We start from the raw sequence: 57,671 nt of genomic DNA, 5'->3' as shown, positions 1-57,671 counted from the left end.
TGGTGGAGAATTCTTTCATCTCCGCAATGCCGAAGGCTGGGAACAGCACCAACGGCAGCAGTGCGGTGGCGGTAATTGGAATTGCTTCCGACATCCACCATGCGGCCATGATGATGGCAATAGCCGCGGTGCCGCGCAGTGCGTGCGGCAGGTCAGACGGCATGATGAAGTAGACCAGCGCCGCGAGCGCAAGGCCGAGGAAAAATCCCAAGCGCTTACGGAAAAGTTCGCGTGGACTGTGTCCCGGGTCTTGTTGCCCCGGTGAAAGCTCAATTTCTGAGCCGGTCGCGTTACCGACGTTGGTGGACATAGGCCGTCTCCCTGTCTAATGCCCGCCAGTTCAGCTTGTGTGTCGGCTCAGTGGCGGGCGAATGAATACTAAAATCCACCCTCCAACTTATCGAACTCCAAGTTATCGCTTAAAAAACTGTGAGAGTCAGGGTTTGATTCAACCTAAACTAGGGGTAATCCGAGAATTTCGGCTATGTGACCTCGGCAAACACGCTATGGCGATTCGCTATGGCAGCAGGCGATCCATGACGTATTGCTGCGCACACTGCCCCGCTGCCGCGCTGTTATCGCCGTGTTGCTGCGCGCACTTGGTCAGGCCTTCACTGTAAAGCGATGTCACCCACATCATGAACAAGAACCCAGCCACGCCCAGCGCCGCACCGATGTATCCCAGGTAGACGAACAGTCGGCTGCGGCCGTAGGCTTTCTCCGCTTCTGGGTTCGTCCCGGTCAGCGCCTGTTCGGAGGCAATGTGCCGCAGCGCTAGAAAGCCAACTACAACTGCTGCGACGGATGCGACAATGCCGATGAAGACGAAACTGCCGATGAATCCGAGTACGCCCAAGATGAGGGTCGCCAGAGCTTTGCCGCGACCTGCCATGCCCGGCGCGATTGTGTCATCGTGCGCTTGTGTCATTGTGTCCTCCGTTGCTGGTGGCTGCGTTCGGTTGCGTTCGCCCCTGTTATAGCCATTGCCTGATCTTACTGATCCGGCTGTGCAGTTGTTCTTCGGAGCACAGTGCGGTCGGTGGTCCGCCGCAGGCTTGGCGTACTTGATTGTGGATTTGGCCGTGTGGCGTGCCGGTCCGCGCCGCGAGTAAGGAGACCAGTGCGTTGAGTTCCTTGCGCAGTTTGGGCAGGACTTGGCTGGCGACCCGGGCTTTGGCTGCTTCGGGGTCGGCGCCGGAGATTTTTTCGGCGGAGGGTACTTCCGGTGCGGTTGGGGCTTGTTGACGTTCACTTTGGGCATCGAGCTGCTGCGTCTGCCGTCTGTTGAGCAGCTCACGCATAGTGTCGGCATCAAGTAGCCCGGGGATGCCAAGGTAGTCGGCTTCTTCGGCGGAGCCGGCAACGGTTGGGGTGCCGTAGGTCGCGCCGTCGAAAATGAGGCTGTCTAGTTCGGCGTCCGCGCCGAGGGATTCGTAGGCAGGAAGTTCGTCGGTTTCCGAGGTCTTCTTGTTTGCTTGGACGACTAGTTCGTCATCCCAGCCTTCGTTTGGCCGGTCTGGTTTACCGAGGACGTGGTTTCGTTCGGCTTCCATGCGCGAGGCTAGGTCCAGTAGGACAGGCACGCTTGGCAGGAATACGGAAGCGGTTTCGCCTGGGCGGCGGGAACGGACGAATCGTCCGATGGCTTGGGCGAAGAACAATGGTGTCGATGCGCTAGTTGCGTAGACGCCAACCGCTAGGCGGGGTACATCCACGCCTTCGGACACCATGCGCACTGCCACCATCCATTCATCCGTGGAGGCGGAGAACTGTTCGATGCGTTCGGAGGAGCCGACTTCATCCGACAGCACGACTGTGACCTTTTTGCCGGTGAGGTTTTCTAGGGTGCGGGCGTAAGCACGTGCTGTTTTGGCGTCGGAAGCGAGTACTAGGCCGCCGGCGTCTGGGATATGGCGGCGCATTTCCGTCAGCCTGGTGTTTGCGGCGCGCAGCACGCTTGGGATCCAGTCACCGTTGGGGTCAAGCGCGGTGCGCCAGGCCCGAGTGGTCTGTTCCGGGTTGAGTGGTTCACCTAGGCGGGCAGCGAACTCTTCACCGGCACTGTCGCGCCAGCGTGCTTCGCCGGAGTAGGCCAAGAAGACGACTGGGCGCACTACTCCATCGCGCAGCGCGGAGGAATACCCATAGTTGTAGTCGGCGGCGGACTGTAGGTGGCCTTCGCCGTCAGGTGAATACCGCACAAATGGGATGGCGGCGTCGTCGGAGCGGAATGGCGTACCGGTTAGGCAGAGCCGTCGGGTGGCGTCATCGTAGGCTTCGACGATGCCGTCGCCCCACGACTTAGCGTCACCGCCGTGGTGAACCTCATCGAGGATGACCAGGGTGTTTCGGGCCAGTGCAATCGCCCGGTGCTTCCATGGATTGACCGCCACTTGGGCGTAGGTCACTGCGATGCCGTGGTAGGACGGGTTGACCACACCGGTGGAGTTGGAGAAGTTCGGGTCCAGGCTGATGCCGGAGCGAGCCGCCGACTCGGACCACTGCACCTTCAGGTGCTCGGTCGGGACGACGACGATGACTCGTTGCACAATGCCACGCGAAAGTAGCTCCGCGGCGATGCGCAGGGCGAAGGTGGTTTTACCTGCGCCCGGCGTTGCGACCGCCAGGAAGTCTTTCGGGTTTGTATCCAGATATTTGGTCAGCGCTTCTTGCTGCCACTGCCGCAGTCCACTCACTTTTTACGAAGTGTGCGGTAGATGCGTTCGCAGTCTGGGCATACTGGCGAACCAGGTTTTGCCGATTTGGTCACTGGGAAAGTTTCGCCGCACAGCGCAACGACGTATTCCCCGCTGACCGCTGAAGAGACGATCTTGTCTTTCTTCACGTAGTGGAAGAACTTGGGGGTGTCGTCGTCGGTGTGGTCGGTGACGTCGACGTCTGGTCGCTCAATAGTTGTTGTCTGTGTCGTGCTCACTCTCCCCATCATGCCCCACCTCAGCGGCGATTGAAACGTGAGGGCGCGGTGCCAAGCTCAAGGGGTATACGATCAACGACATGCGGATGCCTTGGCAGCGCAAGAAACGCGCACTGATTACCGAAATGCGGGAGACCCCTCTCGAAAACCACAATAGGCGGGTCCGCGACTACAACTGGCTGCAAGGCCTGCGGGTTCCGCTGCTTCTTATGGCTGCGTTGTTCTACTTGGTGTGGGAGAACGTGTGGCTGGCAGCCATCGTCAGCATTATCTCAGTGCCACTGCCGTGGATTGCAGTGGTCGTTGGCAATAACGCCGGTGAAAAGCCTGATGCTCGCAGGCCTCGGGTGTATAAGCCCGCGGTTGCACGTCAACAAGCAGAACAGGCCCGACAACAATTGGCCGCGCAGGAAGGCCTAGCTGGTACTGCCGAACCTCAGCCGGGCAGGCTGACAAGTTCAGGACAATTGGCGTTGCCGGCCGGCCAAGGTCCGGTCATCGACGCCGAACCCGCCAATGACCCCATTGTGATTGACCACGACGATGACTCGTCGCCTCCCCGAGCGGATGACCACTCGGAAAAGGATGTTGAAGATGACTAGCCTTACCCCAATTTCCACCGAGTTTGCTACTGCCATCAGCCAACAGCTCCGCGGCTTAGGGCTGACGGAGGCAGGTGTTCGGGCTGCCCTGGGCGCTGAAGGTTGGGCAGCACTCCTTCGGCGCGAACCAGCTGCCGCCGACTGGCATCTGCACCGACAAGTCGCGGCCGATGCCACGTCACAACAGGTGGCGACAGCGCTGCGGGCGGTTATTTTGCGGCAGCCGGTGACGGAAGCGGACTTGGAGGCAGCATTTGGCCCTGAACTCGTGGGACTCGGTGCCGACTGCGGCGCGATTGCTCGAACTGCAGATGGTGCGGTGCGCATTACGGTCAATGTGCAGCCAATGACGGTCGGCGCTCCGGCTGATGCTCAGGCCGGTGGGCAGGCCGGTGAGCAGACCGGTGCGCAGGCGGATGCCTCGGACTATTTCCTGTTTTCGGACCAAGACGCCGCGCTCGCTGAGTTCGTGCCAGACGCTGACCATGTACCTGGCGCGGGTCAAGCCTCGTTGACACTGGCTGATTCAGTTCCGACTACGCCGACTGCGTCCTTGCTGGATGTGGGTTGTGGTTCGGGTGTGCAGATGTTGTTGCAGGCCGGCCAATGCGCGCAGCTAACCGGAATCGATGTGTCTCAACGCGCCGTGGACTATGCCACCGCAACGATGCAGGCCGCTGGGCTGTCGCACCGCAGCCGGGTGCTCGCTGGTTCCTGGTTTGAGCCGGTGGCGGGCGAAAAGTTCACCCGGATTGTGGCGAATCCGCCGTTTGTGGTGGGCCCGCCGAAAGTTGAACATGTTTACCGTGATAGCGGCCTGGGTCTTGATGAGGCCTCTCGACTTGTCGTGTCGCAAGCAGCTGACTATCTAACCCCAGGCGGCACAGCGCATTTGTTGGCTTCGTGGGTGCATGTGGCCGAGCAGGCGTGGCAACAGCGGGTGGCGTCGTGGCTGCCAGCGGAGGGTGTGCGCGCCTGGGTGTTGCAGCGCGATGTTGCCGACCCGGCGTTGTATGTCGGTACGTGGCTGCGCGATGAGTCGATTGATCCGCGCAGTCAGGTGGCCCGTGAGCGCACCCAGGAGTGGCTCGACTACCTCTACGCCCATGATGTCGACGGTATCGGTTTCGGATTCATTGTGCTGCAAGCCATTTCGGGTCCGAGTGAGGTCGTCTGCGAAGAGTTCGACCAGCCGTATACCGATCCGCTGGGCACGGAAGTTGCCGAATATTTGCTGCGTGCTGACTGGTTAGCCAAGCAAACCTCCGATTCGGTGGGCGCTGCCAGGTATCAGCTGCGGCCAACGGTGGCGCGGGAAAACGTCGCGGTGATGGACACCGATACCGGTATGGGGTTTGCCCCGCAGGTGGTGCGATTGACTCGGATGGATGGGCCACGGTGGTCCCATGATGTCGACGAGCTCACCGCAGCGTTGGTCGCCGGCCTGCGCCCCGATGGGTTACCGCTCGACGAGGTTGCGGCGTTGTTGGGCTATTCCCAGGGGCTTGATGACGATGGCGTGGCAGCGTTAGCCAACGCCGCTCGCGGAGTGATAGTCGATTTGGTGCGGCACGGACTGGTGTTGCCCGCAGAAATTTCCGAAGTTCAGGAGTAGAAACCGCAGTGAAAGCAGTATTAACCCGAGTGTCTGAAGCATCCGTCACTGTCGACGGCCAAGTTGTTGGTCAGATTGATGGTGGCAGCACCGGCGGGATTTTGGCGCTCGTCGGGGTGGGTCGAGACGATGCACCTGATGCCTGGGAAACGGTAGCCCGAAAAATTGCAGAATTGCGCATTTTAGATGGCGAAACCGCGGCGGTGGATGTGGGAGCTCCAGTGTTGGTGGTCAGCCAGTTTACGTTGATGGGCGCCACGGCAAAGGGGCGGCGCCCGTCGTGGTCAGCAGCAGCGCCTGGGGATGTTGCCGAACCGGTCATTGCGAAGATTGTTGCCCGGCTACGCGAGCGCGGGCTACAGGTTGCCGAGGGACAATTCGGCGCGATGATGTCCGTGCATTCGGTGAATCAAGGCCCGTTTACTGTTCTGGTTGAGGCGTAGACCACTTCGTCAAAAAGCCCAAATATGCAGGCATAACTGTCTCGGGAACAAAACTAGGCACTTGTGCGTTGTAGATATTGAATCGTCTAACTCAGGAGGCAGATCTAGTGACAAGTGCACTGACGCAATTCGAAGAGTACGACACAGGTGGTTCGAAAGAATCCCGCCATAAAAGCGACGCAGGTTCCCCATCGTCCGACTTGGTTCGCGTCTACCTTAACGGCATTGGCCGGACCGCACTGCTGAACGCTGAAGAAGAAGTCGAGCTATCCAAAGCCATCGAAGCTGGACTATACGCGGAACATTTGCTGGGCGGTGACGAAAAGCTCACCCGAGCCCGCAAACGTGATTTGAAGATTATTGCTCGCGAAGGTCGTGCCGCACGCAGTCACCTCCTAGAAGCTAACCTCCGCCTGGTGGTCTCCCTGGCAAAGCGCTACACCGGCCGCGGCATGCCACTGCTGGACTTGGTGCAGGAAGGCAACTTGGGCCTCATCCGCGCCATGGAAAAGTTCGATTACGCCAAGGGCTTTAAGTTCTCCACCTACGCCACCTGGTGGATCCGCCAAGCCATCACCCGCGGCATGGCCGACCAATCCCGCACCATTCGCCTGCCAGTCCACCTCGTGGAGCAGGTTAATAAGCTCTCCCGTATTCGCCGCGAGATGTACCAGCACTTGGGCCGTGAAGCGACTAATGAAGAACTGTCGGAAGAATCTGGCATTCCAGTGGAGAAAATTGAACTGCTGATGCGCCAGTCCCGCGACCCTGTATCGCTGGACATGCCGGTGGGTTCGGATGAAGAGGCACCGCTGGGCGACTTCATTGAAGACTCCGAAGCAACCGATGCAGAAGCGTCGGTGGTCGCTACCCTGCGCCACCAAGATATTCGCCAGGTGCTGGGCACCTTGGAGCAGCGTGAACAGGAAGTTATTTGCCTGCGGTACGGCCTGAACGATGGCCTGCCACGCACGTTGGACCAGATTGGCCGCCACTTTGGCCTCTCCCGCGAACGCGTCCGCCAGATTGAGCGTGAAGTGATGGCCAAGCTGCGCAATGGGCACCGCGCCGACCGTCTGCGTGCGTACGCCAAGTAGCTCGCGCTAAGTAGCTCGCGTCAAATAGGTCACCGCAAGTAGCCCTGACGCGTAGCAACACGCCATTGAAGCTTCCACGAGCCCGTCGCTGTTTTACTTCGGCGGGTTCGTGGTTTTTTATCCCCACAGGCCGCATTCGCCGCGCGTGCGGCGGTGTACTCCCCCACTGTTTTGCCGACTAGGTAAGCTCGATGCATCACTGTTTGTAGAAAGGCATCGTCTTGAGGGAGCTCGTCGACACAACCGAGATGTATCTTCGCACCATTTTTGAGTTGGAAGAAGAAGGCATTTTGCCGCTGCGGGCACGAATCGCAGAACGGCTGGAGCAGTCCGGCCCTACTGTCAGTCAAACAGTCGCACGGATGGAACGCGACGGACTGCTGCATGTAAAAGAAGACCGCAGCCTAGCGCTCACCACCGAAGGCCGGAGCTTAGCGACCGCCGTGATGCGCAAGCACCGGCTGACTGAACGCCTGCTCACCGACATCATTGGTCTGGAATTCGACAAAGTCCACGATGAGGCCTGCCGCTGGGAACACGTCATGTCTGAAGAAGTCGAGCGCAAACTCTTTGACGTGCTTGGCCGCCCCGGTACCAGCCCATTCGGCAACCCAATCCCAGGCCTCGACAAGCTGGGGCTGACACCAGCGGCCATGGAAGGCAACGGCACCGTAAGTCTGGCGGATTTGGACACTGCTTCCGAACATACGGTGTCGGTACGTCTTATCCATGAGCTGCTGCAGTCCGACCCGCTTGTGATGAACGAGCTGCATGATGCAAAGGTCTGCGCCGGCAACACCATTACGGTCCGATTTGCCCACGACGATGCCATTTTGACCACGGACGCCGGTGAAGTGCGGCTGCCAAAACGACTGTGGCACGCGGTAGACGTGTCGAAGGAGAAGTAGCAGATGAAGATTCTGGTCACCGGCGGTGCAGGCTATGTTGGCAGCGTCTGCGCAGCAATTGCGATTGAACGCGGCCACGACGTCACCATTATCGACAATTTGACCACCGGTAACCGCGCAGCTGTACCCGCTGATGCCACCTTCATCGAAGGCGATGCCGGTGAATTGGCCGCATCAGTGCTTAGTGACGGTCACTTTGACGCTGTGATGCATTTTGCAGCTCGATCACTGGTCGGCGAGTCGATGGAAAAACCGGCCGACTATTGGCATGCCAATGTGGGCACCACCTTGAAACTGCTTGACGCGATGCGGGAAACAGGCACCGGCAACTTGGTGTTTTCCTCCACTGCAGCGACCTACGGTGAACCAGAACAGGTCCCGATTACCGAGACCATGCCAACTGCACCAACGAACCCGTATGGTGCAACCAAACTGGCGATTGACTACGCCATCACTTCCTACGCCACCGCCTACGGTCTCAGTGCGACGAGCTTGCGCTACTTCAACGTCGCTGGGGCATACGGGGATTTCGGGGAAAACCGGGAAGTAGAAACCCACTTGATTCCGTTGGTGTTGCAAGTTGCGCTGGGACACCGCGACAAGATCTTTATGTTCGGCGATGACTGGCCAACCCCAGACGGCACCTGCGTCCGCGATTACATCCACGTCGCAGACCTCGCCGACGCACATCTGCTGGCTTTAAAATCGAATCGTGCCGGTGAACACCGCATCTTCAACCTTGGTTCTGGTGACGGTTTCTCCGTCCGCCAAGTCATTGAAACCTGCCGGGAAGTGACTGGGCACCCTATCCCAGCAGAAGTGGCCCCGCGCCGAGCTGGTGACCCCGCTACCCTCATCGCCTCGTCGCGTCTGGCGATGGCGGAGCTGGGCTGGCGCCCACAGCGCACGGATCTGGAAACCATTGTCTCCGATGCTTGGCGGTTTACGGCGGACTTGGGCGACCGTGCTCATTCGGCTAAACGCGTCCGATAGCCGTGGCTGCCGCTGCCTAGTTGGGCTCGCCCCGTGACAAGCCAAGTTCCGGACCAGGCGACAACCAAAGTCAGCTAGCTAGTTCAGTGGCAGTTTCCACCAGTTCAGACGACGTAGCGATCATCCCACCGACTACCCCACTGATGTCGTCGTATACCAACGCAGTTTGAATCAGCTGCGCCAACCGATGTTCCGGTGCGGCAGCCAACGCCGCTGCCAGAGCCGCATGGCCTACCCCTTCTGCCCCACACTCGAAACGCTCCACGGCATAGAGCACCAGAGCGTTGGCGCGGACATGGTCGGTAGTTAGCCGCGCCAGCTCCAGCCAGGTCTCCCGCGCGGTGGCCCGCAATGGTGAATTACACAGCGCAAAAAGCATGTCCCGCAGTGTGGTGTGCGTCAGCGGCAACAGCAATGCCCGCAATGCTTCAGTGTCTTGGTGCAGCTCGGTGATATTCAGTCCGCCTTCGTCGATGTTGGCCAGCACAGCTCCGGTTTGGCTCATGGCGTCGCACAGCAATGAGTTTGGTGCCGACGGAGCACTTGGGTGTAGCTGCGCTGCTACCGTCGCAATGCATTCGGACAGGACCTGCCGCACTAGCCGTTCCCAACTGCCGTCTACCGACGGTGGGCGTACCTGGAACCGTCGATCCAACTCCGTTTTTGACCCAGCGATGGGTTCGCCAGCTTGATCTGCGCGGCGAGCTGACCAGGAACGTTCCACTTCTGCGATTGTGCCGCCACTATTCGGGTTGGTCAGTGAGATAAATCGACGCCCAGTCGAGATAATGTCCGCGGCGAAAACTTCACCGACCTCAATGCCACTGTCAGCCAGCCAATTGCGCAGCACGGCAGCAAGCCACATGAGGTAGGAACACTGCTCGGTTTGTACCGCTTTCGTCACAAAGTAAATGTGCACATCCGTCACCCCCTCGGCGCGCAACACATCTGCGGTCGCATCTAATAGGTCTGGGGCGTCCAACCCGTCAATGGGGCGGGAAAGCACGGGGCCGGGCAGGTAGCCACTGTCTGTCGCGGTGACCAGGATTACCTTTTCCTTGGGGAAATAGCCTAAAATTCCAGGGATATTGGCGAAGGTGTCAGCAGGGTTGCGGAAGTTGAAACGGTCAGGGTTCGGCGCATCGGAGTAAGTCATGGCCTTACTGTGACCGAGCCCGCGGACATACCCGTCGAAAAATTCGGCCGCACCGCGCACACCTGGGGATAACCGTCACGCTGTGGAGTTTTCCAAACAAGGTTTCGGAATACCTACCGGGCTGGCGGTGTTGTTGTGAGTAGACTTTGGCGAAAAGGAGGGGTGCGATATGCACGACAATGATTCGTACCGCCACTTCGATGAGCGGAAGAAGGACGGTGCGGGTGCCATGTACGAAATGGAATTCCCATCACCGGAGGTTGGTTCTTCCGACAATGGTGTGACAATGGTGATCGCGCTGCAGGGCTACGCAGACGCAGGTCACGCAGTAACCCGCTCCGCGCAGCACTTGCTCGATGCGTTGGATAGTCGGCCAATCGCCACGTTCAATAATGACGAACTGATGGACTACCGTTCGCGGCGACCAGCAGTGACCATCGCCGATTCCAAGGTGGTGGACATTGACAAGCTGAACCTGTCCCTGCATGTGCTCCGCGACACTGAAGGTCACCCATTTTTGTTGCTGTCCGGCCCCGAACCGGACCTGCGGTGGGACGCATTCGCCGGTGCGGTCGCTGACTTGGCGGACCGGTTTGATGTTGCCGAAGCGATTTCGCTTTATGCTGCGCCGATGACGGTGCCGCATACCCGCCCGATGGTGATCACTGCTCACGGCACGGACCGCAAATCGGTGCAGAATTTCCATTCCTGGCCAATCCAGATGCAGGTGCCGGGCGCGGCAAGTCTACAGATTGAGTCCGCAATTGGCGCGCGCGGCCGCAACACGGTCGGCTTGACTGCACATGTGCCACACTATGTTTCCGGTTCAGAGTATCCGGAGGCGATTTTGCGGCTGCTGGAGGGCGTCAGCAAACTGGCGGATTTGTCGCTTCCGCTGGGGGCGATTGAGAAGGACGCCGAGCGTTCGCTTGAGCAGCTGGCGGAGCTGACTGAAGAGAACCAGGAAGTTGCCGCGGTGGTGCAGATTCTGGAGCAGCAGTACGACGAGGAGTCGGCGCGGCTGAAGGAATTGCGGTCGAACCCATTGCTTGATGACGGACAGGTGCCGTCCGGCGAGGAATTGGGCGCTGAGTTTGAGCGGTTCTTGGCGGAACGCGACCCTGGTGAGAATCAGTAGCTAGCAGCACTAGCGACAATCAGTAGCGCGGCTTGTCTGGCGGCTCAGTTACCCTGAGGGAGTGAACCTTTCTCAGATGCTGCCAGATTTAGCTGACGTTCCGGAGTCGCTCATTGATGAAGCGATCTTCGATTCTTTCCTCGCATGGACAAAAGCGAATGGGATTGCGCTTTACCCTGCGCAGGAGGAAGCATCTTTAGGCATCCTCGCCGAGAACAATGTCATCTTGGCCACCCCAACCGGTTCCGGTAAATCCATGGTGGCGATTGCCGCGCACTTTATCGCCCTAGCCCGCAAACAGCGCAGCTTTTACACGGCCCCGATTAAGGCACTGGTCAGCGAGAAGTTCTTCGCACTATGTGAGGTTTTCGGCGCCGACAATGTGGGCATGATGACTGGCGATGCCACCGTCAATGGCAAAGCACCGATCATTTGCGCCACCGCTGAAGTATTGGCCAACATTGCACTGCGGCAAGGCTCCGAAGCTGATGTGCAGCAAGTGGTCATGGACGAGTTCCACTACTACTCCGATCCAGACCGCGGCTGGGCATGGCAGGTACCACTGCTCGAGCTACCAAAGGCGCAGTTCCTGCTGATGTCTGCCACATTGGGCGATACCAGTGACCTGTCCAAGGATTTGACCGCTCGCACCGGCCGCGACACCGACTTGGTTGCCGGCGCTATCCGACCAGTCCCGTTGGACTTCCACTATGTCTACACGCCTGTGCACGACACCATTGAAAACCTGCTTGAGCAGGGTAAAGCACCGATCTACGTGGTGCATTTTTCCCAGCGGGAGGCAACCGAACGGGCTCAGGCCCTGACCAGCATGACGCTGGTGACGAAGGAAGAAAAGGCGAAGATTGCCGAGGAGATCGGTGACTTCCGCTTCACTTCCCCATTCGGACGTACCCTGTCCAAGCTCGTCCGGCGCGGTATTGGTGTGCACCATGCGGGCATGCTTCCGAAGTACCGCCGACTCGTCGAAAAGCTCTCTCAAACCGGCCTGCTCAAAGTGATCTGTGGCACGGACACCCTCGGGGTGGGCATTAATGTGCCGATTCGAACGGTGCTGATGACGGGTCTGGCGAAGTACGACGGCGTGCGGCAGCGCATTGTCACCTCTCGTGAGTTTCATCAGATTGCTGGCCGCGCCGGGCGTGCCGGTTACGACACCGAAGGCACCGTGGTTATTGAAGCGCCGGAGCATGAGATTGAAAACGCAAAGCTGCGCAAGCGCGCTGGCGACGACCCGAAGAAGAAGAAAAAGCTGCGGCTGAAGTCCGTGCCGAAGGGCGAGGTGACGTGGTCGGACTCGACGTATGAACGGCTCATCGATGCCGACCCGGAACCGATGGTGTCTCGGTTTGAGGTGACGAACTCGCTGCTGCTGAACGTCATTGAGCGTCCGGGCGATGGTTTCGCCCATATGAAGCACCTGCTGCGGTCCAACCACGACACCCGCACCCAGCAAAATAAGCATATTTTGACGGCTATCGAGTACTACCGTGGGCTGCTTAACGCCGGGGTGATTGAAAAGCTGGACACCCCTGACGACACGGGCCGCACCGTGCGGGTCGTGGAAGATTTGCCGCTGGACTTTGCGCTGAACCAGCCGCTGTCCCCATTCGCGCTGGCTGCCTTGGAACTGTTGGATAAGGAATCGGATACCTTCACGCTGGATGTCATCAGTGTGATGGAGGCAGTGCTCGATGACCCACGCCAGCTGCTGCAGGCGCAGCAGAAGAAGGAACGCGGCGAGGAAATTGAGGCACTCAAGGCAGAAGGGGTCGATTACACCGACCGGATGTCCATTATTGAAGACGTCACCTGGCCACAGCCGCTAGCTGAGGAACTTGACGCTGCCTACAACACATTCGTCGAAGGCCACCCGTGGGCGCGTGAGTTTTACTTGTCGCCGAAGTCCGTGGTGCGCGACATGGTTGAACATGGCATGACCTTCTCCGATGTCATTGCCACCTATGGGGTCGGCCGGAGTGAAGGTGTGGTGCTGCGCTACCTCACCGATGCGTGGCGCACGCTTGCAAAGACAGTGCCGGATGCCTACTACACCGAAGAGCTTGATGACATTGTCGAATGGCTCGGTGAGCTTATCCACCAGGTGGACTCGTCGCTGGTGGATGAATGGGCACAGATGGCTGACCCAGATAAGCCAGTGGACGCGGAAACGTTGGCCCGCGAGCAGGCCTTTGGGCAGGAACCAGACCGACCACTGACCGGTAACAAGCGTGCCTTCCGGATCATGGTGCGCAACCTCTTCTTCCGCCATGTGGAAATGTTTGCCTGGGAGAAGGAAGACGACCTGGCGGTGCTGGACGAGTACCTCGAGGACGTACCAGATTGGGGCGCCGCTATGGACGATTACTTTGACCAGTACGCTGACATTGATACTGGGCAGGCTGCGCGCGGCGGCAGCTTCTTCCAGGTGGAGGAAGGACCAGAGGTCTGGCGAGTCCGGCAGATTCTGAAGGACCCGGAAGGCGACAATAGTTTCGCTTTTGTTGGTGAAGTCGACCTTGCCGCATCCGACGAGCATGGCGAAGTCCGCTTGCGTAGCCTGCAGGTGGAACAGAACTAGCGACGCTAGCTAGCGCACGTCGAATTCGTTGGTGACGCCGACAAATGGGTGCGTTTTGCCGCCCAGGTCCCGCCAATCACCGAAGTAGCGGATTCGGTAGCGGCCCGGCGCGTTGCCCGCATGGGTTGACCACGTCACCCTGCTAGTGACCGCAAGGGCCTGCACCCGGAAAGCCACCCGCACTGACCAGTAGTTGTCGGTGGCCACCGTGGTCCAGCCACTGCCCTCTTTTCGTTCAATGCGGACGTAAGTATCCCCATGCCGAATGTTGTTGTTGGGGTTGGCTGCGCAGAATTCGGCAACGACTGGTTCGCCGCGGCGCACCCCAGCTATCCGCTTCAGACTGTCACCGTAGCGTCGGCCAGGCAGTGGTGCATCCACCCGTGGGCCACCAGCTGGCGCCGCCGGAATCTTTCCGGTGAGGTCTCCTGCTGGCTGACCAGAATTCACCGGCTTGTCCTGCGCCAGTGCGGTGGCTAGTTCATGGAAGATCATTTGTGTAGCCGGAAGCTGATGCCGACCAAATGGCGTCGCGCCGCCTTCGTAATCTTGCTGCTCATACTCTTCGGGCGTGGTGACGTAGTGGCCATAGCCCGAGGTGTACCCCTGCTTCGGATGTTGGTAGGCCTTCACCTCTGGCGGCACCATCACGCCAGTCAGTTGCGCCACTAGTGGGTTGCCGCCGCGTTCGCCTTCGTTCAACGGCAACCATTCCACTCCGCCACCATCTTCCTGTGAGGACACGGCGAATGCGGCGCCGAGGATTGCGGGACCGGTGGTGCCAGGTTTACCATCAGCGGTCCACCGGCCGGGGACACGTTGCGCTGCCATATCGCGCCAGGCATAGCGCCAGCTGACCGCGCCCGAGACGGTTTTTCCAGCAGTAGCGCTCGCTCGGACGTCTTCGGCAAGTCGGTTGCCGACAATCCACGTGTTTTCTTCCGGGTTGTTTCCCAGCCCAGTGCCAGGCTGTAAGGCAGTGTTGCCGGAAATATCGCCGGGTGTGGACTGTGCATAGGCCGCCACAAATGGGGCGTGCCCTAAGTCTGTATGGTCCACGCCATTGTTGTGTTCGGTCACCCATGCGGCGGCGCCCTTATTGTCCCCATGAATCCGCGTATTAGATGGCGGCAGTTGGGTTGGGTGGATGGCAAACCAGTTCATCACCCCGACGTGGGTGCCATTGCGGTGCAAATGCAGGCTTAGTGACGAATTGTTGACCCCGTGTGGGAAGCGCTGCTGCTCAGCTGGCGGGTTCCGTCGAAAAGCTTCTATGGATCGGTTTCGAACCAATCCCGGGACATCGCTGTGGCTGACACTGACGGTAGTTGGCTGAAAGTCGCGGTCAGCTCGGCGAATTGATTCGACAATGCCGGCGATGGTGGCTTCAAATGTCACTGGCCGAAAGCCGAATGTCGTGAGGTTGACCATGGCATGGCCACTGGTACCACCGGGACCGGCGTGCGTGTGCGAAGCGCTGAGCAGTACGTTTGCTTGGTGGTAGCGGTCGCCGAACTCTGCGCGGAGTCGGCGCAGCACTTCCAGGTGGATGCTTTGGAACATGAGTCCGAGGTCAGCGACGGTGAGAACAACTCGGTTGCCGTCTGGTTGGCCGAGGATGATGGTACGGGCGTATTGCCGTTGCGCTAGACCGGTGGTGGTTTATTCCATCACTGCGTACCCGTTCATACCGACGCCCAGTGGTTCACCGGTCATATCGGCGATACCTCAGCCGGCGTGCATAGTTGGGTTAGCTGCCGAGGTTGGTTCGGTTTGTGCACTGGCGGTTGCGGCTCCTGGCAGTGAGCGGCTGATCTGTCCTGCGACCATCGATGCGGCTCCGATGCCGGTGCCGTAGAGCATGCTGCGCCTCGTGGGTGCGAAGGTCGGCAGGTCGGTGTTGGGTGTGGCGGTGTCTTCGTGTGGCGGTTGGCTATCTGGCTGCGGCATGCGTCTCCCCGTAAGCGAGTATGTTTTCATGCGAAACTAAACCGATTGCGCACAGTTGTCAGCGTTTTACAAAAAATTCTTGCTAACTACCGCCCGACTTCCCACCCGGGCTATCCTGGTAGTTCTCATGAGCAACAACACCCGTGCCGTCAAAAAGCAATTGTTTAACCGTTTGTCTGAAGTCTCTGCCGTCGACGAACGGGCCTTCCGCAACCGGCTCCGGCGGGCAAGCACGGACACGGCATTAGCGGCCATTGCCACCGACATTGACGCAGCCGCAGCGAAACTAGTGGCGCGGAAGGACGCATTTCCGGAGATTTCCTACCCGGAGGAACTGCCGGTCTCTGGCAAGCGCACGGATATCGCAGATGCCATCGCCGACCACCAAGTTGTCATCATCGCTGGTGAGACTGGTTCGGGTAAAACAACGCAGATTCCGAAGATCTGTCTGGATGTCGGCCGTGGTCTACGCGGCCGAATTGGGCACACCCAGCCACGACGGTTGGCAGCCCGGTCGGTCGCCGAGCGCATTGCCAATGAGCTTGGGGAGCAGATTGGCCAGACTGTCGGTTACGCCATCCGCTTTGATGACAAGGTCAGTGATTCCACAGCCATCAAACTGATGACCGACGGTATTTTGCTCGCCGAAATTCAGCGGGACCGCTACCTGAATCAGTACGACACCATCATCATCGACGAGGCGCATGAACGTAGCCTTAACATCGACTTCCTCCTCGGCTACTTCCGTGAATTATTGCCCAAGCGGCCGGATTTGAAGCTCGTCATTACCTCGGCAACTATCGACCCGGAACGTTTCGCGAACCACTTCGCCGACGCCGACGGCACACCCGCCCCCATCATCGAAGTCTCCGGCCGCACCTACCCCGTCGAGGTCCGCTACCGGCCGTTGGAGGTGCTTGATGACGAAGGCAAGCTTGTTGACGAATTGGACCAGACCGACGGGGTCATAGCTGCTTGCGAAGAACTGATGCGCGAAGGCGACGGCGATATTCTGGCGTTTTTTGCCGGTGAAGCTGACATCCGAGAAACCAAAGAGGCCATGGAAGGTCGGGCTGGTCGGATGTGGTCGAATATCGACATTGTGCCGCTGTATGGTCGGCTATCAAATCAGGACCAGCACAAGGTTTTTCACCCGACAGGTCGGCGTCGGATTGTTTTGGCCACCAATATCGCCGAAACATCTCTGACGGTGCCGGGCATTCACTATGTCGTCGACACCGGTTTGGCGCGTATTTCTCGATACTCAGTGCGTACCAAAGTTCAGCGGCTCCCGATTGAACCGATTAGTCAAGCCTCGGCGAACCAGCGTTCGGGTCGTTCTGGCCGTATTGCCGATGGTATTGCCATCCGGTTGTACTCCGAGCAGGATTTTCGAACCCGTGATGAGTTCACCGACCCAGAAATTTTGCGCACCAACTTAGCCTCGGTGATTTTGCAGATGGCAGCGCTGCGGCTTGGAGATATCACTCAGTTCCCATTTGTGCAGGCCCCAGACTTCAAGGCCATCAAGGATGGTTTGGGGCTGCTCACGGAGCTCGGCGCGATTGCAGAACCACAGTCGGGCTCGCATAAGCAGCCTTCCCGCAAGCAGCCCGCAGCGGACCGTCGAGTCCAAGGTGCCGCTGCCAATTCACCGCGACTGACGGACGTTGGCCGTGACCTAGCGCGGCTGCCGGTGGACCCGCGGATGGCACGCATTTTGGTAGAAGCACACCGGAATGGTTCGCTACATCAAGTCCTGACGATTGTGGCGGCGCTGTGCATCCAGGATGTTCGCGAACGACCAACGGAATTTCAGGCACAAGCGGACCAGCTCCATGCTCGATTCAAGGATAAAGACAGTGACTTCGCTGCATACCTGAATCTGTGGGACTACCTCCAGACCAAGCGTCGGGAGCTTTCCGGAAACCAGTTCCGCAAACTCTGCAAGCGTGAGTATCTGCACTACATCCGGGTGCGGGAGTGGATGGATTTGGTTCGCCAACTCAGCCAAGTCATACGCCAATTGGGCTGGTCCTACTCCACTGCCGCGGCGGACCCGACGCTGATTAATCAGGCGCTGTTGTCTGGGTTGTTGTCCCATATTGGTATGCGGGCACCGGAAGGGAAAATGTTCCGTGGCGCGCGCAACACAGAGTTTTTGGTCCACCCGGCATCGGCATTGTCGAAGAAGCCACCACAGTATGTGATGGCCGCGGAGCTGGTGGAAACCTCTCGGCTTTTTGCCCGCGACTGTGCCCGCATTGAACCGAAATGGGTGGAGGAGCTGGCTGCTGACCAGCTAAAGTATCAGTATTCTGAGCCGCATTGGTCCACTAAACAGGCCGCTGCAATGGCGACGGAAAAGGCAACTTTGTTCGGTGTACCGATCATTGACGACCGTGAAGTGGCCTACGACAAGGTGGACCCCGTCGCGGCGCGCGATATGTTCATTCGGCACGCCCTGGTCGGCGGTGAATGGCAGACGCATCACAAGTTCTTTGCGCACAACCGCCAGCTTCTGGCGGAAGCCGCGGAACTGGAAGACAAAGCTAGGCGCCGCGACATTGTCGTAGACGACGACGCCTTGTTTGCGTTCTATGATGCGAAGCTGCCGGCAAGTTGCACCACCGGCATTCGCTTCGATCGGTGGTGGAAGCGCACAAGGCAAAAGAGCCCCGAACTGTTGAACTTTGACCCACAGAAGTTGGTCAATCCGGATAGTGCGGGTGTCGATGGGCAGGACTTCCCCGACGTATGGCAACAGGCAGATCATAGTTTGCCGCTGTCCTACAACTTTGAGCCTGGTGCACACAATGACGGCGTGACGGTGACAATTCCATTGGCTTCTCTGGCTTCGATGGAGGCGCGCGGTTTCGACTGGCAGGTGCCAGGTTTGCGGGAGGAGTTGGCCACTGCGCTGATTCGGTCGTTACCAAAGGCACAACGCAAACACATTGTGCCTGCCCCGGACTTTGCTGCCGCTGCCTTGGCACGGATGACGCCGTATCAGGGCGATTTCGCTGATGCTCTGGCTGAAGCGTTGCGTAGCTTGGGAGCTGGCGGGCTGACCGCCAGCATGTTTGATCCGACTCAGCTGCCACCGCACCTGCGGATCAACTTCGCGGTGACCGGCAAACGCGGCAAGGTCATTGACGAGGATCGGGACTTTGTGGCTCTTCGTAGTCGGCAGAAGGCTGCGCTCACCTCCGCGGTGTCTAGTACCGCGAATGAGGAAAGCCCGGCAGTCGCAGTGTGGACTGCCGACAATTTGGGCGACATTCCCGAATCGGTGCACACGAGCGTGGCCGGCCATCCGGTGACGGTGTATCCGGCTTTGCAGGCGACACGAGACGGAGTGAAGGTCCAGCGTTTCCCGACGAAGGCGGACGCGGATGTGTCCATGTTCGCAGCTACGTTGACGATGTTGCTGCGTGAAATCGTAGTCAAACCACAGTCGATGATTAAGGGGCTGCCGCTGCAGCAACGCGTCGCGGCTGAAAGTTGGCCGCATGGCGGGGTAACTGCCTTGGTTGAAGATTGCCGAGTGGCAGTAGTCAAGGATCTGCTTATCGCAGCGGGCGGACCGATGCGGTCTCCTACGGAGTTCGCGAAGTTTCTCCAAGAGACTAAACCAAAGGTTCCAGGCCAGGTTCGACAGTTGGTGGTCGCGCTTGCCCCAGCGGCAGTGCGTTATCAGCGGGTAGCAGGTCAACTAGCACAATGGACGGGGCCTGCGATTGAGGACATGTCGGCGCAGTTGGCATTTCTATTGCCGCCGCAAGCCGTGACTAAGTATGGCTGGAGTAGATTGCGGCACCTAGACCGGTACTTGCATGGGATGGAAGTACGGCTGGAGGATATGGGTCGGGATCCAGATCGCGATGGCGATTTAGAAGACCAGGCTGTGGCAGTGGAACAGGCGCTGGACAAGAAGCTGGCGCAGCTGCCGAAGGGGTTCGCTGGGTCAGAAAAGGCACTCGCGGTGCGGTGGATGATGCAGGAGTTTCGTGTCAGTTTGTTTGCTCAGCGTTTAGGAACCGCCGGATCGATTTCCGCGGCGCGGATTAGCAAGGCAATCAACAAGTTGCCGCAGTAACGGTGAGCGTCTCAGTTTTCTTCAGCGCCGGTGTTCTTTTCCCGCATCTGCCGGATTTCGGCTTCAAAGTCATCGGCAGAATTGAAGGACTTGTAGACAGATGCGAAGCGGAGATAACCAACTTCGTCGAGCTCGCGCAATGGGTCGAGAATAGCTAAGCCAATGTCATTCGATTCGATCTGCGAGGTGCCTTTTGAACGCAAGGCTTCCTCCACCTTCTGGGCAAGGACCTTGAGTTTGTCGTCGGGTACCGAGCGACCACGGCAAGCTTGGCGAACACCTTGGATGAGCTTGTCCCGGTCGAACTCTTCGACAACTCCGGAGCGCTTTGTCACCATGAGGATCGAGTGTTCCAACGTGGTAAACCGACGTTCGCAGCTCGTGCATTGGCGACGGCGTCGGATGGTGTAGCCGTTATCAATTAGCCGAGAGTCGACGACTCGAGAATTTGAGTTCTGGCAAAACGGGCAATGCACAGTGTAAAGCTTTCGGGTTGGTACGAAGAGACGCAGCAGCCAATGCCACTACCCCACAGTCTAGTTTCCCAAATCCCGTGATCGGAAAGTCTACGTCTGAGCTAGTGCGTAGCCGCGCCATCGACATCTACTGGCACAGTAATAAGTTGCCCAGACTGTAGGCCACTGTTGTTGAGGTTGTTCAGCTGAACAATGCGAGCTACTACATCAGATACGGCGGCATCTGGCGCGTTGTTCTGTGCAATAGTGGTCAGGCTTTCTCCTGGACGCACCGCCACAACTCGGGTGGTCTCTGGTACCGGTTCATAGTTGGGGCCTGTCGCCGTCCATGCGTAGATCAACCCGAACGCAAGGAACAGCGCAAAAAGCACCGTAAGCACAATGCGCTTAAGGTTTGGCGCAACGGTACGAATCACGGCGCCTCGAGGATGACCCGACTCGCTTCGAACAGATACCGCGACGCGACGACCGTGCTGAGCGGCCGAGGTGCGGCGGCGGCTTCGTGTGGCACTTCCTCGAACAGGCGTCCCACTTCGAAAACTACGCTTCGGAGCGGTTCGAACATGAACGACATGTTGGCCAGACGACGCCTTGGAGATAGATACGCGATGTGCTGGGTTTTTACGGAGTGGCATTGCGGTAGACATGATGAAACTTCTTCCTTAGTCGAACGATTTCGGGTTAAACATAACGAACTAATTCGACAAGACTTCGAACATATCGCTTACATGTTCGATTTATAGCACCCCAGTTTCACAATGTCCACACGATAGCTTGAAATTGTCGAACAGACGTACCACTCCGTTCGACTTTTAGGGTATGCTGACACTGAAAAAGAAACGCAACCGCTGCACCACACCCTGTAACCACCGCGCAGACAAACAGCCAAGGAGCGAGCAATGGCCGCAAAGTCTAAGAATGACGATCTTCTCAACGGAATCACTAACCGCCAGCGCCAGATCGTTGACGTGATTAGCAACTCAATGTCGCTTCGCGGATACGCACCGAGTTACCGCGAGATTGGCAACGCCGTTGGGCTCAAGTCCACATCGTCGGTGTCTTACCAAGTCGATGAGCTCTGCAAGAAGGGCATTATTAAGCGTGACCCGAACCGGCCACGTGCCATGGTTATCTGTGTGGACCTGCCCGGTTCGAAACGCACGTTTGCTGAACCTGACGTTGTTGATGAAGAACGGCACACTCCGCCGAGCTATGTGCCGGTAGTCGGCCAGATAGCGGCCGGAAGCCCGATCTTGGCTGAAGAGCATGTCGAAGATCACTTCGCACTGCCAATTGAAGTGGTTGGTGACGGCGAGAATTCCTTCGTCCTTCAGGTTAAGGGCGACTCCATGGTCGATGCGGGCATTTTGGAGGATGACTGGGTGGTCGTCAAGGAGACCAAAGTCGCCCAAAATGGTGACTTCGTGGCCGCAATGCTCACCGACGATATTGAACCAGCTGCCACCGTCAAAGAGTTCATCTCTAATGACACGGGCATTTGGTTGATGCCGCACAACCGCGCATACAGCCCTATCCCCGGCGAGCACGCCACTATTATGGGTCGCGTCGTCGCCGTTTTCCGGAAATTGTAAGTTCGGATGTGGCTTTAGTTGGAAGTAAAAGTCTCCCAGTCCCTCCCCACTTACCCGAACGGACACTAAGTGGGGGTAGTCATACACGCCACTACTGGGACTTTCGTCTCATGTCTTTGAAAAACCCAACTTTCGGCAGATAATAGGTGTTGACTTAATTTTCCTGGGCATGTCCGATATTGCCCGTATCAACTATCAGGACACCACGTTATGTACGCCGAAGAACGCCGTCGACAAATCGCCTCCCTCACCTCGGTGAATGGTCGAGTAAGTGTCACTGAACTATCCGAACGCTTTAACGTCACCGCTGAAACCATTCGCCGTGACCTCACCCAATTGGACCGTAACGGCGCAGTACACCGCGTACATGGCGGCGCAGTCGCAACCAAATATTTTCAAACCCACGAATTTACAGTCGACGACCGAGAACGAACACGACCGGAAGCAAAAAACTCGATTGCTCATGCAGCCTTAAGCCTGCTCCCTCACCGGCCGGCCGGAATTTTCCTCGACGCTGGGACCACGACTGCAGCTCTAGCACAAGCAATTGCTGAAACCGGAAACGACCACGGCTGGTCCATCGTCACTAATTCTCTGCCTAACGCCATGACTTTGGCAGCGAACGGCTCCTTTGAAATCCAGCTACTGGGTGGCACTGTCCGTGCCATTACTGAGGCTGTCGTGGGTGAGACTGCCTTGCGTGCTCTTGGGCTGATGCGTGCCGATGTCGCGTTCATTGGTACCAATGCCCTGTCCATTGACCATGGCCTGTCTACCGCAGACCCGCAAGAAGCGGCTGTGAAACGAGCAATGGTATCCAACGCCCAAAAAGTGGTCGTGATGTGCGACTCGACCAAACTAGGCCGCGATTTCCTAGTCAGCTTCGCGGGTATTGAAGAAATTGACGTCGTCATCACAGACTCCGCAGCATCCCCTACCTTTATCGACAACCTCCAAGCACACGACATCGAAGTCATCGTTACGGAACGGGATAGCGCAGTCTAACAATCCAAGTAAGTAAGCTAGGGCTAATTAGCCCGCTTACGATCGGAGTTTGAATGTCTGCTCTTCCGTTGCTCGATGAAGATGCGCTGGTCCTTGGTCTATCCCCAGAACTAGCGACGGAGGAAATCATTGACATTCTGATCACTCGGCTCGCCGATGCCGGGCGCACCTTCGAACCGATGGAGCTTGAGGAACTGGTGTACGCCGCAGCTCCACACGCCCCAACGCTCGAAAACGGCATCGTCTCGGTATTCGTTGACCACGGCCCAGTTGCCCATGCCACGGTAGCGCTCGCGCTGCTTAACCAACCGGCCCCCATTGCTGGACTGGCAATCGTGGTCCTACCGAAACCCGATCCACAACTAGCAGCGCACGTCAACGAATGCCTGACAGCGCCGGAGGTCACGACGGCCCTATCGTCAACAAGCACAAACGCCTTGTTTGACGCGCTAACCACCCGCCTGACGGACCAACCTGTACCTGCGCCGAGCGACGTGCCACCTGCCTACGAGCGGCAAGACGTGGGCATTCCGGATGGTGCCGAAGCGTCAATGAAGTGGTGGACCCGCTTTAAAAACGGGCTCACCGGGAAATAGCTACTTAGCCAAACGGCCCTCGCCGACCGTGTTGTACAGCCAGTTAAAGAGCGGGTACAGCACAATAATGCCAACCGAGCCCCACGCAATGCCTTGGAGTTCCACGGAACCCACACTGATGGTCAAGTTGCCGATACCCACAATCAGGGCCGTCGCAGCGACCATCAGGTTCACCGGGTTATTGAAATTGACCTTATTGTCCATCCAAATGTTCACACCCAACATGCCGATAAGGCCGTAGAGCACCACCGTCGCGCCGCCGAGGACACCAGACGGAATAGTCAGAATCAGCGCGCCAAACTTCGGGATGAAGGCCAACGCAATCGCCGTCATCGCAGCGACCCAGTATGCCGCAGTCGAATACACCCGGGTTGCAGCCATCACGCCAATATTCTCTGCATAAGTGGTGGTTGCAGAACCGCCGCCAACACCAGCCAGCACCGTCGCGGCGCCATCGGCCATAAGTGCGTCACCAGCAAGGTCATCCAAGTTGCGGCCAGTCATCGCCGACACGGCCTTCACGTGGCCAACGTTTTCGGCGATGAGCACCACCAACACCGGCAAAGTCACCAAAATAGCGTTGAGCTGGAACGATGGTGTGTGGAAAGTCGGCAATCCAATCCACGGCGCGGCCTGAACAGCAGCGGTTGCATCTGGAGCCAAATTGCCCGAAACCGCAGCAGCGAACCAACCAACGACCACGCCAACCAGCACGCCAAGGCGCGAAATCATGCCGCGAGTTGCCACCGTGGTGAAAATGATGGTGAGCATAGTCAGCGCAGCAATCCACGGCTGCTCGGCAAAGTTCGATGCAGCAACCGGCGCCAAGTTCAAACCAATCAGCGCGACAATGGCACCAGTGACCACAGGCGGCATGACCATGTCCAATACCTTGCGGCCGGCAGCCTTGACCAGCAGGCCGATGGCGAAAAGCGCAGCGCCCGTGACCAAAATGGCACCCGACTGCGCTGCCAAACCTTCACCCTGCGTCGCTGCCAATGGCGCTAGGAACGCGAAGGAGGAACCGAGGTAGCTTGGAAGACGATTGCGGGTCAGCAGCAGGAATAGGATGGTGCCGACACCAGAGAAAAGCAGTGTGGTGTTGACCGGGAAACCGGTAATGAGCGGCACCAACAGCGTTGCGCCGAACATTGCGATGACGTGCTGCATACCGACACCAATGGTGCGCGGCCACGTCAGCCGTTCCTCCGGTGCCACTACCGCGCCGGTGGTGATCCGGCGGCCATCCCCATGCAACTCCCAGCCAAAAAGGCGCCCAGCAAACTCTGTATTTTTCACAGCGCCAACTCTACCGCCCGGGTTGGCCCCCGCCAGAACCGCTAGTTCGCCGGGACCACGAACTCCTGCAGTTCCTGCGCCAATTCCCGCGGAATCCGCACGTCAATGACGGTGCCGTTTTCGGTGTAGCTTTCATCCACGATTGTGCCAAACTCATGCACCCGGGCAACGATGTCGCCGCGGGTAAACGGAATCTCCAGCACCACATGCGCATCCAAGGAGTTCAGGAACAGTTCGATGCGGTCCTGCAGCTCACCGACACCTTCGCCGGTGCGGGCGGATACGAACACCACGTCATCTAGCAGGGCACGCAACTCTGCCAGCACCAATGGGTCCGCCTGGTCAATCTTGTTGACAACGAGCAGCTCCGCCGGGGCTTCGGCATTTTGTTCCCGAACAATGTCCGCGATGACTTCATTGACCGCCTTAATCTGCCCCAGTGGGAATGGGTCCGAGCCATCAACCACATGCAGCACGAGGTCGGCTTCCAGCACTTCTTCCAAGGTGGACCGGAAAGCTTCCACCAGCTGGGTTGGCAGGTGCCGGACAAAACCGACGGTGTCGGTGAACACAACAGTGCGGCCATCACGTAGCTCCGCGCGACGAGTGGTCGGGTCCAAGGTGGCGAACAAGGCGTCCTCCACCAGCACACCGGCACCAGTAATCGCATTGAGCAGGGACGATTTTCCAGCGTTGGTGTACCCAGCAATCGCAATCCGCGGCACTAAGCCCTGCTTACGACGGGAGCGTTTGACTTCGCGGGCCGTTTTCATCGACGCCAGTTCCTTGCGGATCCGCGCCATGTCTTGGCGCAGTCGCTGCCGGTCAGTTTCAATCTTGGTCTCACCTGGGCCACGCAGCCCCACACCACCATTAGAGCCGGCACGGCCACCAGCCTGGCGGGACATCGAATGGCCCCAACCACGCAGACGAGTAATCAGGTACTCCATCTGCGCCAGCGAAACCTGCGCCTTACCTTCCTTCGACTTCGCATGCTGCGCAAAGATATCCAGAATCAGCATCGTTCGGTCAATGACCTTGACGTTAAGCGCATTTTCTAGCGCCACAAGCTGGCCTGGGGAAAGTTCACCGTCCGCAATCACCGTGTCCGCGCCGGTAGCGGCAACGATATCGGCAAGTTCGCTCACTTTACCGGAGCCAATGTATGTGCCTGGGTCGGGTTTATCGCGGCGCTGCAGCACCGCTTCGAGCACGGTGGAGCCGGCGGTTTCGGCGAGCGCTGCTAGTTCATCCAATGCAGCTTCGGCTTCGGCGAGGGTGCCTTCGGTCCACATGCCCACCAGTACTACCTGTTCAAGGCGGAGCTTTCGGTACTCAACTTCAGTGATGTCCGATTGCTCAGTGCTGTGGACAGCGGCACGGTTCATCCGCCGGAGCGAGGAGCGCTCTTCAAGGTCCATCTGGCCGGTGGACGGTTGCGGTTGTGTACTCAGTTCAACATCGTCTGGTTCACTACCGTGTCGGATTCCATGGTCAGAGTTTTCTACAGGATCAGTCATTACTAACCCATTGTGCCACGACCTGCGGAAATTCTGGCAATCCTCGGGGAATTCTGCCGCCAGGCAGGACTGCAAAAGTGCAATTGATAACAATGTTGTGATGAATTTAGTTGGCCTCGCCTAAGCGGACTACACTTTTAATCCATGAACGTGACGACTGCAGACATGGCCAGCCTCGGGCTGAACTACTCCCGCTGGCAAGACGCTGCCCAGGCGGCAATCGCGACCAATGACTTGTTTGTCGACGGTGAACTACGCGGCGGCCAATTGGTTCGCTGGCAAGATCCAGCCTCCGGCGCCCGAATCCACATGTTGGGTGTTGAGCCATTCGCAACGTGGGTTGGTTTTGAAGGCACCCGCGAAGCAACTGCACACATCGACATGCTCGATGACGTGCTCGCCCTCATCGACGTGGTGGAGGCCGACGGGATGAAGGTCGGAACTGTTACCGCAAATTTGGCGCAGGGACCGCTGCTGGTTGAGGACGGCATGCAAGAGTTCCAGCAGGTGGCAATCACTGCACTTGCTATTGACGCAAAGCTCTACGATTCTGAGACGACCTATCGTGCCGAGCACGACGCTGCGCCCCGCATCCTGATCTCCGAAGGTGCCCTCGTTGTGGTGAACCCGTCGGGTTCGGCAAAGCCTGATTCCGCGGCGCGAATTGCGGGCACGGTCACTGGCGTCGAAAAGCGTACTAATGGCCTTACTGGGCAGGCGTTCTGGCATGTCATTGTGGACTCCCCAATCCCAGTCGATCTGTGCCTGCCAATCGACTTCCCAGAACCTGCGGTCGGCAATGTGATTTCCGGCCGTTTCAGCCTTACTGCAACTGTGCTAGAACCTGTTGGTGCCAGCTGCGGAACGGGCGGCTGTGGCAGTTGCGGAGGCGGCTGCGGCCATTAGAGTTGGAAGCAACATGAAACAGAGTCCACTTTTTCTCTTCTTCAGCTTCGCACTTGTCATAGTGCTGGTTTTGCTGTTGATGCGAACCCCACTGCTGCTCGTGGGGTTCCTTGCCGCGTCCATTGGCGTGGTTCTGGTTGGACGTTTCCTGCAGCCTTCCAACAGTGCTTTGGTCGATTCGCTCCGCTTGTCCCTGGAAGACCTCACCGACATCCTCGACCAGTGGACCGCCTTCCTGCACAGCAACGACCCTGAACAACTCGCGGACCGCACCTTCCGCCGCCCAGAGTTGCGCAATATGGACACCACCGTCGGCGTCATCGCGGAATTCCATGATTCTGCCGCCGCATCACGCCGCTGGGCTCGCACGGTTCACACCCGCCTAGATAGCAGCTACCGCTTGTCGGAGAGCGAACTAGAGCGGTTGCTCAACTCCACTGACCGCCACACCAGCGAACTCCGAGACTTGTGGCGCCGCGCCCGCGTAGCGGCTCTCGCTTACGGGCAGGGCCCGTCGTCGGACGAACTGTCCTAGATAGGCGAACAGTCCTAGTTAGACACCGCCGTTAGCGCCTGCCGAGCCTGCGCAAAAGTGTCCCCCGCTGCGTCCAACCACAATGTGCGTGGGTCGCGTTTGAACCACGCCCGCTGGCGACGAACATACCGACGGGTGCCTGTCACTGTCCGTTCCTGCGCTTCGGCTAGGTCATACTCCCCATCGAACATCGCCAACACCTGCGCGTAACCAATTGCGCGGCTAGCGGTCACCCCCTCACGCAGTCCGCACGGCAGCAAGTCTTCAACTTCCTTGACGAAACCAGCGTCAAACATCATTGCGGTGCGCTGCTCAATCCGAGGGTTAAGCCACTGCGTTTCCGTGCGCAGCCCCAAAATCACGGTGTTCCACCGCGGCGGCGCATCGATGGGCGGCGTGGACGCCTGGTAAGGCTTACCGGTCAGTTCAATGACCTCCAGCGCCCGGACAATGCGACGAGGATCTTGTTGCTCAATCGTGGCTGCGGCCTGCGGATCAATTTTCGCTAGTTCCGCGTGCAATGCCGAGACCCCAATTTCGTCCTGCCGGGCCATCCATTTTGCGCGCACGGCGGCGTCCGTGGGCGGAAACTCCCAATCGTCAACAAGCGACTGAACATAAAGCATCGACCCACCGACCAAAATCGGCACCCGGCCGCGCTGTCGAATACCTTCCACATCCGCGACCGCTGCCTGCTGGTATTTTGCAACCGACGCTGGCTCAGTCACTTCCAAAACATCAAGCTGATGATGCGGAATCCCGCGGCGTTCAGGCACCGACAACTTCGCGGTGCCAATATCCATACCGCGGTACAGCTGCATGGAATCGACGTTGACGACTTCCCCACCCAACAGTTCCGCCAGTTTCAGGCCAAGTTCGGATTTACCGGATGCGGTGGGTCCAACTACCGCAATTGGGCGCGGCAAACCATCAGCCCCAATGAACCCTGAGGCAGGTGCGTCCCGTTGGGTCACCACGACCACCGAGCCACAAAATATCCCACACCAAACTCCGTGTTATGCACCAATAGCTGCTTGTCCGCCGGTCGCTGCGCAGCCAAATCCATCCACAGCGGGCCGGTAAATAGGCCCACTGGTTCCCAGTTGTCTTGGCCAACTGACGCCAAATCTGCGGCGCCACGGTGGCTGGTACTGACATCACCCCCGGCAATCGCCTCGAGGTAGGACTCAATATCCACCGCGCGTTGCTGGAACGCCATTGGGGCACGCTCGGTCAGTGCGGCGGTCCCCTCCGCCACTACCAGCACCTTATTGGGGTACTCAGCCATATCTGGCAAGCCAGTCAGTACCAGCCCAACCGTTGTACCCGCCTCACGGGCTAAGTACCGGGCAACCAGCTCCGGCAACGTTTTGCCATAGCCGACGGTCAAATCAGCGCCCCAGGCTTTGAAGGAGCCTTCGTGTTCGGTATGCCAGCGTTCGTCGTCAGCAATGACCACGTCAACAGGTTCACCGGCAGCAAATTCTCGCACTGCGGCGACAACGTCGGCGTGCAGGCTAGCGGCGGCCGGATCGTCGCCGGCTAGGTCGCGGACCAGCAGCGGGGCTCCAGGGACAATGAGAAGTTTTGCATCCACATGTTCAACCGTAGCTAATGGTGGGTTTTGTAGGGGTAGTCATCCCACGAAAGGTTTCGGCATTTGTCATACTTAGCTATCTAAAGTTGTGCGTACAATTGCGTTCGCATTACATGTCTTGGCAGCCGTGTCGCGCGGCGGGAAACGAGGAACCGAAAACCATGTCAAACGAGAACCCAGCACCAAGCAAGGCCACCGAAAATGGCGCAAAGCCAGGTCCTAAGCCGGGTCCCAAGCCCGGTCCGCGCCCGGGCCCACGTCCTGGTTCCCGCGCCGCTGCTACCCCAGTTGTGCCAGTAGTCGTTGCCCCAGCGGAGGCTTTCGACCCGAATGAGTTCGGTCGGATTGATGACGATGGCGCTGTGTGGCTGAAAACTGCGGATGGCGAACGTCAGATTGGTTCTTGGCAAGCGGGCACAAAAGAAGAGGGCCTTAAGCACTTTGCCGGCCGCTACCAGGACATCGTGGTGGAGATCGAGCTGCTGGAAGCGCGTATCGTCTCCCACCCGGATGAGGCACCGAAGCTGAAGAAGGCGGCCGAGGAAATTGCCGCTACCCTGCCGGAGGCCACTGTTATTGGCGACATCGCGGCGCTCCAGCAACGTCTGATCACCGTCATGTCCGATGCGGACGCTGCTGGTGAGCAGGCCAAGCATGTCAAGGAAGAGCGGCGCACTGCGGCGATTGCTCGTAAGGAAGAGCTCGCTGCTGAAGCAGAGGCGATTGGTGCGGACTCCACGGAGTGGAAGGCCGCCGGAGACCGGCTGCGCGCCATTTTGGATGAGTGGAAGACGATTCGCGGTGTGGACCGCAAAACCGATGACGTGCTGTGGAAGCGTTACTCGCGCGCTCGGGATGCATTCAACCGCCGTCGTGGTTCCCACTTCGCAGAGCTCGACCGCAACCGAGCGAAGGCTCGCGATGTGAAGGAAGAGCTTGTCGAGCGTGCTGAGGCGATGCAAGATTCCACCGAGTGGAATGACACGGCGCGCGCGTTTTCGGCGCTGATGCAGGAGTGGAAGGCCGCTGGCCGCGCTCCTCGCGAAATCGATGACAAGCTGTGGGCTCGGTTTAAGGCCGCGCAGGACCACTTCTTCGCTGCACGGAATGCTGTGTCGAAGCAGCGCGACGAGGAGTTCGAAGCGAACGCCGTGGCGAAGGATGAGCTGATTGCGCAGTACGACGAGCTCATTGATCCCGACAAGGACCTAGACAAGGCGAAGTCGGCGCTGCGCGAGCTGCAGGAAAAGTGGGAGGAAATTGGTTACGTCCCACGTGGCCGTGTCCGTGAGTACGAAGAAAAGATTCGTGGTCTAGAAGGTCGCGTCCAGTCTGCCGAAGATAAGGAATGGCGCCGCAACGACCCTGAGGCGCAGTCCCGTGCCAATCAGTTCATTGTCAAGGCTGAGGAGTTTGAGGCGCAGGCCGCGAAGTTCGATAAGGCGGGCAAGTCCAAGAAGGCTGATGAAGCCCGTGCTTCTGCTGCGCAGTGGCGTGAGTGGGCTGAGGCTGCGCTGTCCGCAGTCGAGGACCGCTAGCTGCCACTAGCCTGCACAGCTAACACTAAAACCGGCTGCTTCCCGTCATTGTTACGGGAGGTAGCCGGTTTCGCTTTGGGCTTATTGACGTCCGCCGGGCGGCAATGCGACTTACGCCTTCAGATCTGCAGAAGCTGGCGCAGTGTCAGATTCGCTGTCCAATTCGTCAGCAAGCTCTTGGGCGATGAGTTCGTGGCCGGACACTGGCTTTTCTTCGCCGCGGGCCACGTCGATGACCAAGCCAATAATGGCGGCGACAAGCGTTGGCATGGCCCAACCCAAGTCGATGGCGTCGCCCGGTGCCCAACCAATCAGTGCGTCGAAGAGGGCTTCGCCGATGCCGGAAGCACGCAGGCTCATCATCAGTGCCCATGCGGTGGCGACATACAGACCGAAGTAGTAGCTAAACCGCATCCGCGGCTTGACCAGTGGTTCCAGCAGGCGCAGCGCCACCAGGGTCATAGCCGGTGGGTACAGGAAACCAATGATTGGAACGGCGATGGCGAGCACAACTTCCAGACCGGCAGTCGCAATGGTGATGGAAGTCAGGGTGAAAATGATCGCCCAGGCACGGTATGGGATGCCCGGCAGCAATTCGTGGAAGAACTCCGAGCAGGCGCCCATGAGGCCCGCTGCGGTACCGATGCAGGCCAGCAACACGATCAGTCCGAAAATGGTGCGACCGACTTCGCCCATGGTCAACGAGGCAGCATCTGACAACAGTGCTGCGCCTTCGCCGTAGGACGTTGGGTTTGGAATGACCTGACCCACTAGGCCAAGCCCCACATAGACCGCGCCAAGCAGCACACCGGCGATAATGCCGACATAGGTGGCCGAACGCACCATCGTGGCACCTTCAGGAACACCCTTGTAGCGCAGCGCCGAGATAACAATGATGCCGAAAGCCAACGCGGCCAAGGAGTCCATCGTCAGGTAGCCGTTGACGAAGCCAGTGGCAAGTGGATTCTCAGTGAAGTCACCGGATGGTTCGAGACCATTGTCCTTCAATTTCGCCACGGCAAGGATCACCAGAGCGGTGATGAGGATCAGCAAAGCTGGCGTGACAATACGGCCCAGCGAGTCCATCAAGTTATTTGGCTTGTACACCAGTGCAAAGGCCACACCGAAGAAAATGATGTTAAAGATTGCCGATGCGGTGGTGGAGTTCCAGCCCGTCAGTGGGACTACTGCGGTGGAAAAGCTCACTGCCCCGGTTCGGGGCATGGCGTAGAGCGCGCCGATGGACAGGTATACCAGCACGGGGAAGGCGTATCCGAAGATGACGCCGCCGCGGCGGGCAAGGTCGTGGATATTGTCACCGGAGATGGCGATGGCAATCATCGACACGACTGGCAGGCCGACGCCGGTCAGCAGGAAGCCGATCATTGCCGGAGTGAAGTTGCTGCCGGCTTCGACGCCCAGCATAGGTGGGAAGATTAGGTTGCCTGCTCCGAAGAACATGGAGAAGAGCATCAGACCAGCAATAAGGATATGCGTGATGGTCCGTTTGTTTCCGCTTTGGTTGGAAGCGGTCGCAGGCTTAGTCATCGTGAGGGTTCCGCCTTTCAACAGCCTGAGGTGTGGTCAGTGGTGTTGATGCTTTGGTGGCATCAATGCCCGCAGAATGTGAAAGCGCCGAGTTTCCCATGGTGGGGAAATCCGTCATTTCTGGGCCTGCGTGGTGGCTGGCGTTCTATTCTGGAGAGGGTTGCGACTTATTCTGTCGGCCGCGGTGGCGTTTACGACGTTCATCCACCTCAGTCGCCGCAGCGTCTGGGGTTTCCGAAGCTGCGGTGCGATGCGCTATGAGGTTGTTTTCCAACTCAGTTTCAACGCGACGCGCCTTGGTGGTGCGCGCCTGTGCCGCTGCAATCTGAGCTGGGGTTCGCCTAAAAACGATAGTTACCAAACTAGAAAGAACCAAAATGGCCGCCAGCATACCGAGGTAGTAGCCAACTCGCGTCACTGTGTCATTTCCTGCCCCCATGCCGGTCTGTTCCATCCACACCGAGAAGATGGAGAATCCGAACGTGAAAAAGGAACCTGCCGCCGCGATGTAGGCAACGAGGGCCTTTCGGGTCAGCAGCACCAGAGCGCTGCCCAGCACAGTAAACAGTGTCAGGCAGGTGGTGAAAACCTTCTCTGGCAAAGACAAGTCCAACAGTCCCGGACTGTTGGGGCCGAAGCCTCCTAAGCCAAGGGCGACGATACCTAGCGCCATGCCGATCAGGAGTGGGGCTTTAGCTCCGCCAAGTACTACTTGGGTCACGCCACCCTTGTCAGTTTTTTGCTGGTCATGTTGCATGTCTTGCTCTGAACTAGTCACAGCCGCATCCTATCGATTCTTCCTTTTGTTTGGCTGGGCGGCCGATTTTTGGCAATCCGAGACCAACTCCCACGGGTGCGGTGGTTGGGGTTTTGCCTGCTGCGCTCATGTCACCGGCTTTGGTTCGACGGTGGCTCAGCACTCCAGCGTCGGCTAGGAGGAAAAAGGGCGCCGAGCCAGTGACTTCCACGGTGACGTAGTCTCCGGCTCGGAGCTCGCCATCAATTCGGCCTTCTGGACGGAAGTGCACCAGACGACCGTCCCGGGCACGACCCGACATGCGGGCAGTTTCGGCGTTCTTCCGGCCTTCACCTTCGGCAATGAGGACTTCAACGACTCGGCCAATCAGCTTCGCGTTTTCTTCCTCACAAATCCGTTCCTGCAGGTTGAGTAGTCGCTGGTAGCGCTCAGCAACGACATGCTTCGGGACTTGGTTCGGCATCGTGGCAGCTGGAGTGCCGGGGCGCTTGGAGTATTGGAAGGTGTAAGCAGAGGTAAAACGTGCCTTCTCAACCACGTCTAGGGTTGCTTGGAAGTCTTCTTCCGTTTCACCTGGGAAGCCGACGATGATATCGGTGGTGATGGATGCGTCTGGCATGCGTTCGCGGACCTTGTCCAAAATGCCGAGGAACTTCGCGCTGCGGTAGCTGCGGCGCATGTCTTTGAGCACTTTGTCGGAGCCTGATTGCAGCGGCATGTGCAGCTGGTGGCACACATTTGGGGTCTCGGCCATCGCATCGATCACATCGTCGGTGAATTCTGCTGGGTGCGGGCTGGTGAACCGAACCCGTTCCAAGCCTTCAATATCACCGCAAGCGCGGAGCAGTTTAGAAAATGCACTCCGGTCACGCTCAAGTTCTGGGTCCGCAAAGTGCACACCATAGGCGTTGACGTTTTGTCCCAACAGTGTCACTTCCGATACGCCTTGGTCTACGAGTGCTTTGACTTCCGCGAGGATCTCGCCGGGGCGACGGTCGAGTTCTTTGCCGCGCAGCGACGGCACAATGCAGAAGGTGCAGGTGTTGTTGCAGCCGACCGAGACACTCACCCAGCCTGCGTAGGCAGATTCGCGTTTAGCTGGCAGCACGGATGGGAAAGCTTCTAGTGCGTCGACAATTTCCACTTCGGCTGCTTTATTGTGTCGAGAACGCTCCAGCAGTGCTGGCAGGGATCCCATGTTGTGGGTGCCGAACACCACGTCAACCCATGGGGCTTGTTTGACGACAGCGTCGCCGTCTTTTTGAGCCATGCAACCGCCCACGGCAATTTGCATGCCTGGGTGGCCGTCTTTGACTGGGCGGAGTGCACCGAGGGTGCCGTAGAGCCGCTTGTCAGCGTTTTCACGGACTGCGCAGGTATTGAAGACGATGACGTCTGCTTCGGTTCCGTCTGCTGCGCGCACATATCCGCTATCTTCCAATAGGCCGGATAGCCGCTCGGAGTCGTGGACGTTCATTTGGCAGCCAAAGGTCCGCACTTCGTAGGTGCGGGGCACGGCAGGGGCGGGAGAAGCTGGGGTATTCACGTGTTGAATCCTATCGCTTCCCCACCGGCGGGCTAAATCCCTGCGCTATCGGCACGTAGCTGCGCAATTCGTTCATCTAAAGCTTGCCGTGCCACCGGCATGCTCATGCCGCCGGGGAATCCGCGCCGGGCCAACATACCGAGCAGTCGGCGCAGCTCTTTGTCGTATTCATGCCGGTCTGCTGGCGGTACTTTCAGCGCGCGTGCCTTCTTTTCGACGATGTCGCGGGCGCGGCTTTCTTCATCATCAGCCGTGATCTGTGCCAGCGCTTCTTCCCTATGCCGCGTCGCGACGCCTTTGCGTACCAGTTCTTGGTTCAGCGCGGCTCGGGATTTTCCGCGGCGCTGGTGGCGTTGCCGTACCCATTCCCGAGCAAAGTAGGCGTCGTCGAGCAGGTTGGCTCGTTCTAGGTCTGCAACTACTTCGTCAATCAGTTCTTCGGGTGTGTCGGGTAGTGCGCGGCGCAGCCGGTCGGTGAGTTCGCTGGTGGAGCGGGCTCGCTGGTCGAGCAGCCGCAGCGCACGGGCTTTAATCGGCGCTTTGGCTTCTTCTTTTGCACGACCGAGCGGGTCGCTGCTGTCGCCAGCAGCGATGCTTTCGATGGCCGCCCGGAGTCGGTCGATTCGGTCCGAGTTCGGTACGGCCATGGACTACTCGTCCTCGTCGGCGAAGTCGATATCCGGCACTACATCCGCTGGATCGTCAGCTGCAGCTTCGGCATTCTTCTTCGCGTATGGGCCAACCCCGAGTTTTTCCTTCAGCAGCTCTTCTAGCTTTGCTGCGAGGTCTGGGTTTTCCTTCAGGAAGTTTCGGGCTTTTTCCTTACCCTGTCCGAGCTGCTCACCTTCATAGGTGAACCAGGAGCCAGACTTGCGGATCAAGCCGTTATCGACACCCATATCGATGATGGAGCCTTCTCGGGAAATGCCTTCGCCGTACACGATGTCGAATTCGGCAATCTTAAACGGTGGCGACACCTTGTTCTTCACGACTTTGAGCTTGGTGCGGTTACCCACGGCGTCGGCACCGTCTTTCAGGGTCTGAATGCGGCGCACGTCGCAACGAACGGAAGAGTAGAACTTCAGGGCTTTACCACCGGTGGTGGTCTCTGGGGACCCGAACATCACACCGATTTTTTCACGCAGCTGGTTAATGAAGATAGCGGTGGTGCCAGTCTGGTGCAGCGCACCGGTCATTTTACGCAGCGCTTGGCTCATCAGACGGGCCTGCAGACCCACATGGGAGTCCCCCATTTCGCCTTCAATCTCAGCTTTCGGCGTCAGTGCAGCGACGGAGTCAATGACAATAATGTCGATGGCGCCAGAGCGCACCAGCATGTCGGCGATTTCTAGGGCTTGTTCACCAGTATCTGGCTGTGCAACCAGCAGATTGTCAGTGTCTACCCCGAGTGCACGCGCATATTCCGGATCGAGCGCATGTTCCGCGTCGATAAAGGCGGCAATGCCGCCGGTGCGCTGCGCTGACGCAATCGCGTGCAATGCAACGGTGGTTTTACCGGAGGATTCCGGGCCGTAAATCTCAACAATACGGCCGCGCGGGAATCCGCCAATACCAAGAGCTACGTCAATGGCAATGTTGCCGGAGGAGATAGCACTAATTGGTGGGCGGTCATCATCGCCCAGGCGCATAATGGCACCCTTGCCGAAGTCCTTTTCAATCTTGGTTAATGCAAAGTCAAGTGCTTTTAGCCGCTCATTGTTGTTCGCTGCTGTTGCGGCTTTCTTTTTCGTTGCCACTTGAACTCCATTCATGTCTTGGTCGGGACGTGCGTTGTCAGAACTATCGGTGATGTCAGGTTCGTTGTGTGTGTTAGTTAAAGTCTCCACGCAGCTTTGGACGTTGCCGCCTGCTGGTGGGTTCCCTCACGCCGAAAATCAACCTGGGGACATCATGCCTTATCGTTCGGATTACTCTTTGCAGGATAGTCGAACCACTGTTCGATTCCCAATCCGACACGCCGTCTTATTCATCTACGCCCAAGCGTCGTTCTTCCGGCACATCAAAGTCCATACAGAGCAGCTCCCATACTCTTCGCAAGTCCGCACCAGCTTCAATCGCTTCGCTGGGGCTCTGCCCAAGGTCTACCAGCACGTGAGTATCCAGCAGGTAGGCGCCTTTCGTGTCGCCGAATTCGTCGCGAACTAGTTTGTGGAACTTCGTCAGGGTCATTGCCATAGCGCCTAGCGTAATGCACCGACCTGAATGAACACCGTTCAAGACTGTGCGATAGTTTGGTGCCATGAAACAAAACACGGTCACCGGCATCGCGCTGGTCGCAGCCTTCGCCGCACTCATCATTGCCCTCGGCGCAGTCTCCATCCCAGTGGGTGCCGCCGGCGTCCCCATCGTCCTGCAAAATATGGGCATCCTCCTTGCCGCGTTCATCCTCGGCTGGAAGCGCGGCGCCCTCGCCATCGTCACGGTCCTCGTCCTCGGCCTCGTCGGAATTCCTGTTCTCGCGGGCTGGCGTACCACCCTATCGGCACTGCCTGGCCCAACCACCGGCTACCTCGTCGGCTACATCCTCGCCGCCGTTGTCGCCGGTCTCATCTCCGCTACCGCCATCGGCCGGAGCAAGCCCATCCAGATCACTGTATTCATCGCCGCTGGTCTGCTTGCCGCCATCGTTCAGTACTTCTGCGGCGCAGTATGGCTCACATTCCGATTCGACATGGGCTTCTGGCAGGCCTTCTGGTTCACCAACCTGCCTTTCGCCCTCGGCGACACGCTGAAAGCAGTTGCTGCAGCTCTGACTGCCGTCGCAGTCCTTGCCGCCGTCCCCGACCTACGCACCCCAAAGAACTAGCCCGTCATGCCCAGCATCGTCTTCGACCACGTCAGCAAGTCTTTTCAGGGTGCCCCAGTCCTTCGCGACATCTGTTGCACACTCACGGAGCGTCGCATTGGCATCATCGGCCCGAATGGCGGCGGCAAGTCGACATTTATGCGCCTTATCAATGGCCTGACTGACCCGACCTCTGGTTCTGTTTCCGTCGACGACCTATCCGTCGCAAAGCATGGCAAACAGGTCCGTAAAAAGGTGGGGTTCATCTTTTCTGATGCGGACAACCAAATTGTGATGCCGACTGTCGCCGAAGACATTGACTTCTCCCTGCGCCAGACCAAACTGCCAAAAGACGTCCGAAAGCAGAAGGTGCAGGAGGTCTTGAACCGGTTCGGGTTGGAGAATCAGGCGGACCAGTCGCCGCACACGCTTTCCGGTGGGCAAAAGCAGTTGTTGGCGCTGGCCGCGGTGTTGGTGCTGGAGCCAGATATCATCGTCGCCGATGAACCCACTACCCTGCTTGACCTGCGCAATCGCCGAATGATTGCGCACACATTGCAGCAGTTGGACCAGCAACTTGTCGTCGTCACCCATGACTTGGACTTGCTTGACGGCTTCGACCGCGTGCTCTGCATCGACGACGGCCACATTGTGGCAGACGGCACCCCGGCCGACGTCGTCGCCGACTACACCGCCCGAATGCTGCAGGAACCGCTGGCATGAACCTCACCCTTGGCCTCTACGTTCCCGGTACGTCCATCATTCACCGCACCCGGCCTGGCTGGAAAATGATTGCGGTTGTGCTGTTCATTATCGCCATCACCGTGCTTATTGACGGATTGGGGCCGGCGCTCGGAGTGCTGGCCTTTTCGGGCCTAGGGTACGGTGTTGCGCGGATTCCTTGGCGGGTGGCGTTAGGGCAGCTCCTGCCTGCCTTACCTTTCCTCATGTTCATTGCCATCATTCAGGCTTTTTATGGCAAGTGGGAGCAGGGGCTGATTACGACTATTACCGTGCTGGCGTCAGTGGTCGCGGCGACGCTGTTGACGCTGACTACGAAAGTCAGCGACATGATGGACGCACTCGAAGCAGTCCTCGCCCCTACCCGGAAGATTGGCGTGCCGGTGGACACGATTGTGCTGACTTTGTCGCTGACGCTGCGGATGATTCCGTTGCAGCTCCAGACTGTGCTTGATGTCCGCGATGCCCGGAAGGCCCGCGGCTTGGGGATGTCTGTGCTGGCTTTCGGAGTGCCAGTTATCGTTCGGACAATTAATCGGGCCCGAAATATGGCTGATGGCCTAGCCGCCCGTGGTGTGGGTGACTAGGCCATCGGTGTGGCTGCGCTGGCAGCCATGCATTTTTGTGCTTACTGGCCGCGCAGTTCGCGCAGCTTAGCGGCAACTTCTGGGTTGGTCTGCGCGCCGGTGCCTGGGTTCAGCTGGCCCTGGTGCGAAGTTCCCGATTCAATTGCTTTGTCCTGGTTCATCTGAGCGCGAATCTGCTCCAGGCGAGAGTGACCAGCCAGCTGCACACCAGCGAACTCGACCTCAGCCATACGACCCTGAACGGAGTTCTGTGCTAGTTCTGCCTGGCCCAAGGCGTTCGCGTAGCGACGCTCAATCTTGTCCCGAACCTGATCCAGGTTAGGAGTGGAGCCGGAGGACAGCTCGTTCATCGACTTCAGCGACTCGGAGACCTTCTCCTGCATCTTCGCCTGCTCCAACTGCGACAGCAGCTTGGTCTGCTCGGCAACCTTCTGCTGCAGTGCCACCGAGTTGCGCTCGACGGCCTTGCGGGCCTGTGCGGCCTGCTGCAGCGACTGGTCGTGCATTGCCTTCAAGTCTTCAACAGACTGTTCCGCAGTCACCAGCTGTGCAGCAAAGGCTTCCGCAGCGTTTTCGTATTCGACAGCCTTCGCTTCGTCGCCTTCGGCACGAGCCTTGTCAGCCAATTCCAGTGCCTGACGGGTGTTGCTCTGCGTCTTTTCAATATCCGCCAGCTGACGGGTCAAGCGCATCTCCAGCTGGTGCTGGTTACCGATGACAGCTGCGGCCTGCTGAGAGAGCTCCTGGTGCTGGCGCTGGGCATCCTCGATAGCTTGCTTAATCTGTACCTTCGGGTCGGCGTTCTCCTCGATCTTCGAGTCGAACAGCGCCATCAGGTACTTCCAAGCTTTAACAAACGGGTTCGCCATGGTTATTCCAGAGCCTTCCTTCAGCATCTATTGTGTAAAAGAATTTATTGCGCGTTACTGAGCTTAACTTACCCGCGGGTTGAACATGCTGCAGCAAGCTCATCCGCAGCAGCAGACAACGCCATGCTACTGGCAGCGTCAAGCACAACATCGGAGACCGTGACATCCAACGCCGAGCAAATCGAAGCGAGCAATTCCGAGGACACTTCCTTGCGTCCCCGCTCCAACTCCGACAGATAACCCGGGCTGATAGCCGCGAGCTCAGAAATATCGCGAAGCGAGGAACCCGACGCAGCACGACGGGACCGCAGGGCCTCCCCCAAGGCTTCGCGCAGCAGTGGCTCAGGCTCCCGAGCCAACAGCGCCGGCGAATCCGGAATACGCGGTTGCGGTGCAGTTAAAACCATTGATTTATTTCCCATTACTCTGTCCAACGTCCGAGGAACCACTTTTGTTCCCGAGCCGGGCTACTAGCGAGGATACCGCCGCGGCAACCGCTTGTTTACGGATTTGCGCACGCGAACCAGCGAACTGATGCCGTTCAGCCACGGGTTCTTGGCCAGGTAACGCGAAGCCCAGCCAGACTTCGCCCACAGGGTGGCCATCCTGTTCCGTTGGTCCAGCAACTCCGGTCAGTCCCACACCAATGTCCGCGCTGCAGCGCTGCTGCGCCCCGAGTGCCAAATACATTGCTGTGGACTCCGCCACAGGACCATCGGTCGCCAACACATCCTCCGGAACGTCAACAAGCTCCGCTTTTAAATCTGTGGCGTAGGCGACAAACCCACCGCGTAGCGTCCCGGACGTGCCGGGGACATCTGCGAGCGTGGCCATAAACTTGCCGGCCGTGAGGGATTCAGCAGCCGCAATAGTGAGCCCGCGCTCCAAAAGGATGCGCACAAGGCGGGAAACAACGGAGGCATCTGGAACAGCGAAAGAACTACTCATGCCAACTTTCGGGCATCCAGCAGGTACTGAATACCGGTAACGACCGTAATAATCAGCGCGGCAATCATCACTACCCAGGCGACAGTGGTGACCCAACCGGCAATCGGCAGAATGAACAAGAACACCGCCAACGTCTGCGTCGTGGTTTTCAGCTTGCCGCCCTTAGACGCAGGCACAACCTTGCCGCGGCGCAGCATAAACATGCGCCAGATGGTGATACCTAGCTCGCGGATCACAATGATGACCGTCACCCACCATGGCAGCACCTGGATAATGTTCAGCCCAACCAATGCGCCGATCATCAATGCTTTGTCCGCAATCGGGTCCGCGATTTTGCCGAAGTTGGTAATCAGGTTGTACTTGCGGGCAAGGTCGCCGTCTAACTTGTCGGTGGCCATAAGCAGCGTGAACACGCCCAATGCCCACCAGCGGAATGTCGTGTCTTCCCCACCGTGGCTCAGTAGCAGCCACAAGAACACCGGAACACCCAGGATCCGGAAAACGGTCAGGGCATTCGGCACGTTCCAAGCAGAGACGGTGGATTCAGATTTGGTCACGTAGCCAGTCTAACCCGCGTTGTTTTCCTTGCCGTCAGCGCCGTCGTGAACATTCAGCGCATCCGACCATGGCACTGGCACCGCGCCTTGGCTCTTATCCCGCATATTCTTCAGCCAGGAAGCAACCACGGTCACCGCGAGCGTCACCACGATGAAGGCCAGGGACACCCACGTGGAAATCTCCGGCACCGCCACATTCTCGCCGCCATTAATGAACGGCAGGTTGTTCTCATGCAGCGCGTGCAGAATCAGCTTGGCACCAATGAACGCCAAGATGGCGCCCAAGCCCCACGCCAGGTAAATCAGGCGGTCCAACAGACCATCCAGCAGGAAGTACATTTGGCGCAGCCCCATCAGCGCCAAGGCGTTTGCAGTGAACACAATGTATGGCTCGCTCGTCAGGCCATAAATAGCCGGGATGGAGTCAAAGGCAAACATCAAGTCAACGAAGCCAATGGACACCAGTGCGACCGCCAACGGTGTGAAGTAACGCTTGCCGTTGATGCGGGTGAGCAGCCGGTCCTTGTCGTAATTGTCCGAAATTGGGACGGCTTTGCGCAGTACCTTGATGACCGCCATGTCCTTCGGGTCTGGATCTGGCTCATCCTTGACTTCGTCGATGATGGTTTTCACTGCGGTGTACAGCAGGAAAATACCGAACAGGTAGAAGACATCAGACCAAGCAGTAATCACCGCGGCGCCAGCGACAATGAATACGGTGCGGAACACCAGCGCCATCGCAATGCCCAGCAGCAGCACCTTCTGCTGGTACTTCCGTGGGATTTTGAAGGTGCCAATGATCAGCGCGAAGACAAAGAGGTTGTCGACGGAGAGCGCCTTTTCGGTGACATAGCCGGAGAAGAATTCAATGCCACGGTCATGTCCCCAGTAGAAGTACAGGAACGTACCGAAGATCCCGGCCATCACGACATAGAACAGCGTCCAGTAGCCCGCTTCTTTGAGTGACGGTTCGTGCGGTGTGCGCACATGGGAATAGAAGTCGAAAGTGATGAAACCGACCACCACAATCGCGGAAATAATCCAGATGGACAAGGGCACGTGCATGCAAAAACCTCCACAACAGTTCGTCATTGTGGAGGTCTCTCCCACTCCGCTTGCGCGGAGCTAACTGGGCCGGGGCCGCCGTGGGTTGTGGGAAACCCTGGCAGCAAACCGTGTTGACGGCCGCAGTTACGAGTGGGGATACTCCCCTCCGGAACAAGCCCCCACTATAGGCGATGTTCGCGGCGGGGCGCCAAATCACGCCTTTCAGCTAAAACATCCCTTGCGTCGGGTTGGCATCAACGACGTTGACATCTTCGTCGTCGGCCGCGTCTTCCTTCGGCGCGTCCTTCGGGTCGGCACCCTTAATCATCCACAAAATGGTGTCCAACTCCTCTGGCTTAATCAGCACTTCACGTGCCTTGGAGCCTTCGGATGGTCCGACCACACCGCGGGTTTCCATCAGGTCCATCAGGCGGCCTGCACGCGCGAAACCAATGCGCAGTTTGCGTTGCAGCATGGAGATGGAACCCGACTGGGCCTGCACCACGGCTTCAACGCCCAGCAGCAGGTCTTCCAAGTCATCACCGATATCTGGGTCGATATTCTTTTCAGCTTCGGCCTGCTTGTCTTCGGTGACGCCCTCGGTGTAGTCCGGTTCTGCCTGTTGCTTCGCCGCTTCCACCACTGCTTGGATCTCGTCGTCGGAGACGAAGGCACCCTGCATACGTACCGGTTTCGACGCACCTTGCGGGATGAACAGCCCGTCGCCCATACCGATGAGCTTCTCGGCACCAACCTGGTCCAAAATGACGCGTGAGTCGGTAGATGAGGATGTCGCAAACGCCAGTCGCGACGGCACATTCGACTTAATCAGACCGGTGACGACATCGACCGATGGGCGCTGCGTTGCCAGCACCAAGTGAATACCGGCGGCACGTGCCTTCTGGGTAATACGCACAATGGAATCTTCAATTTCCCGCGGCGCAGTCATCATCAGATCCGCTAGCTCGTCCACGATCGCAACGATCATTGGGTACGGCTTGTACACACGCTCTGAACCCAGCGGCGCGGTGATTTCACCGGATTTCACCTTGCGGTTGAAGTCCTTAATGTGGCGCACCCGAGACTGCTTCATGTCCAGGTAGCGCTGCTCCATCTCTTCCACCAACCACTGCAGTGCCGACGCTGCCTTCTTCGGCTGAGTGATAATCGGCGTGATCAGGTGCGGAATACCTTCATATGGTGTCAGTTCCACCATCTTCGGGTCCACCAGAATCAGACGCACTTCTTCTGGCGTTGCCCGCGTCAGCAGCGACACCAGCATGGAGTTAATGAACGCAGACTTACCGGAACCGGTCGAACCGGCAACCAGCAGGTGTGGCATCTTCTGCAACGAGTGCGAAATGAATTCGCCTTCAATGTTCTTGCCAAGCCCAATGAGCATCGGGTCGTAGTTCGCCACCGTCTCCGGCGCATTCAGCACATCCGCTAGACGCACCATTTCACGGTCGTCATTTGGCACTTCCACACCGACGGCAGATTTGCCTGGGATCGGCGTGAGCAGGCGCACGTTGTCGGTTGCTACGGCGTAGGCAATATTGTCCTGCAGCCCAGTGATCTTCGAAATCTTCACGGCTTGGCCGAGTTCGATTTCGTAGCGAGTCACTGTTGGTCCACGCGAAAAGCCGGTGACTGCTGCGTCCACGTTGAATTCTGCGAACACTTCAGTGAGCGCTTCGATGATGCGGTCATTGGCAGCGGTTCGGGTTTTTGGCGCGTCACCATCAATGAGCAGCGAGGTCGATGGCAGTTTGTAGTCGCCTTCTGGTTGGCGTGCTTCGCGTGCCGGTTCGTCCTTCTGCAGTTCCGACGCCGGGGTCGAGGCTGGGATCTTCGACGCGTCAATGCCTGAGCGCGCCGCAATCATCGCCATCCGTGCCTTCATTGCCTCGGAGACGGCTTCGTCGCCGTTGCCTACTTCCTCGGCTGCTGCCTCACCTGCACCCACCGCGTCTGCCGCGTCGTTGGTGACGACCGGTTGCGGTTGTGCTGCCCGTTGTGGGGCTTGTTGACGGGTTGGGGCTGCCGAAGTGACTACCGGAATCTCATCAGTCGCTGGATCATCATCCCAGTTTGCTGGTGCCGGCCGACGCATCGAGCGGGTCGGTGTTGGCGCTGCGGCAGCAACTGCTGATTCAGCAATGTCACCAAATTCGTCGTCGTCCTCAAATGGCAGTTCTGGTTCTCCAACTGGAGTGACTGGATAGTTATCCATCGGGCTGGCCTGGCGGCGCGCCCGCGATGGTCGAGTATCAGTTGGTAGGTCTGCTGGCAGATCAGCTGCTGCGTTTCGAGGCGCGCGGCGTGGGCTCCGGCGGGGCCGAGTTGCTGCGACTGGTGCTCGACCGAGGTCATGGAGATTGTTGTCAATCGGGTCGTCAGCCAGATCCTGTTCGTCAATAAGCTCCGAATTCGCGGTGGAACCGGAACGCAGCGACAAACCGTAACCAAGGAAACCACGGCAGGCATCAATGACTTGGCCAATGGTGGTGCCGGAGAAGAGCAGGCAGCCATAGAAGATCGCGATGAGCAACAATGGAACGGCTACCCACGCGGTAAAGCCGGTGGCCAGCGGGCCACCGATGAGCTGGCCGATGACGCCGCCAGCCTCTTGGCGGCCGGCCCAGTCGCGTGGTCGGCCGGCACCAATGTGGACCAGGGAGAGCATCGATACGACGATGATGCTGCCGCCAGTCCAGAGTCGAGGCTTGACTGCTCCGCCGAGGGTGGCGTAATTGACGCGGAGCATCAGGCCCAGCGCAACGCCGACCAACACTAATGGCAGCGCAAACGCGCCAACACCGATGACGGATCTGACTGCAGCTTCAATGCCAGCGCCGACGGGTCCGGCCAAGCCGAACCACACCGAGCAGGCCAAGACGATGGCAAGGCCGAGAATGGCTAGCGAAATACCGTCGCGGTCAGGGGCTGGCTCTCCTTCCCCACTGTCGCTGGTCTCTGCAGCGTCAAGGTATTCGGTGTCCGCTTCATTGTCGATGGGTTCGTCGAAGTCATCTTCGGCGGCAGGCCGGTTGGCGATTTTTCGGCCAGCAAGGCTGCGGGTGAGCCCGGAAACGCCTTTAGCGGCACCGCCCCATGCCGAGGCGAGGCCACGGCCGACAGCGTTAAAAGCACTTCCAGTGCGCTCGAATTCCTCGGTGGAGGTCGTAGGTCCCGATGGCCGGGTGCTGCGGTTGTTGCGATTAGACATGGCAGGACGGCCTGCGGCCCGAGTTTGGGGCCGCGTAGCTGACGAACGCGAGCGACTGGATGTTGACATAGTGCATACAATAGCCCCTTAAGTCACACCATTCACATAAGTAACTGCCTTCCCAGGTGATCGGCGTGTCACAACTCGGTGCGGTGTACTCCAGTCATGTCGCCGTCAACCTCAACCCGGGTCCCGTCCCGGCCGTACAGCCAAAGCACCAATTCACCCACATCACCACGAATAGTCACCGAATCACCCGAGTGGCTGTCGTGCGCAGTCAGTGCGGCCCCATCCGTGCGCATCATCACCACTGTTTTGGTGGACTTGCCCAACATCCGCGGAGCAGTCAGCTTCAGCAGCTGCCACAGTTCCTTATGTGCGCTTGGCGGTAACTCGCGCGGTTCCCAACCAGGTTCTGCACGGCGAACATCTTCAAGGTGGACAAAATACTCGGCCATATTGATGTAGCGGTCGGCCCAATTCATCGGGGACCATTTCGGTGCCCCACCGCGGAACTTGTCGACGAGCACTTCAAACGGTTGGCGCGCAAACTCCGCCTCAATCTCATCATTACGTTCTGCTTTGTTAAACAGTAGCTTGCCCAAGATAGCGTCTGGACGGTTTTCTCGGGCAACGAGGTGGGCGGCGAGGTCATGGGTGGTCCAGCCATCGCACAGTGTTGGTGCGTCTGGGCCCTTTTCTTCTAGAAGGTTGGCGAGTGCATTGCGTTCAGATCCAGAAAAGCTCATACCCTAAGGCTACTGCCGAGAGTATGAGCTTGGGATAACGATTGTGGCAAGCAACTAACGCCCGCCATTCCAGTTACTGGCTTGGTCGCACAGTTTCCAGTTCTTCGTCTTCCACTGGGTCGTCGTCAACCAGGATTGGCACGATAGTAGGAATCACCATCGGGCTACGCTTCCACTTGTCTTGGACAAAGCGGGAAACCTTGCGGCGGACTTCCTGAGCCATGCGGTACGGGTTGTTTTCACCCGAGCCGGCTTGGTCAAGCATGACGTTATCCACGACTTCTTCGATTTCCGGAACCATCCGCTTAGCGTCGTCCGAGAAACCGCGGGTCGTCACGCTTGGCTTATTGATTGGTCGGCCGGTGCGGTTGTCAATCACCACGGTGACGTTAACGAGGCCGCCCTCGCCCATTTCGCCACGCTCGGAGAGCACATCGGCGCCAATATCGCCCATGGTGGTGCCATCGACGTAGAGGTTACCGACTGGAATCTGACCAACGACGCGTGCCTGGCCATCGACCAAGTCCACCACGACACCATTTTGTGCCAGCACACAGTTGTCGGCAGCAACACCAGTGGAAATAGCCAGTTCCTTGTTGGCACGCAGGTGGCGCCATTCGCCGTGCATTGGCATCGCGTTGGACGGACGCACTGCGTTGTACAGGAAGAGCAGCTCGCCGGAGTAACCGTGACCAGAGGTGTGCACCTTGGCGTCGCGGCCAGTGATGACCGTAGCGCCGATCTGGGACAGCATGTTGATGACACCGAAGACTGCTTCTTCGTTGCCTGGCACCAGCGACGAAGACAGCACAATGATGTCGCCGGCGCGGACCGTGATCTGGCGGTGCTCCCGACGAGCCATGCGGGACAATGCCGCCATTGGTTCACCCTGGGTACCGGTGGTGACCAGCACAACCTTGTGTGGTGCCATCCGTGCAGCATCGTTCATTTCCACGATGGTGCCTTCTGGTGCTTCCAGCAGGCCCAGCTGCTGCGCAATCCGCATGTTGCGGATCATCGAGCGACCATTGAAGGCAACCTTGCGGTTCGACTTCACAGCTGCATCGATAACTGCCTGTACGCGGTACACGTTGGAGGCAAAGCAGGCCACGATAACTCGCTGACGAGCTTCCGAGATGATGCGGTGCAACGTTGGTGCGATGTCTGCTTCCGAACCAGACACACCAGGGGTGGTCGCGTTGGTGGAGTCGCACATGAACAGGTCGACACCCTCGTCGCCGAACCGGGACATCGCTGGCAGGTCAGTTGGGCGACCATCTGGCGGGGTCTGGTCCAGCTTGATGTCACCGGTCATTACAACCAGGCCGGCACCGGTCTTAATGGCCAGGCCGAGGCACTCTGGGATGGAGTGGTTGACATCGTAGAAACGCAGGTTGAACGGGCCAAAGTCCTTGGTGCTGTCGGAATTGACTTCCACCAGCTTTGGACGCTGACGGTGTTCCTGACACTTCGCAGCAATCAGCGCGCAGGTAAAGCGGGAACCGACAATTGGAATATCCCCGCGCTGCTTCAGCAGCCATGGGATGGCACCGATGTGGTCTTCGTGTCCGTGGGTAATGATTGCCGCTTCGACGCGGTCCCACTTGCCTTCCAAGTAGGAAAAGTCCGGCAGGATCAGGTCAACGCCTGGCTCATCGGAGCTTGGGAAGAGCACACCACAGTCAACGATCAGCAGTCGGTTGTGGTACTCGAAAACGGTCATGTTGCGGCCGATTTCCGAGATGCCGCCAAGGGCAACAATGCGCAGACCGTTGCGTGGTGCTGCAGGTGGTTCCGGAAGTGGCTGGGTCAGGTCAGCGCCTTGCATGGACTGCACGACGTTGCGGCGGCCTCGGCCACCGCGTCCGCCACGGCCACTGCGGGAACCACGGTTGGAGCCGCTATTGCTGTTGCCACCGTTGCCACCACGACCGCGACCGCGGCCGCCGCGGGAACCACGGCTACGGGACTGGGAACGGCCACCCTTGTTGTCGTCCGACTTCTTCTCCGATGGCTGGTCGGCGGACTGGCCGGACGCCTTGTCCGAAGACTTCTCGGAGGTAGTGGCGGTATTGTCGCCAGACTTATCAGCTGGTCCGCGATGTTCGGACTGGGTCACTTCAATTTCAGACTCCGCGCCTGCTTTGCGGACAACGCGGCGCGAACGGGAACGAGATTGAGTCATTTACAGGGCACCTGCCTGACGCATATCGTCGGCAAGCATCTGTAGCTGCTCTTCAGAAAGTGGAATCTGTGGCAAGCGAGGTTCTCCTGTCTCAACGCCCTGAAGGTTCAGGGCTGCCTTGGCGAACGCGACGCCGCCCGTACGGGCCATCGCGCGTTCAAGTGGTTTAAAGCTGGCGTTAATTTCCCGTGCACGGGCGAGGTCGCCTTCCTCGAAGCTCTTCCGCAGTTGCGCCATTTGGGCTGGCACTGCATGGCCAATCACCGAGATAAATCCAGTGGCCCCCACTGCCAAGAATGGCAAATTCAGTGGATCATCGCCGGAATACCAAGCCAAGTCGGTATTAGCAATCAGCTCGGCTGCGGCACCAAGGTTACCCTTTGCGTCCTTAACTGCGGTAATCCGCGGATGCTCGGCAAGTCGGTAAATAGTTTCCGTTTCAATCGGCACTACCGAACGCGACGGGATGTCATAGAGGCAGACCGGCAGGTCGGTGGCATCTGCCACAGCGGCAAAGTGCGCTACAAGGCCGTCCTGGCTCGGGCGAGAGTAGTACGGGGTTACGACCAGCAGCGAATCCGCACCGGCTTCAGCCGAAGCCTTGGCCAGTTCAATCGATTCTGCAGTGTCGTTGGTGCCGGCGCCGGCACACAGCTTGGCGCGGTCCCCCACGGAAGCTTTCACTGCCTTGAGCAGCTCAATTTTCTCCGCCAGCGTCGTGGTTGGGGATTCGCCGGTCGTACCAGCGAGGATGAGACCATCGACTCCGTTATCAACCAGGTGATTTGCTACGCGGACGCCGGCGTCGATGTCCAGCTTTCCGTCGGAATCAAATGGAGTCACCATGGCAACGGCAACTGCACCGAAATGTTCGGTGCCACGGTTGGAGATAATTCCTGTGGTCATGATGGTGAAGATACCTGTTCTTTAAGGGTTTGTTGGTTGTCGCCATGCCGAAATTCGGCAAAACTTTGAAGTTATTTAGTCGACTAGCCTTCCATGACATAGGGGCTGGTGGCGACTTCACTACCATCTCGGAGGGTGCTGATATCAAAATCTCCGAAGGCCACGGGCGCTGCGGCTACAAGTAGCCGGAGGCACGCAATTGCAAGCGAGCGGATTTCAATGTCTGCATGCTCGGAGGCACGCATGCCAATGAAATGGCGCCATGACCGATAGTTTCCAGTGACTACGATACGTGTTTCAGTGGCAGTTGGCAGCACTGCGCGGGCTGCTTGCCGGGCTTGTTTGCGCCGCAGCAAGGCGTTTGGTTCGTCGGCAAACTTCTCTTCCAGCGCATCCAGTAGGCGGTTGTAGGCCATGCGGGATGCGTCCACGGAACTTTCAAAAACTGCCCGGAGTTCTTCATCATCGGCAATGACCCCTGGAATCACCACTCGGTTTTCTGATTCCGGGACAAATCGCTGCGACAGTTGACTGAAGCTGAAATGCCGATGCCGAATGAGCTCATGCACTGCCCCTTGCGATAGGCCACGGATGTACATCGTGGCATTTGCATGCTCGAGCAGCGAGGTGTGCCCGACCTCCATGATGTGGCGGAGGTATCCGGCATTGGTGGCAGTTCGTGGATTCGGCTTATCCCACGTTTCATAACATGCCCGGCCAGCGAACTCGATCAGTGCTTCCCCACCGTCGGCATCAGTTTCCCAGGGAATATCAGCCGGTGGATTGAACGCCGTATGGGCGATCAGATCCACATTCAGTGGGACGATATCGGACACAGAAGCACACCTCAGCGCGTCGTAGACGGACAGTTACTTGGGTAAGCGTACCCGCTACATTCCGAGGAAATGCTCCAGACCCACGGTCAGGCCCTTGTTTTCTGCAATCTTGCGCACACCGACCAACACGCCTGGGATGAAGGAGGTGCGGTCGTAGGAGTCCTGACGGATGGTCAGCGATTGGCCTTCGGTACCGAAAATGACTTCTTCATGTGCCACCATGCCGGTCATCCGCACTGCGTGTACTGGCACGCCGTCCACATTGGCGCCGCGCGCGCCGTCAAGGCTCTGCTCAGTAGCGTCCGGCTGCGTTGCCATTCCGTGCTCCTGGCGAACCCGCGCAATACCTTCTGCGGTGTGTACTGCGGTACCGGAAGGGGCGTCCTTCTTATTTGGGTGGTGGAACTCGATGACTTCTGCGGACTCAAAGTACGGCGCGGCGAGCTCAGCAAACTTCATGGTCAGCACGGCGGAAATCGCAAAGTTCGGCGCAATCAGTGCGTTAGCTCCCTGCTGCGTCCACTCTTTGACCTGCGCTAGGCGCTCTGCGGTAAACCCGGTGGTACCCACGACAGCGTGGATGCCGTTGGCCAGCACAAATTCCAGGTTGCCCATGACCGCGTCTGGAATGGTGAAATCAACTACGACCTGCACGCCAGCGTCAACAAGCTCCTGGAGGTCATCGCCGGCGTCCAACGCTGCAGCCAACTCCAAATCCTCGGCGGCCTGCACGGCGGCAACCACAGCCGACCCGACGCGTCCCTGCGCACCCAACACACCAACTTTAATTGCCACGGTTCTGCCTTCCATTCGGTTATCCCATTATTTCTTCCTTCTACCCTAACTACTGCCCGCTCCGGCCGGTGAAGTCGGTAAGTTCATTGCGTGGAGGAAAAGATTTTGCTTATTGACGATTCGGGCCGCCAAGTCCCCCGAACCCACCAGACAGCTGGTTTGCTATGCGCGGTTACGCTGCTACTTTCCGCGTGCTCTGCTGCCGGCGATGACGCAGAAGCTCCACAACCGGAAGACCCTATCCACACGGATCTCGTCTCCCCTTCCAGCTACAATGCGCAGCCTCGGGACGCCATCGCCGATGGCGGCGAGTTTGCCACCGCGCTGGATTTTTGGCCCAGGCAGTTCAACCCATTTCACAAAGCTGCATCAGCACACGCTGCGGACGTGTGGAACTGGTACGGGCCACAGCTAGCCTTAACCGACTGGAAAGGCCAGTGGCACTACAACGCAGAATTCTTGGACAACGTTGAAGCGGAAGTCAAAGACGGCAAAACAGTGGTGACCTACACCATCGACCGCAACGCCAAGTTTGTGGACAACACCGACTTGGACTGGGAAGCCTTCGCCGCGACATGGCACGCCAATAGCGGCGCCGACCCTAACTTTGAATCAGCGCTCACCAATGTGTACTCCCGGATTGAATCGGTACAACCAGGCGCGTCGCACAATCAGGCCGTCGTGACTTTCACTAATACCGTGGAGAATTGGCAACGCTACTTCCCCACCGTGCTGCATCCGGCAGTCGATACCGCCGAGGAATTCAACTCCGGCTTTGTCAATAATTTGCCGCGTGAATGGGGCTCAGGCCCCTTTGCCCTCGTCACTATTGATGCCGAGGCTGGCGCCATTGTGTTTCAGCGGTCCGACAATTGGTGGAGCGAGCCCGCGAAGTTAGAGAAACGACGTTTCATTCAGGTCGATGCCGCCGATGCATTAACCGCTTTTCGAGGCGGCAAAATCAACGCCCTCGATGTGTCCATCCGCGAACGCATGACATCCGCCCGCGGCATGGAGGGCGTCGATATTCTGGAGGGCGTAGCTCCTACCCGACGACTCTTCCTCCTAGACGCCAATAGTCGCCCGCTGCGAGACCCGTCGGTTCGCCGCGCCATTTTCGCGGCGACTAACCGGAAGCAGATTTTAACTAGCCGCTACGAAGGTATCCCGGCGGCGCAGGAACCACCGAACTCGCTCATGTATTTCCCGTGGCAAACGGGCTACCAAGACAATCTCAGCGCCACGGTTGATTTCGACCCAGAGCAAGCAAAGACATTGCTTGATGACGCAGGTTGGAAACCAGGAACCGACGGTATTCGTCGCAAAGCGGGGCAACGTTTGGAAATATCCATACCTGCCACGGACCGCACTGACAGTGCCCGTGCGGCGCAAAAACTATTGCAACAGCAACTCCACGAGATTGGGGTTGCATTGGAGCTGGTGGAGCGGCCCGGTCAGGACGCACTCGCGTTATTCGGAACGGAACAAGACGGACGCGCGTTCAATGGGGCGTTGGTAGTTCAGGAGGCACGATTCGCCGATGGCGTGGCGAACTTGGATGATGTGACCGGCCCTGGTGGTCTCCTCGAGCGGACCGGAATCGATAACGCGGCGTTGCGGCAGCATGTTGCTGGGCTGTGTACCGAGTTCGATTCCGGGAAACAGCTCGCCCGTGGGCGGCAGGCAGAGCATGCACTGTTTTCGCAGTTGACGATTCTGCCGATGTCGATATTGCCGGGCGAAGTTGCCGTCAAACGTGGCTTAACCAACTATGGACCGGCAGCGTTTGCACAGCTGCCGGTCCAGGATGTTGGCTGGGAACTTTAGTCCTCTTCGACTGGGACCAAGGAGATCTTGCCGCGGTTATCGATGTCCGCGATTTCTACCAGGATTTCATCGCCAACGTTGACAACATCTTCAACCTTGTCGATGCGCTTGTCGCCGCCGAGCTTGGAGATGTGCACCAAACCGTCACGGCCCGGCAGCAAGGACACAAAGGCACCGAAGGCAGTGGTCTTCACCACGGTGCCCTGGAAGCGCTCGCCGACCTTAGGCAGCTGCGGGTTCGCAATTGCGTTGACCTTTTCCATCGCTGCATCGGAAGCTTCGCCGCTGGATGCCGAGATGAACACGGTGCCGTCATCTTCAATGGAGATGTCCGCGCCGGTTTCTTCGGTGATGGAGTTAATGGTCTTGCCCTTTGGACCAATGAGCTCACCAATCTTGTTGACTGGGACCTTCACCGAGGTAATGCGTGGTGCGTATGGGCTCATTTCATCTGGGGAATCAATAGCTTCCGCCATGGTTTCCAGAATGATCAGGCGGGCTTCACGAGCCTGCTCCAGCGCGCTCGCCAGCACCTCGGATGGGATGCCGTCCAGCTTGGTATCCAGCTGCAGCGCGGTGATGTATTCCTCGGTACCGGCAACCTTGAAGTCCATGTCGCCGAACGCGTCTTCTGCGCCGAGGATGTCGGTCAGTGCAACGTACTCGGTTTCGCCGTCGACTTCACCGGAGACCAAGCCCATGGCGATACCCGCAACTGGAGCCTTCAGTCGCACACCTGCGTTGTACAGCGACATGGTGGATGCACACACCGAGCCCATGGAGGTCGAACCATTCGAACCGAGAGCCTCGGAGACCTGACGGATGGTGTACGGGAAGTCTTCGCGAGATGGGATGACTGGGACCAGCGCACGTTCCGCCAACGCACCGTGACCGATTTCGCGGCGCTTTGGCGAACCAACGCGGCCGGTTTCACCGGTGGAGTATGGCGGGAAGTTGTAGTGGTGGAAGTAGCGCTTGGACGCTACTGGGCCCAGCGAGTCAATCTGCTGTTCCATCTTCAGCATGTCCAGCGTGGTCACGCCCAGGATCTGGGTTTCGCCGCGCTCGAACAGGCTGGAGCCGTGTGCCCGTGGGATGAGGCCGACGCCCATGCCCAAGGTACGGATGTCCGAGGTGTTACGGCCATCAATGCGGAAACCCTCGGTGAGGATCTTGTCTCGAACGATGTCACGCATCAGTGCGTTGTAGGCAGCGGTGATTTCCTTTTCGCGGCCTTCGAACTTCGGCGCGATCTGCTCGACGATATCCGCCATGTGCGCGTTGGTGGCGTCGTCACGCTGCTGCTTTTCTGGCAGGGTCAGCAGCTCAGCGAGCTTGTCGGAAGCGGACTTAGCCACAGCGTCGTAGATGTCATCAGTAAACGCTGGGAATACTGGGAACTCCGCTGCTGGGCGGGCAGTCTTTTCAGCCAACGCAATCTGTGCATGGCACAGCTCTGCGATGAATGGCTTGGCAGCTTCCAGACCGTCGGCAACAACCGTTTCGGTTGGGGCTGGCTTGCCGCCAGCGATCTTCTCGTGGACAGATTCGGTGGCGCCAGCTTCCACCATCATGACGGCGACGTCTTCGACGGTCTTGCCGCCAACCTTCTTTTCCACGATGCGGCCAGCGACGACCAGCTCAAACAGCGCTGCTTCGTGCTGCTCGTGGGTTGGGAATGCCACCCACTGGCCTTCTGGGTGGTCTTCGTCAGCGATCAGCGCAATGCGGACACCACCGACTGGGCCGGAGGTTGGCAGACCGGACAATGCGGTCGCAGCCGATGCAGCGTTAATCGCGACAACATCGTACATGTCCTTAGGGTCCAAGGACATGACGGTGACGATGATTTGAACCTCATTGCGCAGACCCTTGATGAAGGTTGGGCGCAGTGGGCGGTCAATCAGACGGCACGCCAAGATGGCGTCAGTGGTTGGGCGACCTTCGCGACGGAAGAACGACCCTGGGATACGGCCAGCGGCGTACATGCGCTCTTCGACGTCCACGGTCAGTGGGAAGAAGTCACGGTCATCGCGTGGCTGGTTGGATGCGGCAACGGTTGCCAGCATCATGGTTTCGTCATCCAGGTAGGCGGTGACGGAACCTGCGGCCTGGCGGGCCAATTCACCGGTTTCAAAGGTGATGGTGCGGGTACCGAAGTCGCCGTTGTCGATCTCTGCTTCTGCGAACCAGATGCCATCTTCCTCGATAGCTTCAATCTTGCGGGTTGGCAGCGGATATTTCGTTGCCTGGTTCTGCTTGTTGTCAGACTTTGGGTTCGAGCGGCGTACTTTGTTACGGGCGCGTGGGCTCAAGGAGCACTCCTCATTATTCATAAGATGGCGGTCTTCGGTGCCGCCTCTAGCATTCTTCTTGGTTCTTCGTATTAACCGGCCACCATTTTAACAGCCCGAGCCTTGAAAAGGCAGTTCGCCGACCCATAAACGTCAAAAAGCAAAAACCCACGCCCCCTAGACAGGGAACGTGGGTTGAAAAAGTCTTCAGCAGACCGGAGCTTAGCGACGCAGGCCGAGGCGTGCGATCAGGTCACGGTAGCGGTCGATGTTGTTGTCTGCCAGGTACTGCAGCAGACCCTTACGACGACCAACCAGCAGCAGCAGACCACGACGAGAGTGGTGATCGTGCTTGTGGAACTTCAGGTGCTCGGTCAGGTTGTTGATGCGCTCAGTCAGCAGTGCGACCTGTGCTTCTGGGGAGCCAGTGTCGGTCTCGTGCAGACCAAATTCGGACAGGATGGCCTTCTTCTTGGTGGTATCCAGAGCCATGGTGTTCTCCATTCATTGTTTCAGTTCACTGGGAGGCTCCGCGACGAGTAATCTGGACAATCAATGAAACGATTGACCGGGCATCTCGCGGTTGAGCTGGCATCGCGCGCTCGAGCAACTGTCGTGAACCACAGTCACAGCCGAAGCACCACCTTAACAGTTCGGCTGGCAGAACTCCAAAACCCTGCTATAAGGCGGCGCACAGTCTTCCGCCAAGCGCGGCGCTAGCTCAGATGAGCACAGGCCGAGCGGGTCTTTTGCACATCCTCATGCATGGCATCAATCAGCTCATCCACGCCGTTGAACTTCAACATTGGCCGAATAAATTTCACAAACTCCAGCCGCGCGATCCGACCATAGAGCTGCGCATCCTTGTCCAACACAAAGGCCTCGACCGTGCGCTCTTCTGCATCGAATTGCACATTGGTGCCCACCGAAATCGCGGCAGGATAACGCACACCTGCCTGCATATCGCCGTCAATGGCACCTTCATCCTCAATCGACAACCAACCGGCATAGACCCCGTCCGCAGGCAGCGCCATCTTCTCGCCGAAGTCAATATTCGCGGTTGGGAAGCCCAACTCCTTACCCCCGCGACCCTGGCCGTGAATCACTTCCCCAACCACCGAAAATGGCCGACCCAGCGCCCACGCGGCATGCTCAACATTGCCCTCGGCCAAATAGTTGCGAATCAACGTAGAGCTCACTGTCTGGTTGTCGTCGACCAGCAGCGGCACAATATCCACTTCAATGCCGGCGGCAGCACCCTGTTCGCGCAGGGTATCGACAGTACCGGCGGCCTTATGGCCATAAGTGAAGTTCTCCCCCACCAAAATGGCGCGCGCCTGCAAACCATCACGCAGGAAACGGTCAAAGAACTCTTGCGGAGACAGCGCCGCCAAATCCTTCGTAAAGCTGACCGCCAAAATGTGGTCCACCCCAACTTCGCGGGCCAATGCGAAGCGATCGCCGAGATGGGAAATCATCGGTGGGACGCGGTCGGGACGCACCACGGCCAGTGGGTGTGGGCGGAAGGTCACTAAAACACATGGCAGGCCTAGTTCCCGGGCGCGTTGCACCGCCGCGCCAATCAGTCGGCGATGGCCACGGTGGACCCCATCGAATGTGCCGACGGTGACCACAGCGCCACCCATCACAGGAACTTCATCAATGCCATACCAGATGTTCACCAGAGCCACTCTAATGCCTAGGATGGCAATATGTCTGATCCGATAGCAGATTCCGGGCTCGTTATTGTTGACAAACCAGCCGGAATGACCAGCCACGACGTTGTTTCCCGACTGCGCCACGCATTTGGCACCCGCAAAGTTGGGCACGCCGGCACGTTGGATCCGATGGCCACCGGCGTGCTGGTTGTCGGTATTAACCGCGGCACCCGTTTCCTGCCGCACCTGGTGGCGGACACCAAGTCCTATGCGGCAACCATTCGCCTCGGCGCAGCCACCACTACCGACGATGCGGAAGGTGAAGTTGTCAGCAGTAGTTCCGCCGCGTCCGTGACTGAGGACCAAGTTTTGGCGGCGATTGCGGCCCTGACCGGTGATATTATGCAGGTCCCGTCTGCGGTTTCTGCAGTGAAGATTGATGGCAAGCGCGCCTATCAGCGGGTACGCGACGGTGAGACCGTGGAGATTCCGGCGCGGCCAGTGACCATTACGCGGTTTGACCTGTTGGATTTTCGCCCTGGCGAGCTGTGCGATGTTGACGTGGAGGTTGACTGTTCTTCCGGCACGTATATCCGTGCGTTGGCCCGTGACATTGGGCAGGCATTGGGGTGCGGCGGTCATTTAACGGCGCTGCGCCGTACCGCGTCGGGCAGTTTTACGTTGGCCGATGCCCAGGAGTTAGAGGCGTTAATGGCCCGTCCGGGTGAGGCTGAGCTTTCAGTGTCGCTTGATGACGCATTGAAACGGTGTTATCCGGTGCGCGACATCACGGAAGCGGAAGGCACTGGTCTGGCGCTGGGTAAATGGCTGGGGCCGATCGGTCTCAAGGGCGTGCATGCGGCGGTGACGCCGGATGGCAAGGCTATTGCCTTGATTGAGGAGTCTGGCAAGCGAGCTGCGAGTGTCTTTGTGGCGCGGCCTGCCGGGCTTTAAAAGACGGTGGCGACGGTGATGATGTAGCCGTCGTCGATGGTCCACGTACCTTCGATGTGGTGTACCGGCGTTGGTCGGGCCAAAATGTAGCTGGTGAAGGTTCCATCTGGGCGCAAGTCGATTTCGGCGTCTTCGAAACCGAGCCAACGGTTAGTCAGCGGGAACCACGCTTTATAGGTTGCTTCTTTAGCGCAGAACAGCAGGCGGTCAGCGCAGTCCACCCCAGCGCGGTG

The 57,671-nt window shown here is 58.5% G+C and carries 53 protein-coding genes and 2 pseudogenes (2 of these 55 only partly in view); 20 read left to right on the top strand and 35 right to left on the bottom strand.

Features of this window, described 5'->3' with window-relative positions; translation table 11 throughout:
- The 4 genes from A3EC_RS0103965 to A3EC_RS0103950 all read right to left on the bottom strand — a co-directional run.
- Positions 1-310, bottom strand: the 5' portion of a protein-coding gene (locus A3EC_RS0103965) for an SLC13 family permease (RefSeq protein WP_018023878.1). It extends 1,250 nt beyond the left edge of the window; only the first 310 of its 1,560 coding nucleotides appear in the window; its start codon is at positions 308-310; the stop codon falls past the left edge of the window.
- Between the two features lie 207 nt (positions 311-517).
- On the bottom strand, positions 518-928 hold the full coding sequence (locus A3EC_RS0103960) for a hypothetical protein (protein ID WP_018023877.1): 411 nt from the start codon (positions 926-928) through the stop codon (positions 518-520).
- A gap of 46 nt (positions 929-974) precedes the next feature.
- A complete protein-coding gene (locus A3EC_RS0103955; protein ID WP_018023876.1) occupies positions 975-2,696 on the bottom strand; it encodes a DEAD/DEAH box helicase in 1,722 nt (573 codons plus the stop codon).
- Entirely contained in the window at positions 2,693-2,944 is a 252-nt protein-coding gene (locus A3EC_RS0103950; protein WP_040427909.1) for a DUF3039 domain-containing protein, read from the bottom strand. The genes A3EC_RS0103955 and A3EC_RS0103950 overlap by 4 nt, the downstream gene beginning before the upstream one ends.
- Before the next feature lie 71 nt (positions 2,945-3,015).
- Here A3EC_RS0103950 and A3EC_RS12395 point away from each other — a divergent pair, with 71 nt between their 5' ends.
- From A3EC_RS12395 to galE, 6 genes are all read left to right on the top strand, one after another.
- The gene (locus A3EC_RS12395) at positions 3,016-3,537 is read left to right on the top strand and encodes a DUF3099 domain-containing protein (protein ID WP_051060981.1); all 522 of its coding nucleotides are present in this window, start codon (positions 3,016-3,018) and stop codon (positions 3,535-3,537) included.
- Positions 3,530-5,152, top strand: a complete 1,623-nt coding sequence (locus tag A3EC_RS0103940) for a DUF7782 domain-containing protein (RefSeq protein WP_018023873.1) — start codon at positions 3,530-3,532, stop codon at positions 5,150-5,152. Before A3EC_RS12395 ends, A3EC_RS0103940 begins: the two co-directional genes overlap by 8 nt.
- Positions 5,153-5,160: 8 nt before the next feature.
- On the top strand, positions 5,161-5,595 hold the full coding sequence (gene dtd, locus A3EC_RS0103935) for a D-aminoacyl-tRNA deacylase (RefSeq protein WP_026162182.1): 435 nt from the start codon (positions 5,161-5,163) through the stop codon (positions 5,593-5,595).
- A 107-nt stretch (positions 5,596-5,702) separates the two neighbouring features.
- A complete protein-coding gene (locus tag A3EC_RS0103930) occupies positions 5,703-6,692 on the top strand; it encodes a sigma-70 family RNA polymerase sigma factor (protein ID WP_018023871.1) in 990 nt (329 codons plus the stop codon).
- A 221-nt stretch (positions 6,693-6,913) separates the two neighbouring features.
- The gene (locus A3EC_RS0103925; RefSeq protein WP_026162181.1) at positions 6,914-7,600 is read left to right on the top strand and encodes an iron-dependent transcriptional repressor DtxR; all 687 of its coding nucleotides are present in this window, start codon (positions 6,914-6,916) and stop codon (positions 7,598-7,600) included.
- A gap of 3 nt (positions 7,601-7,603) precedes the next feature.
- A complete protein-coding gene (gene galE, locus A3EC_RS0103920) occupies positions 7,604-8,593 on the top strand; it encodes a UDP-glucose 4-epimerase GalE (protein WP_018023869.1) in 990 nt (329 codons plus the stop codon).
- A gap of 70 nt (positions 8,594-8,663) precedes the next feature.
- On the opposite strand, the gene A3EC_RS0103915 is transcribed toward galE, so the two are convergent.
- Positions 8,664-9,749, bottom strand: coding sequence for a DUF4192 domain-containing protein (locus A3EC_RS0103915; protein ID WP_156812816.1), 1,086 nt, complete (start codon positions 9,747-9,749; stop codon positions 8,664-8,666).
- Between the two features lie 169 nt (positions 9,750-9,918).
- On the opposite strand from A3EC_RS0103915, the gene A3EC_RS0103910 reads away from it, so the two are divergent.
- A complete protein-coding gene (locus A3EC_RS0103910; RefSeq protein WP_018023867.1) occupies positions 9,919-10,887 on the top strand; it encodes a proteasome assembly chaperone family protein in 969 nt (322 codons plus the stop codon).
- A 76-nt stretch (positions 10,888-10,963) separates the two neighbouring features.
- Positions 10,964-13,486: a DEAD/DEAH box helicase gene (locus A3EC_RS0103905; RefSeq protein WP_018023866.1), complete on the top strand. Its 2,523-nt coding sequence runs from the start codon at positions 10,964-10,966 to the stop codon at positions 13,484-13,486.
- A gap of 9 nt (positions 13,487-13,495) precedes the next feature.
- On the opposite strand, the gene A3EC_RS13230 is transcribed toward A3EC_RS0103905, so the two are convergent.
- The 3 genes and pseudogenes from A3EC_RS13230 to A3EC_RS12385 all read right to left on the bottom strand — a co-directional run bounded on the left by A3EC_RS13230 (position 13,496) and on the right by A3EC_RS12385 (position 15,436).
- Positions 13,496-13,981 (bottom strand): neutral/alkaline non-lysosomal ceramidase C-terminal domain-containing protein, encoded by a 486-nt coding sequence (locus tag A3EC_RS13230; RefSeq protein WP_281163678.1) that lies wholly within the window; start codon positions 13,979-13,981, stop codon positions 13,496-13,498.
- A 15-nt stretch (positions 13,982-13,996) separates the two neighbouring features.
- Positions 13,997-15,133: pseudogene (locus A3EC_RS11290) on the bottom strand (neutral/alkaline non-lysosomal ceramidase N-terminal domain-containing protein); the annotation flags it as partial.
- Between the two features lie 81 nt (positions 15,134-15,214).
- Positions 15,215-15,436: a twin-arginine translocation signal domain-containing protein gene (locus A3EC_RS12385; protein WP_018023863.1), complete on the bottom strand. Its 222-nt coding sequence runs from the start codon at positions 15,434-15,436 to the stop codon at positions 15,215-15,217.
- Positions 15,437-15,563: 127 nt separating this feature from the next.
- On the opposite strand from A3EC_RS12385, the gene hrpA reads away from it, so the two are divergent.
- A complete protein-coding gene (gene hrpA / locus A3EC_RS0103895) occupies positions 15,564-19,535 on the top strand; it encodes an ATP-dependent RNA helicase HrpA (RefSeq protein WP_018023862.1) in 3,972 nt (1,323 codons plus the stop codon).
- A gap of 11 nt (positions 19,536-19,546) precedes the next feature.
- Here the strand turns inward: hrpA and nrdR are convergent, their stop codons facing one another.
- Positions 19,547-20,011, bottom strand: a complete 465-nt coding sequence (gene nrdR / locus A3EC_RS0103890) for a transcriptional regulator NrdR (RefSeq protein ID WP_026162178.1) — start codon at positions 20,009-20,011, stop codon at positions 19,547-19,549.
- A gap of 101 nt (positions 20,012-20,112) precedes the next feature.
- Positions 20,113-20,427, bottom strand: coding sequence for a LysM peptidoglycan-binding domain-containing protein (locus A3EC_RS13040; protein ID WP_018023860.1), 315 nt, complete (start codon positions 20,425-20,427; stop codon positions 20,113-20,115).
- A 483-nt stretch (positions 20,428-20,910) separates the two neighbouring features.
- Between A3EC_RS13040 and lexA the strand changes: the two genes are divergently transcribed.
- The 3 genes from lexA to A3EC_RS0103865 all read left to right on the top strand — a co-directional run bounded on the left by lexA (position 20,911) and on the right by A3EC_RS0103865 (position 23,204).
- Positions 20,911-21,603 carry a transcriptional repressor LexA gene (gene lexA, locus A3EC_RS0103875; RefSeq protein WP_018023858.1) on the top strand — a complete coding sequence of 231 codons (693 nt, stop codon included), beginning with the start codon at positions 20,911-20,913 and terminating at the stop codon, positions 21,601-21,603.
- 210 nt (positions 21,604-21,813) lie between these two features.
- Entirely contained in the window at positions 21,814-22,608 is a 795-nt protein-coding gene (locus A3EC_RS0103870) for a DeoR/GlpR family DNA-binding transcription regulator (RefSeq protein ID WP_018023857.1), read from the top strand.
- A 53-nt stretch (positions 22,609-22,661) separates the two neighbouring features.
- Entirely contained in the window at positions 22,662-23,204 is a 543-nt protein-coding gene (locus tag A3EC_RS0103865; RefSeq protein WP_018023856.1) for a hypothetical protein, read from the top strand.
- Here the strand turns inward: A3EC_RS0103865 and A3EC_RS0103860 are convergent, their stop codons facing one another.
- Positions 23,205-24,503, bottom strand: coding sequence for a uracil-xanthine permease family protein (locus tag A3EC_RS0103860; RefSeq protein ID WP_018023855.1), 1,299 nt, complete (start codon positions 24,501-24,503; stop codon positions 23,205-23,207).
- 41 nt (positions 24,504-24,544) lie between these two features.
- Positions 24,545-26,023, bottom strand: a complete 1,479-nt coding sequence (gene hflX, locus A3EC_RS0103855; RefSeq protein WP_018023854.1) for a GTPase HflX — start codon at positions 26,021-26,023, stop codon at positions 24,545-24,547.
- A 144-nt stretch (positions 26,024-26,167) separates the two neighbouring features.
- Between hflX and A3EC_RS0103850 the strand changes: the two genes are divergently transcribed.
- Positions 26,168-26,929 carry a hypothetical protein gene (locus tag A3EC_RS0103850; protein WP_026162177.1) on the top strand — a complete coding sequence of 254 codons (762 nt, stop codon included), beginning with the start codon at positions 26,168-26,170 and terminating at the stop codon, positions 26,927-26,929.
- A 13-nt stretch (positions 26,930-26,942) separates the two neighbouring features.
- Complete coding sequence (locus A3EC_RS0103845) at positions 26,943-27,464, top strand: hypothetical protein (protein ID WP_018023852.1); 522 nt, start codon at positions 26,943-26,945, stop codon at positions 27,462-27,464.
- A 14-nt stretch (positions 27,465-27,478) separates the two neighbouring features.
- On the opposite strand, the gene miaA is transcribed toward A3EC_RS0103845, so the two are convergent.
- Both miaA and A3EC_RS12375 read right to left on the bottom strand, forming a co-directional pair.
- The gene (gene miaA / locus A3EC_RS0103840) at positions 27,479-28,438 is read right to left on the bottom strand and encodes a tRNA (adenosine(37)-N6)-dimethylallyltransferase MiaA (protein ID WP_245532927.1); all 960 of its coding nucleotides are present in this window, start codon (positions 28,436-28,438) and stop codon (positions 27,479-27,481) included.
- Positions 28,435-29,061 (bottom strand): hypothetical protein, encoded by a 627-nt coding sequence (locus tag A3EC_RS12375; RefSeq protein WP_018023850.1) that lies wholly within the window; start codon positions 29,059-29,061, stop codon positions 28,435-28,437. The genes miaA and A3EC_RS12375 overlap by 4 nt, the downstream gene beginning before the upstream one ends.
- A gap of 161 nt (positions 29,062-29,222) precedes the next feature.
- Here A3EC_RS12375 and A3EC_RS0103830 point away from each other — a divergent pair, with 161 nt between their 5' ends.
- Positions 29,223-30,599 (top strand): DUF349 domain-containing protein, encoded by a 1,377-nt coding sequence (locus tag A3EC_RS0103830; RefSeq protein WP_018023849.1) that lies wholly within the window; start codon positions 29,223-29,225, stop codon positions 30,597-30,599.
- Between the two features lie 111 nt (positions 30,600-30,710).
- Here the strand turns inward: A3EC_RS0103830 and brnQ are convergent, their stop codons facing one another.
- The 6 genes from brnQ to A3EC_RS0103800 form a co-directional block, all read right to left on the bottom strand.
- Positions 30,711-32,147 (bottom strand): branched-chain amino acid transport system II carrier protein, encoded by a 1,437-nt coding sequence (gene brnQ, locus A3EC_RS0103825; protein ID WP_018023848.1) that lies wholly within the window; start codon positions 32,145-32,147, stop codon positions 30,711-30,713.
- Positions 32,148-32,292: 145 nt separating this feature from the next.
- Entirely contained in the window at positions 32,293-32,925 is a 633-nt protein-coding gene (locus A3EC_RS11275; RefSeq protein WP_018023847.1) for an Rv2732c family membrane protein, read from the bottom strand.
- Positions 32,918-34,459 carry a tRNA (N6-isopentenyl adenosine(37)-C2)-methylthiotransferase MiaB gene (gene miaB / locus A3EC_RS0103815; RefSeq protein WP_156812813.1) on the bottom strand — a complete coding sequence of 514 codons (1,542 nt, stop codon included), beginning with the start codon at positions 34,457-34,459 and terminating at the stop codon, positions 32,918-32,920. Before miaB ends, A3EC_RS11275 begins: the two co-directional genes overlap by 8 nt.
- A gap of 23 nt (positions 34,460-34,482) precedes the next feature.
- Positions 34,483-35,097 carry a regulatory protein RecX gene (locus tag A3EC_RS0103810; RefSeq protein WP_018023845.1) on the bottom strand — a complete coding sequence of 205 codons (615 nt, stop codon included), beginning with the start codon at positions 35,095-35,097 and terminating at the stop codon, positions 34,483-34,485.
- 3 nt (positions 35,098-35,100) lie between these two features.
- Positions 35,101-36,207 (bottom strand): recombinase RecA, encoded by a 1,107-nt coding sequence (gene recA / locus A3EC_RS0103805; protein ID WP_018023844.1) that lies wholly within the window; start codon positions 36,205-36,207, stop codon positions 35,101-35,103.
- A gap of 226 nt (positions 36,208-36,433) precedes the next feature.
- Positions 36,434-36,640: a DUF3046 domain-containing protein gene (locus A3EC_RS0103800; protein WP_018023843.1), complete on the bottom strand. Its 207-nt coding sequence runs from the start codon at positions 36,638-36,640 to the stop codon at positions 36,434-36,436.
- A gap of 70 nt (positions 36,641-36,710) precedes the next feature.
- On the opposite strand from A3EC_RS0103800, the gene A3EC_RS0103795 reads away from it, so the two are divergent.
- Genes A3EC_RS0103795 through A3EC_RS0103785 form a run of 3 tightly spaced genes read left to right on the top strand, consistent with a single transcriptional unit; the run spans position 36,711 to position 38,584 of the window.
- On the top strand, positions 36,711-37,277 hold the full coding sequence (locus A3EC_RS0103795) for a biotin transporter BioY (RefSeq protein WP_018023842.1): 567 nt from the start codon (positions 36,711-36,713) through the stop codon (positions 37,275-37,277).
- A 6-nt stretch (positions 37,278-37,283) separates the two neighbouring features.
- Positions 37,284-37,979 carry an energy-coupling factor ABC transporter ATP-binding protein gene (locus tag A3EC_RS0103790; RefSeq protein ID WP_018023841.1) on the top strand — a complete coding sequence of 232 codons (696 nt, stop codon included), beginning with the start codon at positions 37,284-37,286 and terminating at the stop codon, positions 37,977-37,979.
- Entirely contained in the window at positions 37,976-38,584 is a 609-nt protein-coding gene (locus A3EC_RS0103785; RefSeq protein ID WP_018023840.1) for an energy-coupling factor transporter transmembrane component T family protein, read from the top strand. Before A3EC_RS0103790 ends, A3EC_RS0103785 begins: the two co-directional genes overlap by 4 nt.
- A gap of 125 nt (positions 38,585-38,709) precedes the next feature.
- On the opposite strand, the pseudogene A3EC_RS0103780 reads toward A3EC_RS0103785, so the two are convergent.
- From A3EC_RS0103780 to dapB, 11 genes and pseudogenes are all read right to left on the bottom strand, one after another.
- A pseudogene (locus A3EC_RS0103780) lies at positions 38,710-39,453 on the bottom strand (PspA/IM30 family protein); the annotation flags it as partial.
- Positions 39,454-39,521: 68 nt separating this feature from the next.
- Positions 39,522-39,875 carry a helix-turn-helix domain-containing protein gene (locus tag A3EC_RS0103775; RefSeq protein ID WP_026162174.1) on the bottom strand — a complete coding sequence of 118 codons (354 nt, stop codon included), beginning with the start codon at positions 39,873-39,875 and terminating at the stop codon, positions 39,522-39,524.
- Positions 39,865-40,401: a CinA family protein gene (locus A3EC_RS0103770; RefSeq protein ID WP_018023837.1), complete on the bottom strand. Its 537-nt coding sequence runs from the start codon at positions 40,399-40,401 to the stop codon at positions 39,865-39,867. The genes A3EC_RS0103775 and A3EC_RS0103770 overlap by 11 nt, the downstream gene beginning before the upstream one ends.
- Positions 40,398-40,958: a CDP-diacylglycerol--glycerol-3-phosphate 3-phosphatidyltransferase gene (gene pgsA, locus A3EC_RS0103765; RefSeq protein ID WP_018023836.1), complete on the bottom strand. Its 561-nt coding sequence runs from the start codon at positions 40,956-40,958 to the stop codon at positions 40,398-40,400. The genes A3EC_RS0103770 and pgsA overlap by 4 nt, the downstream gene beginning before the upstream one ends.
- A gap of 9 nt (positions 40,959-40,967) precedes the next feature.
- Positions 40,968-42,023, bottom strand: coding sequence for a TerC family protein (locus tag A3EC_RS11270; protein ID WP_018023835.1), 1,056 nt, complete (start codon positions 42,021-42,023; stop codon positions 40,968-40,970).
- 208 nt (positions 42,024-42,231) lie between these two features.
- On the bottom strand, positions 42,232-45,234 hold the full coding sequence (locus A3EC_RS11265; RefSeq protein ID WP_018023834.1) for an FtsK/SpoIIIE family DNA translocase: 3,003 nt from the start codon (positions 45,232-45,234) through the stop codon (positions 42,232-42,234).
- Positions 45,235-45,371: 137 nt separating this feature from the next.
- Entirely contained in the window at positions 45,372-45,983 is a 612-nt protein-coding gene (locus A3EC_RS0103750; RefSeq protein ID WP_018023833.1) for a TIGR03085 family metal-binding protein, read from the bottom strand.
- A gap of 73 nt (positions 45,984-46,056) precedes the next feature.
- Positions 46,057-48,168 carry a ribonuclease J gene (locus A3EC_RS0103745; protein ID WP_018023832.1) on the bottom strand — a complete coding sequence of 704 codons (2,112 nt, stop codon included), beginning with the start codon at positions 48,166-48,168 and terminating at the stop codon, positions 46,057-46,059.
- Positions 48,169-49,074, bottom strand: a complete 906-nt coding sequence (gene dapA, locus A3EC_RS0103740; protein ID WP_018023831.1) for a 4-hydroxy-tetrahydrodipicolinate synthase — start codon at positions 49,072-49,074, stop codon at positions 48,169-48,171.
- 83 nt (positions 49,075-49,157) lie between these two features.
- The gene (gene thyX / locus A3EC_RS0103735; protein ID WP_018023830.1) at positions 49,158-49,910 is read right to left on the bottom strand and encodes an FAD-dependent thymidylate synthase; all 753 of its coding nucleotides are present in this window, start codon (positions 49,908-49,910) and stop codon (positions 49,158-49,160) included.
- Between the two features lie 54 nt (positions 49,911-49,964).
- Positions 49,965-50,720 carry a 4-hydroxy-tetrahydrodipicolinate reductase gene (gene dapB, locus A3EC_RS0103730; RefSeq protein ID WP_018023829.1) on the bottom strand — a complete coding sequence of 252 codons (756 nt, stop codon included), beginning with the start codon at positions 50,718-50,720 and terminating at the stop codon, positions 49,965-49,967.
- A 75-nt stretch (positions 50,721-50,795) separates the two neighbouring features.
- On the opposite strand from dapB, the gene A3EC_RS0103725 reads away from it, so the two are divergent.
- Positions 50,796-52,532, top strand: coding sequence for an ABC transporter family substrate-binding protein (locus A3EC_RS0103725; protein WP_018023828.1), 1,737 nt, complete (start codon positions 50,796-50,798; stop codon positions 52,530-52,532).
- On the opposite strand, the gene A3EC_RS0103720 is transcribed toward A3EC_RS0103725, so the two are convergent.
- From A3EC_RS0103720 to A3EC_RS0103710, 3 genes are all read right to left on the bottom strand, one after another.
- Positions 52,529-54,868 (bottom strand): polyribonucleotide nucleotidyltransferase, encoded by a 2,340-nt coding sequence (locus A3EC_RS0103720; protein ID WP_018023827.1) that lies wholly within the window; start codon positions 54,866-54,868, stop codon positions 52,529-52,531. The two genes, A3EC_RS0103725 and A3EC_RS0103720, sit on opposite strands and share 4 nt — an antisense overlap.
- A gap of 180 nt (positions 54,869-55,048) precedes the next feature.
- Complete coding sequence (gene rpsO, locus A3EC_RS0103715) at positions 55,049-55,318, bottom strand: 30S ribosomal protein S15 (protein WP_026162171.1); 270 nt, start codon at positions 55,316-55,318, stop codon at positions 55,049-55,051.
- 224 nt (positions 55,319-55,542) lie between these two features.
- Positions 55,543-56,517: a bifunctional riboflavin kinase/FAD synthetase gene (locus tag A3EC_RS0103710; protein WP_018023825.1), complete on the bottom strand. Its 975-nt coding sequence runs from the start codon at positions 56,515-56,517 to the stop codon at positions 55,543-55,545.
- Between the two features lie 21 nt (positions 56,518-56,538).
- Here A3EC_RS0103710 and truB point away from each other — a divergent pair, with 21 nt between their 5' ends.
- Entirely contained in the window at positions 56,539-57,438 is a 900-nt protein-coding gene (gene truB / locus A3EC_RS0103705) for a tRNA pseudouridine(55) synthase TruB (RefSeq protein ID WP_018023824.1), read from the top strand.
- Here truB and A3EC_RS0103700 read toward each other — a convergent pair.
- On the bottom strand, positions 57,435-57,671 hold the final stretch of the coding sequence (locus A3EC_RS0103700; RefSeq protein WP_018023823.1) for a 4'-phosphopantetheinyl transferase family protein. Its footprint extends 414 nt past the window's final position; the window shows 237 of its 651 coding nt (coding positions 415-651); its start codon lies beyond the right edge, outside the window; its stop codon occupies positions 57,435-57,437. The two genes, truB and A3EC_RS0103700, sit on opposite strands and share 4 nt — an antisense overlap.

The organism is Corynebacterium ulceribovis DSM 45146, from assembly GCF_000372445.1.
GTDB classification, from domain to species: domain Bacteria; phylum Actinomycetota; class Actinomycetes; order Mycobacteriales; family Mycobacteriaceae; genus Corynebacterium; species Corynebacterium ulceribovis.
This window is presented reverse-complemented; position numbering and strand designations above follow the sequence as displayed.

What these genes read in the sequence shown, in the direction of transcription:
- A3EC_RS0103960 (WP_018023877.1), bottom strand. Translation starts at nt 928, where the DNA reads ATGACACAAGCGCACGATGACACAATCGCGCCGGGCATGGCAGGTCGC.
- A3EC_RS0103950 (WP_040427909.1), bottom strand. Translation starts at nt 2,944, where the DNA reads ATGGGGAGAGTGAGCACGACACAGACAACAACTATTGAGCGACCAGAC.
- A3EC_RS12395 (WP_051060981.1), top strand. Translation starts at nt 3,016, where the DNA reads ATGCGGATGCCTTGGCAGCGCAAGAAACGCGCACTGATTACCGAAATG.
- A3EC_RS0103940 (WP_018023873.1), top strand. Translation starts at nt 3,530, where the DNA reads ATGACTAGCCTTACCCCAATTTCCACCGAGTTTGCTACTGCCATCAGC.
- galE (WP_018023869.1), top strand. Translation starts at nt 7,604, where the DNA reads ATGAAGATTCTGGTCACCGGCGGTGCAGGCTATGTTGGCAGCGTCTGC.
- A3EC_RS0103915 (WP_156812816.1), bottom strand. Translation starts at nt 9,749, where the DNA reads ATGACTTACTCCGATGCGCCGAACCCTGACCGTTTCAACTTCCGCAAC.
- A3EC_RS0103910 (WP_018023867.1), top strand. Translation starts at nt 9,919, where the DNA reads ATGCACGACAATGATTCGTACCGCCACTTCGATGAGCGGAAGAAGGAC.
- A3EC_RS0103905 (WP_018023866.1), top strand. Translation starts at nt 10,964, where the DNA reads ATGCTGCCAGATTTAGCTGACGTTCCGGAGTCGCTCATTGATGAAGCG.
- A3EC_RS13230 (WP_281163678.1), bottom strand. Translation starts at nt 13,981, where the DNA reads ATGATCTTCCATGAACTAGCCACCGCACTGGCGCAGGACAAGCCGGTG.
- A3EC_RS12385 (WP_018023863.1), bottom strand. Translation starts at nt 15,436, where the DNA reads ATGCCGCAGCCAGATAGCCAACCGCCACACGAAGACACCGCCACACCC.
- hrpA (WP_018023862.1), top strand. Translation starts at nt 15,564, where the DNA reads ATGAGCAACAACACCCGTGCCGTCAAAAAGCAATTGTTTAACCGTTTG.
- lexA (WP_018023858.1), top strand. Translation starts at nt 20,911, where the DNA reads ATGGCCGCAAAGTCTAAGAATGACGATCTTCTCAACGGAATCACTAAC.
- A3EC_RS0103870 (WP_018023857.1), top strand. Translation starts at nt 21,814, where the DNA reads ATGTACGCCGAAGAACGCCGTCGACAAATCGCCTCCCTCACCTCGGTG.
- A3EC_RS0103865 (WP_018023856.1), top strand. Translation starts at nt 22,662, where the DNA reads ATGTCTGCTCTTCCGTTGCTCGATGAAGATGCGCTGGTCCTTGGTCTA.
- hflX (WP_018023854.1), bottom strand. Translation starts at nt 26,023, where the DNA reads ATGACTGATCCTGTAGAAAACTCTGACCATGGAATCCGACACGGTAGT.
- A3EC_RS0103850 (WP_026162177.1), top strand. Translation starts at nt 26,168, where the DNA reads ATGAACGTGACGACTGCAGACATGGCCAGCCTCGGGCTGAACTACTCC.
- A3EC_RS0103845 (WP_018023852.1), top strand. Translation starts at nt 26,943, where the DNA reads ATGAAACAGAGTCCACTTTTTCTCTTCTTCAGCTTCGCACTTGTCATA.
- A3EC_RS0103830 (WP_018023849.1), top strand. Translation starts at nt 29,223, where the DNA reads ATGTCAAACGAGAACCCAGCACCAAGCAAGGCCACCGAAAATGGCGCA.
- brnQ (WP_018023848.1), bottom strand. Translation starts at nt 32,147, where the DNA reads ATGACTAAGCCTGCGACCGCTTCCAACCAAAGCGGAAACAAACGGACC.
- A3EC_RS0103810 (WP_018023845.1), bottom strand. Translation starts at nt 35,097, where the DNA reads ATGGCCGTACCGAACTCGGACCGAATCGACCGACTCCGGGCGGCCATC.
- A3EC_RS0103800 (WP_018023843.1), bottom strand. Translation starts at nt 36,640, where the DNA reads ATGACCCTGACGAAGTTCCACAAACTAGTTCGCGACGAATTCGGCGAC.
- A3EC_RS0103795 (WP_018023842.1), top strand. Translation starts at nt 36,711, where the DNA reads ATGAAACAAAACACGGTCACCGGCATCGCGCTGGTCGCAGCCTTCGCC.
- A3EC_RS0103790 (WP_018023841.1), top strand. Translation starts at nt 37,284, where the DNA reads ATGCCCAGCATCGTCTTCGACCACGTCAGCAAGTCTTTTCAGGGTGCC.
- A3EC_RS0103785 (WP_018023840.1), top strand. Translation starts at nt 37,976, where the DNA reads ATGAACCTCACCCTTGGCCTCTACGTTCCCGGTACGTCCATCATTCAC.
- A3EC_RS0103775 (WP_026162174.1), bottom strand. Translation starts at nt 39,875, where the DNA reads ATGGGAAATAAATCAATGGTTTTAACTGCACCGCAACCGCGTATTCCG.
- A3EC_RS0103770 (WP_018023837.1), bottom strand. Translation starts at nt 40,401, where the DNA reads ATGAGTAGTTCTTTCGCTGTTCCAGATGCCTCCGTTGTTTCCCGCCTT.
- A3EC_RS11270 (WP_018023835.1), bottom strand. Translation starts at nt 42,023, where the DNA reads ATGCACGTGCCCTTGTCCATCTGGATTATTTCCGCGATTGTGGTGGTC.
- A3EC_RS11265 (WP_018023834.1), bottom strand. Translation starts at nt 45,234, where the DNA reads ATGTCTAATCGCAACAACCGCAGCACCCGGCCATCGGGACCTACGACC.
- A3EC_RS0103750 (WP_018023833.1), bottom strand. Translation starts at nt 45,983, where the DNA reads ATGAGCTTTTCTGGATCTGAACGCAATGCACTCGCCAACCTTCTAGAA.
- A3EC_RS0103745 (WP_018023832.1), bottom strand. Translation starts at nt 48,168, where the DNA reads ATGACTCAATCTCGTTCCCGTTCGCGCCGCGTTGTCCGCAAAGCAGGC.
- dapA (WP_018023831.1), bottom strand. Translation starts at nt 49,074, where the DNA reads ATGACCACAGGAATTATCTCCAACCGTGGCACCGAACATTTCGGTGCA.
- dapB (WP_018023829.1), bottom strand. Translation starts at nt 50,720, where the DNA reads ATGGAAGGCAGAACCGTGGCAATTAAAGTTGGTGTGTTGGGTGCGCAG.
- A3EC_RS0103720 (WP_018023827.1), bottom strand. Translation starts at nt 54,868, where the DNA reads ATGAATAATGAGGAGTGCTCCTTGAGCCCACGCGCCCGTAACAAAGTA.
- rpsO (WP_026162171.1), bottom strand. Translation starts at nt 55,318, where the DNA reads ATGGCTCTGGATACCACCAAGAAGAAGGCCATCCTGTCCGAATTTGGT.
- truB (WP_018023824.1), top strand. Translation starts at nt 56,539, where the DNA reads ATGTCTGATCCGATAGCAGATTCCGGGCTCGTTATTGTTGACAAACCA.